General features: G+C 64.9%; 39 protein-coding genes (1 of these 39 cut by a window edge). 29 read left to right on the plus strand and 10 right to left on the minus strand.

Annotated features, from left to right (window positions below; all coding sequences use genetic code 11):
- The 5 genes from P7F60_RS10345 to P7F60_RS10365 all read left to right on the plus strand — a co-directional run.
- Window positions 1-277 carry the 3' end of a GTP-binding protein gene (locus P7F60_RS10345; protein WP_277917652.1) on the plus strand. 800 nt of this gene lie to the left of the window's left edge, so 277 of the gene's 1077 nt are visible here — the last part of the coding sequence; its start codon lies beyond the left edge, outside the window; the stop codon is at window positions 275-277.
- On the plus strand, window positions 277-1509 hold the full coding sequence (locus P7F60_RS10350; RefSeq protein WP_277917653.1) for an extracellular solute-binding protein: 1233 nt from the start codon (window positions 277-279) through the stop codon (window positions 1507-1509). The genes P7F60_RS10345 and P7F60_RS10350 overlap by 1 nt, the downstream gene beginning before the upstream one ends.
- A gap of 2 nt (window positions 1510-1511) precedes the next feature.
- Window positions 1512-2867: an amidase gene (locus P7F60_RS10355; protein WP_277917654.1), complete on the plus strand. Its 1356-nt coding sequence runs from the start codon at window positions 1512-1514 to the stop codon at window positions 2865-2867.
- Between the two features lie 196 nt (window positions 2868-3063).
- A complete protein-coding gene (locus P7F60_RS10360) occupies window positions 3064-3831 on the plus strand; it encodes an SDR family oxidoreductase (RefSeq protein WP_277917655.1) in 768 nt (255 codons plus the stop codon).
- A gap of 10 nt (window positions 3832-3841) precedes the next feature.
- Window positions 3842-5080, plus strand: coding sequence for a D-arabinono-1,4-lactone oxidase (locus tag P7F60_RS10365; protein WP_277917656.1), 1239 nt, complete (start codon window positions 3842-3844; stop codon window positions 5078-5080).
- A gap of 95 nt (window positions 5081-5175) precedes the next feature.
- Here the strand turns inward: P7F60_RS10365 and P7F60_RS10370 are convergent, their stop codons facing one another.
- On the minus strand, window positions 5176-6963 hold the full coding sequence (locus P7F60_RS10370) for a thiamine pyrophosphate-requiring protein (protein WP_277917657.1): 1788 nt from the start codon (window positions 6961-6963) through the stop codon (window positions 5176-5178).
- Between the two features lie 157 nt (window positions 6964-7120).
- Entirely contained in the window at window positions 7121-8044 is a 924-nt protein-coding gene (locus P7F60_RS10375; protein WP_277917658.1) for a hypothetical protein, read from the minus strand.
- 454 nt (window positions 8045-8498) lie between these two features.
- Between P7F60_RS10375 and P7F60_RS10380 the strand changes: the two genes are divergently transcribed.
- On the plus strand, window positions 8499-10901 hold the full coding sequence (locus P7F60_RS10380; RefSeq protein WP_277917659.1) for an FdhF/YdeP family oxidoreductase: 2403 nt from the start codon (window positions 8499-8501) through the stop codon (window positions 10899-10901).
- A gap of 60 nt (window positions 10902-10961) precedes the next feature.
- Here the strand turns inward: P7F60_RS10380 and P7F60_RS10385 are convergent, their stop codons facing one another.
- Complete coding sequence (locus tag P7F60_RS10385) at window positions 10962-11879, minus strand: NAD(P)-dependent oxidoreductase (protein ID WP_277917660.1); 918 nt, start codon at window positions 11877-11879, stop codon at window positions 10962-10964.
- Window positions 11880-12008: 129 nt separating this feature from the next.
- Between P7F60_RS10385 and P7F60_RS10390 the strand changes: the two genes are divergently transcribed.
- The 15 genes from P7F60_RS10390 to P7F60_RS10460 all read left to right on the plus strand — a co-directional run bounded on the left by P7F60_RS10390 (window position 12009) and on the right by P7F60_RS10460 (window position 26423).
- Window positions 12009-12830 (plus strand): N-acyl homoserine lactonase family protein, encoded by an 822-nt coding sequence (locus P7F60_RS10390; protein WP_277917661.1) that lies wholly within the window; start codon window positions 12009-12011, stop codon window positions 12828-12830.
- Window positions 12831-12901: 71 nt separating this feature from the next.
- Window positions 12902-14086, plus strand: coding sequence for a serine hydrolase domain-containing protein (locus tag P7F60_RS10395; RefSeq protein WP_277917662.1), 1185 nt, complete (start codon window positions 12902-12904; stop codon window positions 14084-14086).
- A gap of 11 nt (window positions 14087-14097) precedes the next feature.
- The gene (locus tag P7F60_RS10400; RefSeq protein ID WP_277917663.1) at window positions 14098-14877 is read left to right on the plus strand and encodes an SDR family oxidoreductase; all 780 of its coding nucleotides are present in this window, start codon (window positions 14098-14100) and stop codon (window positions 14875-14877) included.
- A 35-nt stretch (window positions 14878-14912) separates the two neighbouring features.
- Window positions 14913-15668, plus strand: a complete 756-nt coding sequence (locus P7F60_RS10405) for an SDR family NAD(P)-dependent oxidoreductase (RefSeq protein ID WP_277917664.1) — start codon at window positions 14913-14915, stop codon at window positions 15666-15668.
- Between the two features lie 149 nt (window positions 15669-15817).
- Window positions 15818-16246, plus strand: coding sequence for a carboxymuconolactone decarboxylase family protein (locus P7F60_RS10410; protein WP_277917665.1), 429 nt, complete (start codon window positions 15818-15820; stop codon window positions 16244-16246).
- A 74-nt stretch (window positions 16247-16320) separates the two neighbouring features.
- Window positions 16321-17619 carry an ABC transporter substrate-binding protein gene (locus tag P7F60_RS10415; RefSeq protein ID WP_277917666.1) on the plus strand — a complete coding sequence of 433 codons (1299 nt, stop codon included), beginning with the start codon at window positions 16321-16323 and terminating at the stop codon, window positions 17617-17619.
- 69 nt (window positions 17620-17688) lie between these two features.
- The gene (locus tag P7F60_RS10420) at window positions 17689-18426 is read left to right on the plus strand and encodes an ATP-binding cassette domain-containing protein (RefSeq protein WP_277917667.1); all 738 of its coding nucleotides are present in this window, start codon (window positions 17689-17691) and stop codon (window positions 18424-18426) included.
- Window positions 18407-19117: an ABC transporter ATP-binding protein gene (locus P7F60_RS10425; RefSeq protein ID WP_277917668.1), complete on the plus strand. Its 711-nt coding sequence runs from the start codon at window positions 18407-18409 to the stop codon at window positions 19115-19117. The genes P7F60_RS10420 and P7F60_RS10425 overlap by 20 nt, the downstream gene beginning before the upstream one ends.
- Window positions 19114-19992, plus strand: coding sequence for a branched-chain amino acid ABC transporter permease (locus tag P7F60_RS10430; RefSeq protein WP_277917669.1), 879 nt, complete (start codon window positions 19114-19116; stop codon window positions 19990-19992). The genes P7F60_RS10425 and P7F60_RS10430 overlap by 4 nt, the downstream gene beginning before the upstream one ends.
- Window positions 19989-20969: a branched-chain amino acid ABC transporter permease gene (locus P7F60_RS10435; RefSeq protein ID WP_277917670.1), complete on the plus strand. Its 981-nt coding sequence runs from the start codon at window positions 19989-19991 to the stop codon at window positions 20967-20969. The genes P7F60_RS10430 and P7F60_RS10435 overlap by 4 nt, the downstream gene beginning before the upstream one ends.
- A gap of 21 nt (window positions 20970-20990) precedes the next feature.
- Entirely contained in the window at window positions 20991-21746 is a 756-nt protein-coding gene (locus P7F60_RS10440) for an SDR family NAD(P)-dependent oxidoreductase (protein ID WP_277917671.1), read from the plus strand.
- 15 nt (window positions 21747-21761) lie between these two features.
- Window positions 21762-23390: a choline dehydrogenase gene (locus P7F60_RS10445; RefSeq protein ID WP_277917672.1), complete on the plus strand. Its 1629-nt coding sequence runs from the start codon at window positions 21762-21764 to the stop codon at window positions 23388-23390.
- Window positions 23387-25003, plus strand: coding sequence for a GMC family oxidoreductase N-terminal domain-containing protein (locus tag P7F60_RS10450; RefSeq protein ID WP_277917673.1), 1617 nt, complete (start codon window positions 23387-23389; stop codon window positions 25001-25003). Before P7F60_RS10445 ends, P7F60_RS10450 begins: the two co-directional genes overlap by 4 nt.
- Window positions 25004-25044: 41 nt before the next feature.
- The gene (locus P7F60_RS10455) at window positions 25045-25470 is read left to right on the plus strand and encodes a heme-binding protein (RefSeq protein WP_277917674.1); all 426 of its coding nucleotides are present in this window, start codon (window positions 25045-25047) and stop codon (window positions 25468-25470) included.
- Window positions 25471-25721: 251 nt separating this feature from the next.
- On the plus strand, window positions 25722-26423 hold the full coding sequence (locus P7F60_RS10460; protein WP_277917675.1) for a GntR family transcriptional regulator: 702 nt from the start codon (window positions 25722-25724) through the stop codon (window positions 26421-26423).
- Window positions 26424-26471: 48 nt separating this feature from the next.
- Here P7F60_RS10460 and P7F60_RS10465 read toward each other — a convergent pair whose 3' ends face one another.
- Genes P7F60_RS10465 through P7F60_RS10485 form a run of 5 tightly spaced genes read right to left on the minus strand, consistent with a single transcriptional unit; the run spans window position 26472 to window position 31554 of the window.
- On the minus strand, window positions 26472-27773 hold the full coding sequence (locus tag P7F60_RS10465) for an aspartate aminotransferase family protein (RefSeq protein WP_277917698.1): 1302 nt from the start codon (window positions 27771-27773) through the stop codon (window positions 26472-26474).
- Entirely contained in the window at window positions 27773-28591 is an 819-nt protein-coding gene (locus P7F60_RS10470; protein ID WP_277917676.1) for an N-formylglutamate amidohydrolase, read from the minus strand. Before P7F60_RS10470 ends, P7F60_RS10465 begins: the two co-directional genes overlap by 1 nt.
- 11 nt (window positions 28592-28602) lie before the next feature.
- Complete coding sequence (locus P7F60_RS10475) at window positions 28603-29949, minus strand: glutamine synthetase family protein (protein WP_277917677.1); 1347 nt, start codon at window positions 29947-29949, stop codon at window positions 28603-28605.
- 17 nt (window positions 29950-29966) lie between these two features.
- Complete coding sequence (locus P7F60_RS10480) at window positions 29967-30629, minus strand: isochorismatase family cysteine hydrolase (protein ID WP_277917678.1); 663 nt, start codon at window positions 30627-30629, stop codon at window positions 29967-29969.
- A gap of 43 nt (window positions 30630-30672) precedes the next feature.
- The gene (locus P7F60_RS10485) at window positions 30673-31554 is read right to left on the minus strand and encodes a MurR/RpiR family transcriptional regulator (protein ID WP_277917679.1); all 882 of its coding nucleotides are present in this window, start codon (window positions 31552-31554) and stop codon (window positions 30673-30675) included.
- 167 nt (window positions 31555-31721) lie between these two features.
- Between P7F60_RS10485 and P7F60_RS10490 the strand changes: the two genes are divergently transcribed.
- The 4 genes from P7F60_RS10490 to P7F60_RS10505 all read left to right on the plus strand — a co-directional run bounded on the left by P7F60_RS10490 (window position 31722) and on the right by P7F60_RS10505 (window position 36479).
- Window positions 31722-33587, plus strand: a complete 1866-nt coding sequence (locus P7F60_RS10490) for a branched-chain amino acid ABC transporter ATP-binding protein/permease (protein WP_277917680.1) — start codon at window positions 31722-31724, stop codon at window positions 33585-33587.
- Between the two features lie 19 nt (window positions 33588-33606).
- Window positions 33607-34761 (plus strand): ABC transporter substrate-binding protein, encoded by a 1155-nt coding sequence (locus P7F60_RS10495; protein ID WP_277917681.1) that lies wholly within the window; start codon window positions 33607-33609, stop codon window positions 34759-34761.
- 76 nt (window positions 34762-34837) lie between these two features.
- Window positions 34838-35569, plus strand: coding sequence for an ABC transporter ATP-binding protein (locus tag P7F60_RS10500; RefSeq protein ID WP_277917682.1), 732 nt, complete (start codon window positions 34838-34840; stop codon window positions 35567-35569).
- A gap of 22 nt (window positions 35570-35591) precedes the next feature.
- Entirely contained in the window at window positions 35592-36479 is an 888-nt protein-coding gene (locus tag P7F60_RS10505) for a branched-chain amino acid ABC transporter permease (RefSeq protein ID WP_347276864.1), read from the plus strand.
- On the opposite strand, the gene P7F60_RS10510 is transcribed toward P7F60_RS10505, so the two are convergent.
- On the minus strand, window positions 36469-38277 hold the full coding sequence (locus P7F60_RS10510) for an EAL domain-containing protein (RefSeq protein WP_277917683.1): 1809 nt from the start codon (window positions 38275-38277) through the stop codon (window positions 36469-36471). The genes P7F60_RS10505 and P7F60_RS10510 overlap by 11 nt on opposite strands.
- A gap of 454 nt (window positions 38278-38731) precedes the next feature.
- Between P7F60_RS10510 and P7F60_RS10515 the strand changes: the two genes are divergently transcribed.
- From P7F60_RS10515 to P7F60_RS10530, 4 genes are all read left to right on the plus strand, one after another.
- Complete coding sequence (locus tag P7F60_RS10515) at window positions 38732-41377, plus strand: carbohydrate-binding protein (protein WP_277917684.1); 2646 nt, start codon at window positions 38732-38734, stop codon at window positions 41375-41377.
- A gap of 9 nt (window positions 41378-41386) precedes the next feature.
- On the plus strand, window positions 41387-43630 hold the full coding sequence (locus P7F60_RS10520) for a trehalase family glycosidase (protein ID WP_277917685.1): 2244 nt from the start codon (window positions 41387-41389) through the stop codon (window positions 43628-43630).
- Between the two features lie 268 nt (window positions 43631-43898).
- Window positions 43899-45254: an IS1380-like element IS1247 family transposase gene (locus P7F60_RS10525; RefSeq protein ID WP_006473457.1), complete on the plus strand. Its 1356-nt coding sequence runs from the start codon at window positions 43899-43901 to the stop codon at window positions 45252-45254.
- 325 nt (window positions 45255-45579) lie between these two features.
- The gene (locus tag P7F60_RS10530; protein ID WP_277917700.1) at window positions 45580-46185 is read left to right on the plus strand and encodes a pentapeptide repeat-containing protein; all 606 of its coding nucleotides are present in this window, start codon (window positions 45580-45582) and stop codon (window positions 46183-46185) included.
- 109 nt (window positions 46186-46294) lie between these two features.
- Here P7F60_RS10530 and P7F60_RS10535 read toward each other — a convergent pair whose 3' ends face one another.
- Window positions 46295-46552, minus strand: a complete 258-nt coding sequence (locus P7F60_RS10535; protein ID WP_277917686.1) for a hypothetical protein — start codon at window positions 46550-46552, stop codon at window positions 46295-46297.
- Window positions 46553-46622 lie beyond the last annotated feature (70 nt).

The raw sequence follows: 46622 nt of genomic DNA on the forward strand, positions 1-46622 counted from the left end.
CCATGGCGCCCGCGTGCTGCGGGTGAAGGGCATTCTGGCGCTGGCGGGCGAGGAGCGTCCGGTCGCGGTGCATGGTGTGCAGCATCTCGTTCATCCGCCGGTCCACCTTGCCGGCTGGCCTTCGGCGGAACGGTCCTCGCGCCTCGTCTTTATTGTTGACGGCCTCGATGTGAACCTGTTGAAACGGTCGTTCAACGCCTTCGCGCTTGCCGGGAGGGCCAGGACCCGCCCGCAGCCCGAGGCAGCGTCACAGACCCGCAACGCCCAGAACCCTTGATGAACAAGCATTCCCCGAAAGTGGTCCCCGCAGCCCCCGCCGTCCATACGGCCGGACGCCCGAGGCTGCGCGTGCTCGGAACGGCGATCTCGCTGCTGGAGGAACTGCGGCTGAAGGCGCAGGCCGATCTCGGCATCGACGTCTGCTTCGACAACAACGATTTCATCGTCACCCAGCACAAGGCCGCGCAGGAGCCCGACAGTTACGACATCTACGACCAGTGTTTCCACAATCTCGATATCGTCTGGTACTGGCGCGCCATCCAGCCGATCGATATCGCGCGCATCGCGCTCTGGGACGAGATCAACGACCTGACGAAGATCGGGCAGATCGGCCCGAGTGCCCGCATGGGGCAGGGGGATGTGCCGGCACGCAAGCTTTACGTGCAGCCGAGCCTCGCGCTCGGCGATACGCCGACCGGGCGCATCTCCATGCTGCCGACGACTCACAATTTCGACAGCTTCGCCTATCGCGGCGATGCGCCGGCGCATGCGCCGCCGATCACCAGCTGGGCGGCGCTGCTCGACGAGCGCTGGAGCGGCCGGGCCGCCCTCGTCGACGAGCCGGCCATCGGCATCTTCGATGCGGCGCTGGCGGCCCAGGCGGCAGGGCTGATGAGCTTCGGCAATATCGGCAACATGACCGTCGACGAGATCGACCAGCTGGTCGATATCCTGGAAGCGCGGCGCAAGGTGGGTTTCTTCCGCAGCTTCTGGCGCACGGCTGAGGACGCCGCGCGTCTGATGATCCACGGCGAAACCGACATCCAGAGCATGTGGTCCACGGGCATCGGCATTCTCAACAGCCAGGGTTTTCCCGTCGAGCAGGCCGCGCCGGTGGAAGGTTATCGCGCCTGGCACGGGGGCCTGTGCCTTTCCCGCCATCTTTCGGGCCGGATGCTCGACGTCGCGTATGAGTATCTCAACTGGTGGATTTCCGGCTGGCCGGGCGCAGTGGTCGCCCGCCAGGGCTATTATATTTCCACGCCGGAGCGCTCGCGCCGCTACATGACGGCGGCTGAATGGGACTACTGGTACGAAGGCCTCCCGGCGCGCGAGGATCTGCCGGGGCCGGACGGCGCGCTTCGCATCAAGCGCGGCGCCGTGCGCAGCGGCGGCTCCTACTGGCAGCGCGCCAACGGCATCGCCGTCTGGAACACCACCATGGATGAACACAATTATCTCGTCCGCCGCTGGATGCAGCTCGTCGGACGCGCAGAGAAGGACATCTGACCATGCCGGCCCGTTCGATCGCCCAGCTTTCCGTTCTCCTGCAATCGGGCGCGCTCGATCCGCGCGACCTGGCCGAGGAGACGCTGGCGGAGATCGCGGCTCATCCGGACAAGGCGATCTTCACCGTCATGACGACGGCGCGGGCGAGAACCGAGGCGGACGCGGCCGGCAAGCGGCTGCGTGAAGGCCGCTCGCGCGGCGCTCTGGAAGGCATTCCCGTCGCCTGGAAGGATCTGTTCGATCTCGAGGGACTGCCGACGACCGCCGGTTCGCGCGTGCTGCGGGCAAGTGCGCCGGCATCGAAGGATGCCGCCGTGGTCCGGGCGCTTGCCGGTGCGGGCATGGTGAGCATCGGGCGGGTGAACATGAGCGAGTTCGCCTTTTCCGGCCTCGGCATCAATCCGCATTACGGCACGCCGCGCAATCCGGCGTCGCCGGCCGGCGAGCACCGTATTCCCGGCGGCTCTTCCTCCGGTTCGGGGGTGGCGGTCGCGGCCGGGCTCGTGCCGGTGTCGATCGGCACGGATACCGGCGGGTCGATCCGCATCCCGGCCGCCTTCAACGGCGTCGTCGGCTACAAGGCGACCCGTGGGCGCTATGCGATGCAAGGGGTATTTCCGCTGGCGAAAAGCCTCGATTCCCTCGGGCCCCTCTGCCGCACTGTGCAGGACGCCGTCTGGATCGACGCGGCGATGCGCGGCCTGCCGGCGGTAGATGCGCCACAGCGCCCCGATCCGGCCGATCTGTCCTTCGTCATTCCTGAGACGGTCGTCTTCGACGGTGCGGAGCCGGCGGTCGTTGTCGCCTTCGAGGCCGCCGTCGAGCGGATTGCCCGCGCCGGCGCCCGAATCCGCCGCACCGTTTTCCCGGAATTCCCGTCGATCTTCGAACTGATGGCGAAACACGGCGCCCTGGTCACTGCGGAGGCCTTCGTGCTCCACCGCCAGCGCATCACCGGCCCCGAGGCCGCCGAGATGGATCCGCGTGTGGTCAAGCGTGCGCTTTCGGGCGAAAACATCACGCTGTCCGATTATGTGGAAACCCTTGCCGCCCGTGAGCGCCTGACGGCCGCCTTCGAGGCGCGGCTGGGGCCGGGGGAGTTCCTGTTGAGCCCGACATTGCCGCATGTGGCGCCGGCGCTCCAGCCGCTCGTCGATGACGAGGACCTGTTCTTCCAGATGAACGGCAAGACGTTGCGCAACACGCTGATCGGCAATTTCCTCGACTGGTGCGGTGTTTCGCTGCCCTGCGGCGCGGGCGACGGCGGCCTGCCCGTCGGGCTTCTCGTCTCCGGGCCGAGGGGCAGCGACGACCGCCTTCTCGGCGCGGGGTGCGTGGTGGAAACTCTGCTCGGTTGACACGGGCCTTCAAAGCGTATGCCGCAGCAATGCGGCCGATTTATCCTTTTTTTGGCTCTGGACCGGACCATTGCATTCCTTCAGGGTGAGAGCGTGGAACGAGAATCATGGCTGCTCGTATCCGGTAGGGACAGGATGACGTCTCGAGAACCGTCCGTCCCCTTATCCGTGAAGGCGGCCCCACCGGAGGGAACCCATGGCTGGTCGGTTGAACGGCAAGATTGCGCTTGTCAGTGGCGGGGCGGGCGGCTGCGGCCTGGCCGCATCCGAGCTTTTTGCGCGCGAGGGCGCGGCGGTCGGCATCGTCGACCTGCCGCATAGCCAGGGGGAGGCCGTGGCCGCCCGCCTGCGCGACGAAGGCTACAGCGCGGCGTTCGCGCCGGCCGATGTGTCGGATGAGGCGCAGGTGAGCCAGGCGGTAGAGACGATTTCCGGCGCGCTCGGCGCGATCACCGTGTTGTTCAACCATGCCGGCACCATCGTCATCCGCCCTTTCCTCGAAACCACCGTGGAGGATTGGGACCGGCTGATGGCCATCAATGTGCGCAGCATGTTCCTGATGACCCGCGCCGTGCTGCCGCAGATGATCGCGGCCGGCGGAGGCTCCATCGTCTGCACCTCCTCGATCTCCGCCGTGGCGGCGACGCCCATGGAGGTTCTGTACAATGCCACGAAGGGCGCGTGCCACATGTTCGCCCGCTCCATCGCCGTCGAGTTCCGCGATCGGAACATCCGCTGCAACGCGGTCTGCCCGGGCTTCATCCAGACGCCGCATGGCCAGCGCGAGGTCGAGGAACTGACGCGCTACGGCGTCGATGTCTCCGAGGCGGCGATCGCCGCGCAGCAAGGCCGCATGTGCCGCCCCGACGAGGTCGCGAAGGCGGCGCTCTACCTGGCAAGCGACGACGCCAGCTTCGTCAGCGGCACGCATCTGTTCGTCGACAATTGTTTCACTGCGGTGTGAGGGGGCGGGCATGGCTTTCGAAAAGGGCGGCGTCTGGCGCAACTGGGTCGGCAACCAGTATTGCGTGTCGCAATACAAGGCAGCGCCGGAAAACGAGGCCGAACTGGCCGAACTGGTGCGCGAGGCGGACCGGCGGGATCTGGGAATTCGTGTCTCAGGCTCGGGGCATTCCTTCACGCCGGTGGTCGGCACCAGCGGCCTGCTGCTGTCGCTGGAAAAGTTGAGCGGCGTGCAGAGCGTCGACCGGGAGCGCCGGCAGATCACCGTTGCCGGCGGAACCCGGATCAGCGAGGTGGGCAGGACCCTCAAGGCGCATGGCCTGTCGTTGACCAATCAGGGCGATATCGACAGCCAGGCCGTCGCCGGCGCTTTCACCACCGGCACCCATGGCACCGGGCTCAAGCTCGGCAACCTCGCCTCGTCGATCGCCGGCATGCGCATCGTCAAGGCGAACGGCGACATTCTCGACATCGACGGCAGTGACAGGGATCTGCTGCATGCCGCCCAGGTCTCGGTCGGAACGCTGGGCATCATCTCCTCGATGACGCTGAACGTCATGGATGCGTATAATCTGCACGAACGGCTCTGGCGGGACGATTTCGAGACCTGCATGGAGCGCCATGACGAACTGGCCGCGCAGCATCGGCATTTCGGCTTCTTCTGGTGCCCGACGCCGGAAAGCCGCCATCTCTATTGCCTGCCTGACACGTCCGCCATCTCGACCACGAACAAGCTGGCAGATGTCTGCGAGATGAAGGTGATGGACATTACCGATGCCGCGCCGATGGAGCGCGAATTCGAAAAGATCGCCTACAGTTCCGAAGTCTATCCCATCGAATACGTTCCCAATTTCGTGGAGCTGGAATATGCGGTGCCGCTCGAACACGCCAAGCCCTCGGTTCGGGCGGTGCGCGACCTCATGCTCAACAAGCATACGAACTGCATCTATCCGATCGAATACCGCTTCACGGCCGGCGATCCCGCCTGGATGAGCCCCTTCCATCACCAGGACAGCATCACGCTTTCTGTCTCGGGCGGGCCGGGCATCGATTACTGGCCGTTCCTGAGGGATGTCGACCAGATCCTGCGCGGCTACAATGCCCGTCCGCATTGGGGGAAGATGCACTTCCTCGATACCGAAGACGTGACGCATCTCTATCCCCGCGCCAACGATTTCCGCGCCCTTCGCCGGGATCTCGATCCCGGGGGACGCTTCCTCAACGATCACCTCAGGATGTTGTTCGGATAGGGCATTTTCGCGGGGGCGTTCGCACGCCCGGCGCACCGCCGGGTGCGGTGATCGGCGCGACCGCCGGTTCGTCCATTGCCCGGCCGTGTCTCGCGTCAATTGCCCTTTCCCGGCATGATCGAGGACAGAACCTGCCGCACCGTGCCGCGGATCACGCCTGTCCGTTCCGGTTCGCCGCGGATCAGCGATGCCGTCAGGTTCCTCACCTGATCGACGGTGAGATGCGGGGGAAGCGGTGGCACCTCGGGATCGGTCTTCACCTCCAGAACGGCCGGCCGGCCGGCGGCAAGCGCTTCCTCCCAGGCTGCGCCCAGGGCGTCAGGCGAGTCGACGAAGATGCCCTTGAGGCCGATCATCTCCGCGAAACGGTGATACGGCACGTCGGGAATGCGTTGCGAGGCGTCGAATTTTGGATCGCCTTCCATGACGCGCTGCTCCCATGTGACCTGGTTGAGATCCTCGTTATTGAAGACGCAGATGACGAAGCGGCTGTCGGCCCAGACCTTCCAGTATTTGGCGACGGTGATGAGTTCCGCCATGTTGTTCATCTGCATGGCGCCGTCGCCGACCAGGCCTATCACCGGCCTGTCGGGATGGGCGAATTTCGCCGCGATCGCATAGGGAACCGCCGCACCCATGGATGCAAGCCCGCCCGACAGCGACGCCATCATGCCGCGCCGAAGCCTGACGTCGCGAGCATACCAGTTCGCGCAGGAACCGGAATCGCTGGTGACGATCGCACCGTCCGGAAGCCGCGGCGACAGTTCCCATGCGACGCGCTGCGGATTGACCGGGTTTGCGTCGGCCTTGGCGCGGTCCTCCAGCCGTTCCCACCAACGCGACGTCGATTTGGCAATGGTCTTGCGCCAGGCATCGCCTTTCTGAACCAGCAGCGGCAGCAGCGCCCTCAGGGTTGCGCCGGCATCGCCGACGAGATTGACGTCCATGGGATAGCGCAGGGAGAGCATGCCGGGGTCGATGTCGATCTGCACCGCTTTCGCCTGGCCCTCCTCCGGCAGGAATTCCGAATAGGGAAAGCCCGAGCCGATCATCAGCAGCGTATCGCAATCGCGCATGAGATCCCAGGACGGCTCGGTGCCGAGCAACCCGATGGAGCCGGTGACCCAGGGCAGGTCATCCGGCAGCACTGCCTTGCCAAGCAATGCCTTGGCCGCGCCGGCGCCCAGACGATCGGCGGTCTCGATGACAGCGTCCGTCGCGCCGAGGGCGCCGGCGCCGACGAGGATCGCCACGCGCTCGCCGGCATTGAGGATATCGGCCGCCGCCTGCAGGTCGTCCTGATGCGGGATGACGAGCGGCGCACGATAACCGACGCCGGAATGAAGCGTGCCGTGAACATGCGGCGGCTCTTCATAGGTCATGTCCTGCAGGTCGTTGGGCAGGATCAGGGCGGTGACGGTGCGTTTTGCCAGGGCGATGCGTATGGCGCGGTCGACGAGATGGCGCACCTGCGCCGGCACGGAGGCCTGATGCACGAAGCCGCCGGCGACATCCTTGAACAGCGCGGCGAGATCGACTTCCTGCTGGTAGTGCCCGCCCAGCGCCGTGCGTGCCTGCTGGCCGACGATGGCCAGAAGCGGCTGGTGATCGGCGCGCGCGTCGTACATGCCGGTGACAAGATGGGCGGCGCCCGGCCCCGAGGTTGCGATGCAGACACCGAGTTCGCCAGAGAATTTCGCATGGGCGGCCGCCATGAAGGCCGCCATCTCCTCATGGCGCACCTGCACGAATTCGATGCTGTTTCCGGCGCGATTGAGCGCGCCGAACACGCCGTTGATCCCATCGCCGGGATAGCCGAACATGCGCCGAACGCCCCATGCATGAAGCCGGGACACCAGGAAATCGCCAACGGTTTGAGACATGGCCGGGGGCCTTTCGTTTGCCAAAGGAGAAAATGAACTGCCTGGCTAACCCCGGATCCTCCAGGAGGTTCCAGCGGCGAACACATGCGTTGCTTCCACCGGAAACCCATATGAAAACGCCCGGTCGTTCAGACCGGGCGTCAGGAAGCGGGATATGTTAGATGGGATTGGCGCTTTCGAAGTCGTCGCGCTGCCTGCCGCCGATGGCGGCGGCGACGGAGGCGACGAAGGCGCCGATCAGCAGGGCGATGAAGGTCATAATCGCCATGGTTGCTCCAGCCTTCCGGGCGGTATCGGCCGCTTCCTTGGCCTTCTGCGCGGCGGCGTCCGCCTGGGCGAGCACATCGTTCACCCGCTTTTCGGCTTCCGCCTGCGGCAGGCCGGTGTTGCGGGCGACGATCTGCGCCAGATAGGTTTTGTCGGCGGCGGGAATTTCACCGGCGGCGGCCCCGGCAAGCAGGATGCGCGATGCTTCCTGGCGGGCATCGGCCGGATTTGCCGGCGGCGTACCGGGCGCGGCGTTCTCGGCGGGACGGAACATCATATCGAGAAAATAGGCGCTCGGATCGGCATTGGCGGCGCTGGACGTCAATTGCTCGTTCGAGGCTGCCCCCTGTGCCGCGCCCTGGACCAGGCCCGATGTCACCGACGTCGCTGCCGATACGCCGCCGCCGATGAGCGAGGTCAGCGTCGAGCCAAGGACGGATGCCACGAAGACGGTGGCCAACGCCCAGGAAAGAAAGCCATGGGCGGTATCGCGGAAGAAGGTCTCGTCCTCATGAACGGAGGCCCAGCGGGTGCGCAGCCGACCGGCGAGATAGCCCCCGAAGGCCGAGGCCAGCCACTGGATGACGATCAGCCAGATGGCGGCGGAAATCGCCACGGTTCCCGAAGAATAGCTTTCGCCCGAGAACGGCGACACCATGGTCAGGCCCAGGCCGGTGCCCAGGATGGTCAGCAGCAATGTCAGCGCCGTCGCGCCCACCGCCCCGGCAAAGACGGGCGCCCAGCGGACGGCGGAAGACGGCGAGTCGCCCGCCCCGGAGGGAAGGCGACCGATATCCTCTTGGATGATTGCCATGGATAAAGCTCCCAGAACATTTCCAGCCGAAGCGTGATCGCTTCGGCATCGGACAATGCGTCAAAAACAAAAAGGGAGAACATTTGCGGTGAACCCGTGTTCACCGCAAATGCCCTAGTGAGAAAACAGCGCGATCAGGATGATGATCGGAATCGGCACGCCGAGCAGCCAAAGTAGAATTCCGCGACCCATTCTGGTGTCCTCCAAATACAAGATTGCGTTGATTAACCCCTTGAGGGAGAACTAGTTCCAGCCCGTATGCGAAATTGCTGGCAGGGCCGAGGCGACCCGCCGCGAAGGCGGGGCCGGCAACTGCAGATGGCATGCGCCGGTCGCGTCCGATGGCCGCCTGAAACGATGGGAAGGCCAAATCCGCTCCCTCTCCGATTTGCATGGAAACCATGTGCTTTCCCGGAAGTTTAAGTGCTTGACCCTCAATTCCTGGAGCAGCATCATGACAGCTCGGCCGAACAAATCTCCCAGCATCGGTTTCGACAGCGGCCCGGCGGGAGGCTGGGGCTCCGCCCGGTCGGTCGGCGAGGTGCTGCTGCGCGAGCATATTCCCGTGGCCGGCCCGTCGCTGCTCAAGCATCAGAACAAGCCGGACGGCTACATGTGCGTCAGCTGCGCCTGGGCGAAGCCGGCCAAGACCCATCCGCTGGAATTCTGCGAGAACGGCGCCAAGGCGACCGCCTGGGAGGTGACGAGCCGGCGTGCCGACAGGGCGTTCTTTGCAGCCCATACGCTTGGCGAACTGGAAGGCTGGCTCGATCACGATCTCGAGGAGCAGGGGCGGCTGACGCATCCGATGCGCTGGGATGCGGCAAACGACACATATGTGCCGGTTTCCTGGGAAGACGCCTTCGCCGAGATCGGCCGCGAACTGAACGCCATCGCGCCGCAGCAGGTGGAATTCTATACCTCCGGGCGCGCCTCGCTCGAAACCTCCTACATGTACCAGCTCTTCGCGCGCATCTATGGCAGCAACAACCTGCCGGATTCCTCCAACATGTGCCACGAAAGCTCGTCGGTCGGCCTGCCGGAAAGCATCGGCGCCAGCGTCGGAACCGCCATTCTCTCGGATTTCCAGAATTGCGACTGCATCTTCTACATCGCCCAGAATGTCGGCACATCCTCGCCGCGCCTGTTGCACGACCTCCAGGATGCGGTCGATCGCGGCGTCAAGGTGGTGACCTTCAACATGCTGCGCGAGCCCGGGCTGGAGCGCTTCGTCAATCCGCAGGCGCCCGGCCAGATGCTGACCGGCAAGGAAACACACATCTCCTCCAACTATTATCAGGTCAGGAACGGCGGCGATACCGCAGCGCTGTTCGGCATCGCCAAGGCGCTGATCGAGGCCGACGATGCCTTGCATGCGGTGCATTTCAGCAAGGTCTCGGGTTCGGACTCCGAACCGCGCGATCCGTCGAATGCCGCCGCCGTCGCCTTTGCCGCATCGGTGGCCGCCGCCGACAGGAAGCATGTGCTCGATCACGACTTCATCGCCGAGCATACCGCCGGTTTCGAAACCTTCGCCGAGGCGGCGCGGGCGTATGGCTGGGAGGAGCTGGAACGGGTTTCCGGCCTGACGCGTGAACAGATGGTCGAGGCGGCCCGCATCTACGCCGCCTCCGATGCCGTGCTGATGGTCTACGGCATGGGGCTGACCCAGCAACTGATGGGGGTCGAGAATGTGCATATGGTTGCCAATCTCGCGCTGCTGCGCGGCAATATCGGCAAGCCCGGCGCCAATATCTGCGCGGTGCGCGGCCATTCGAACGTTCAGGGCCAGCGCACCGTCGGCATCACCGAAAAGCCGGGCCTCGCGCCGCTCGACAAGCTGCGTGACCTCTACCGGTTCGAGCCGCCGCGCTGGGAGGGGCATACGACGGTCGATGCCTGCCAGGCCATCCTGAAGGGTGAAACACGGGCTTTCATCAGCCTCGGCGGAAATTTCCTGCGCGCCGCCCCGGAGACGGTTGCGATGGAAGCCGCTTGGCGCAAGCTGCGCCTGACGGTGCAGATCGCCACCAAGCTCAATCGCAGCCATGTCATCCATGGCGAGATCGCCTATCTCCTGCCCTGTCTTGGCCGTATCGAGCGCGACGAGCAGGCCGGCGGCCCGCAGGCGGTCTCGATGGAAAGCTCGGTGGCGCATTTCCACGGTTCGCGCGGCCGGGCGAAACCGGCCAGCCCCGAACTGTTGTCCGAGCCGGCCATCGTCGCCGGCCTCGCCAAGGCAACGCTCTCGCAAGGCGACGTGCCCTGGGATCGCTGGGTGGGCGATTATAGCGAGATCCGCGATGCGATCGAGCGGACCTATCCCGAGACGTTCAAGGATTTCAATCGCCGGCTGTTCCAGCCGGGCGGTATTGCGCGTCCCCTGCCGGCGCGGGAACGCAAGTGGGCAACCGGCAACGGCAAGGCCAATTTCATCACGCCGGACCGTCTCTTTCCCGAATTTCCGGCCGAGGCGGTTGGCGACGATGTCCTGCATCTTGCGACGCTGCGTTCGAACGACCAGTTCAACACGACGATCTATGGCTATAGCGACCGTTTCCGCGGCATCGACGGCACGCGGCAGGTGGTGTTCATGAATGCCGGGGATATCGGCCGGCTGGGCTTCGCCGATGGCGATATCGTCGACATGGTCACGGCCATTGAACCGGAAACACAACGCATCGTCCGTGGTTTCCGCATCGTCGCCTATGACATTCCCAAGGGATGCTGCGGGGCCTATTATCCGGAAACCAACCCACTGTTTCCCTTGAGCCACCACAGCCCCAAGGCAAAAACCCCGTCCTACAAGCTGCTGCCCGTGCGTTTTGTCCGCTCGCGCACCATGCCCGCCAATTGAGCGGGCGGCATGTCCGGCTCACGCCGCCTAGTTTGACGTGGCGGTCGTCGCGGCCTGATGTCAGCCGCGAGGGCCAAGCTCGGATCCGGCGATGATTTCCTGGAAGCGGGCGACGGCGGTATGATCCTGCCCGGTCCCCAGCGTCTTCTGGGCGGCGGACCATAACTCCAGGCAGAGGGAGGAGAACGGGGTCGTCGTATCGGTCTCCGACGCCACGTCCAGCGCGATCCCCAGATCCTTCACCATCAGGTCGAGGCCAAATCCGGCATCGAAGCGGCGCGACAGCACGAATTGCTTGAATTTCTTCTGGGTCGAGTTGTTCATGCCCGTGGAGGCGTTGAGCACGTCGACCATGGTTTCGGGGGAAAGGCCGAAGCGGCTGCCGATGAGCAATGCCTCGATGCCGATGAGGAAGCCGCCGGCGCTGACGAGATTGTTCAAGGCCTTCATGGCGTGCGCCGCGCCGACGCCGCCGACCACCGTCAGCGTGGAGCCCATGCGCGCGACCAGCGGGCGGATCGTTTCGAGGGTCGCGGCCTCGCCGCCGAGCATGATGGCGAGATCGCCGGTCTTCGCGCGCGGCACGCCGCCCGAAACAGGCGCATCGACCAGCGCGATATCCAGAGCGGCGAGGCGTTCGGCGATTTCGCGTGTGCGCGAAGGGGCGCCGCTCGACATCTCGACGACGATGCTGCCCGGCTTCAGCGAAGCGGCAAGGCCGTCAGCGCCGAAGAGAACGGTTTCGACGATACGGCTCGTCGGCAGCATGGTGACGACGATGTCGGACCGCGCGCCGACCTCCGCCGCCGATGCGGCGGGCGTCGCACCGATATCGGCGGCGACCTTGTGCGTCGTCTCGGCGTCGGAATCCAGCACGGTAAGGGCGTAGCCTCCCGCGGCGACGTTGCGCGCCATGGGGGCGCCCATGGCGCCGAGGCCGATAAAGCCGATTTTCGGCAGTTGCTGTTGCTGATTCATCTTTTCTTCATTCTCCTCGCTCGCGAATGCGCCGGCTCCTCGGGAAAACCGGTGGCCGGGTTTTTAAAATTGTATTACAGCATGACGATATGACATAGCAAGCGCATTCACGCGCAAGGAAGGTTCACCATGAACGACACGCGACAACCGCATTACGAGGTGCTGGCCCTGCGCTACGCGACGACGGACCTCAAGCGGCCACGCCATGAAAACTTCTTCCCCGGCATGGATCTGCACGAAGGGGACATGCCGCTCGATTATTATATCTGGCTCATTCGGGGCGAGGGCAGGGTCGTCGTCGTGGATACCGGTTTCGGTGCGGAGGCCGCGCGGATGCGCGGACGCATCCTGCTGCATGAACCTGCCGACCTGCTCCGTCGTGCGGGCGTCGATGCGGCCGAAGTCTCCGATGTGGTTTTGACGCACCTGCATTATGATCATGCGGGCGGCCTGTCGGCGTTCCCGTCCGCCCGCTTTCATCTTCAGGACGATGAGATGCGCTTTGCGACGGGGCGCAGCATGCGGCATGCATGTTTGCGCGCGCCTTTCGAATGCCGCGATGTCACCCAGGCCGTCGAACTGGTTTTCGCCGACCGCATGATCTTCCACGACGGCGACGCGGCGATCTTTCCGGGCATCGAGCTATTCCGTGTCGGGGGGCATTCCGGCGGATTGCAGGTCGTGCGCGTCTCCACCGCGCGGGGCCGGCTGGTGCTGGCGTCGGATGCCTTTCATTTCAATGAGAACCGGTTGCGGCGAGCGCCTTTCCCGATCGTCCATCACCTCGGCGAAATGCTGGAGGGGTTCGTCCGCTGCGAGGAACTGGCCGGCAACGACGCCTCCCTGCTGATTCCCGGCCACGATCCTGAGGTTCGCCGCCGCTGGCCGTCCTTCGATGGCGATGCCCTCGACATCGTCAGGCTCGATCTCCCGCCAAAAACCGCAGAATGAATGATTATCGTATTGACGTCTTGTCATACAATATGTAGAAAGCCCTTCAAGAGGAACGGGAGTGCCTGACAATGCAATTGAATGAGACCGTCACGGCGCGGGGAACGACATTTGTCTTCGCCGGCGAATACGAGCCGGAATTCCGCCCCGCAGTCGACGCTTTCATCGGAAACTACGAGGTCGAGGAAGAGATCGGCTCTGCCTCGGCGCTCTATGTCGACGGCCGCAAGGTGTTCGATATCTGGGCCGGCTTTCGCGACGAGGCGAAGACAAAGCCCTGGGGGCAGGACACCATCGTCTGCATGATGTCGGTCGCCAAGGGCATTTCGGGCATCGCGTTCAATATCCTCATCGACCGGGGGCTCGTCGATCCGGATGCGCCGGTTGCGAAATACTGGCCGGAATTCGCGCAGAACGGCAAGGAAGGCATCCTTGTGCGCCATGTGCTCGATCACACCGCCGGCCTGCCGGTCGTTCTCGATCCGCTCTGGCCCGGCGCGATCTACGAATGCGACACCATCGTCGCCGCGCTCGAGAAGCAGGCGCCGCTTTGGGAGCCGGGCACGGTCGCGGCCTATCATATCCATACGCAGGGCAATATTCTCGGGGAAATCGTTCGCCGCATCACCGGCAAGCGTTATGTCCGCTTCATCCAGGACGAACTGATCGCGCCTCTGGGGCTGGATTATCGCATCGGCAATCTTTCCGAGGCCGATATCGCGCGTTGCGCGGATCTGGTGCCGACGGTCGAAGGTACGCTTTTCGCCCGCAAGGACAGCGACCCGGATTCGCTTCTCGCCAAGGGTTTTCTCCAGCATCCGCGCGAGCCGATCAACGTCACGCTCAATTCGCATGGCTGGCGGACGGCGGAAATCGCCAGCGCCAATGGCCACGGCACGGCGCGCTCGGTTGCCGCGATCTACGGCATGGTCGCACGCGGCGGAGAACTGGACGGTGTGCGTATCATGCAACCGGAAACGGTTCGCGACATGCTCGCCGAGCAGCATAACCAGACCGAGCAGATGCAGCAGCGCCCCTATCACCAGGGCCGTGGGATTCTTCTCAACACGGAGCAATCCGTGTGGATGGGACCGAACCCGCACGCCTTCGGGCATCACGGCTTCGGCGGCTCGATCGGCATGGGCGATCCCGATGCGAAGATCGGTTTTTCCTATGCCTGCAACAAGATGCACACGCGCCCGGATAACGGTCCGCGCGCGCGCCGCATTATCGAAGCCGTCTACAACATCCTGTGAGCGGGCCTGTCATGAGCGACAATCGCAAGATAGCGGCCGTGACCGGCGGTGCGGGTGGGATAGGCGAAGCCTGTGTCCGCAAGCTGACGGAAAGCGGCTGGACAGTGGCCGTGCTCGATCGCGATGCCGACAAGGCGATCGACGTCGCCCGCCGGTATGGCGGGGTTGGCTACGGCATCGATATCGGCGATGCGCAGAGCATCGCCGCCGCCGCGCGGTATGTGGAGGACAATGTCGGACCGGTCTCGGGGCTCGCCTGCGTGGCGGCGCATCTCGAAAACCCGCATCGGCCGGAGGCGCAGGATCCCGTCGAATGGGACGACATTGTTCGCGTCAACCTGACGGGCACGTTCCGGACCATGGTCGAGTTCGGTCGCGGCATGCTGGCGCGCCGGACGGGTTCGATCGTCAATGTGGGTTCGATTACGGCGTTCAATTCGTCGCCGCTTCAGGCCTATGGCCCCACCAAGGCCGGCATCATCAACATGTCGCGCAATTTCGCGGTCGCCTGGGGACGGAACGGCATTCGGGTCAATACCGTCTGCCCCGGCCCGACCCGGACGCCGGCGGTGGAGGCAAGCTATGCGCGCGGCGAGCGCAGCCCGGAAACGATGATCCGCACGACAGCGCTCGGGCGTCTGGTAAGCCCGGTCGAAGTTGCGAATGCCATTGCCTTTTTGCTGTCGAGCGAGGCTTCGGCGATCACGGGTATCGAGCTGTCGGTGGATGCCGGCGTTCTCGCTTCGCAGCTCTGGTCGATGTATGGCGGCGTGCCGGAAGCGGCGTTCTGAGGATAGCCGGTGACGTTGCGCGCAGGGAGGAATGAATGACGGGTGAACTTGAAAGACAGGTCGTGCTGATCACCGGGGCCGGTCGCGGCATCGGCCGCGCGGCAGCGGAACTTCTCGCGCAGCGCGGGGCTGCCGTCGGGGTCGTCGATGTCAATGCGGACGATGCGCTTGCGGTCGCGGATGCGATCCTGGCTGCAGGTGGCAGGGCGCTGGCGCTGCCCGCCGATGTCAGCGACAGGGCGGCCGTGCTGGCTGCGGCCGAGCGCCTTGCCGGGCAGTTCGGTCCGCTGACGGGGATCGTCAACAACGCGATGTGGATCCGCTACGGCGCCGTCGAAGGCGTCGAGGAAGACGTTCTCGATCGCATGCTGGCGGTGGGCGTGAAGGCGGCTTTCTGGGGTACGCAGGCGCTTCTGGCGCATGGAGCGGCCGAGGGTGGCGCTATCGTCAACATCTGCTCTCCGGTCGCCGATCTCGGCATGGCCAATACCGCCTCCTATACGGCGGTGAAGGGTGCGATCGGCGCGCTCACCCGGCAGCTTGCCGTGGAATTGGGCGGGCGCGGCATCCGGGTCAATGCGGTGACCCCCGGCGCGGTGCCGACCCCCGGCGCGCGCGCCATCGTCAACGAGGACGGCTATGCGATCCGGCGCAGGCAGACGCCGCTCGGGCGCCTGGGCGAGGAGCGGGAGATCGCGGCCGGCATCGCATTCCTGATCGGTCCGGATGCGAGCTTCGTGACCGGCGAGATCCTGCATGTCGACGGCGGAATCTCCGTCAGGTCGATGTAAGGCACTCGCGGCCGGGAGGAAGACCCGGCCGGCCTCATTCGAATTCTCATCATCCGCGTGGCGCAGCAGGTTTCGCCGCGAAGGTCGGTTTTACCCAAAATTCTTCGGCGCGAAGGTCGAGCCGAAGCGGTTCAGGCAGGGAAGTGGACATGTCTAGCAAATCCGGAAACGAAACCATCGACGATATGTTCGCGCGCGGCCTGGCGCTTCGCAGGCAGGTGCTCGGGCCGGAATATGTCGACAAGTCGATCGCCAACGCCAACGAATTCATGTCGGCTTTCCAGCGCATCACCACCGAATGGTGCTGGGGCTATGCCTGGGGGCGCGACACACTGGAACTCAAGACCCGCAGCATGCTCAATCTGGCGATGCTGACGGCGCTGAACCGGGCCGCCGAGATCAAGCTGCATGTTCGCGGCGCCGTCAACAACGGCGTCACCGCCGAGGAAATCCGCGAGGTCCTGCTGCATGCCACCGTCTATTGCGGCATTCCGGCAGGCCTGGACGCCTTCAAGGCGGCCAACGAGATCCTGGTGGAAATGAACGTGATTTCCCCGCGGGCGGACGAAAAGCAGTGATCATGCCGCGGTGATGAACGACCGTCATACGGTCCGTATGACGTCTTCGAATGCTATCCATGGGAGGATTGGAAATGCAGAAAATTTCGAGGCCCGGATTTGTCGCCACGCGCCGGCAGGCGATCAAGAGCATTGTCGGCGGGGCGGCCGCGGTGCTCGCCGCGCCCTACGTGCATCGCGCCTATGCGGCGGATGACACGATCAGGATCGGCTATATCGACCAGTTCACTGGGGCGCGCGCGAATTTCGCCGAAACGGCCCCCTGGGTCATCGATCAGATCAAGGCCCATACCAAGGATGGCCTTGTTATCGGCGGCAAGACCTATGCCGTGGAAATCCTGTCCCGTGACAGCCAGTCCGACCCGAACCGCATGGGCAGCCTCGGCAACGAACTGGTTTTGCGCGAAGACGTCGACCTGCTGCTGATCGCCGACGGATTGGCTGCGCCGGCCCTCGAAATCTGCGACCAGAACGGCACGCCGGGCATTTCGACGATTCTTCAATGGGAGCCATTTTATGCGGCGCGCGGCTCGAGCCCCGAAAAGGGCTATCCGTGGAGCTTCCTGTTCTTCTGGAGCGGCGCCGACATCATCAAGAACTATACCGGGATGTGGGACGCGTCCGGCATCGAGAAGGTCGTCGGCACGTTCTACGAGGACAATGATTTCGGCCGCAGCTTCTCGGGCGGCATGACCGCGTCCCTGCAGGGCGCGGGCTTCAAGGAGGTCCCCGGCGGCCTCTTCAAGGAGCAGGTCGACGATTTTTCCAACCAGGTGGCTGCCTTCCGCGAGGGCGGCGCCAAGATCGTGACCGGTCTGGTCTTCCCGCAGCATTTCGCAACCTTCTGGGGTCAGGCCCAGCAGGCCGGGCTGGAGCTGGAGGCCGCGACGATTGCCGCCGCCTTCGTGTTCCCGAGCGGCGTCGAGGTGCTTGGCGACCAGGGCGCGGGCATGTCGACGGAGATCTGGTTCAACCGTCAGCTTCCCTTCAAGTCGAGCCTCAACGGCCAGAGCGCCGACGAATTCTGCACGGCCTATGAGCAGGCGAGCGGCAAGCAATGGGCGCAGCCCATGGGCTACGAACATGCGATCTGGGAAGTGGCGTTTGCCGCGCTCAAGGCCTCGGGCAACCCGAAGAACCGGGCCGCCGTGCGCGACGCCATTGCCGATCTCGATCTCGATACGATCATCGGCAAGGTCGACTTCCGGAATTCCAGCATGAAGTCGGTCGCCAATACCTGGGTTACGATGGGGCAATGGCATAAGAATCCGGCCGGCAGCAAATTCCCCTACGAACTCTACGTGACCAACAACGTCACCGCTCCGCAGGTTCCGATCCAGAAGGAATTCCTGCCGCTGTCGAAGTTCCGCTGATCGCGGAACGCCGAGGGAGGGCTGGGCTGCGCGCCCGGCTCTCGCCGCTTTTAATTCATGGAGGCCAGGGTGGAATCCGTTCTGCTTGCCGAAGGCGTAAGCCAAAGCTTCGGCTCGATTACCGTTGCCGACAACCTGACTTTTTCCGTCGGGCGTTCCGAATGCCTCGGCATCATCGGGCCGAACGGCGCGGGCAAGACGTCCGTCTTCAACATTCTCGCCGGCATTATCCGGCCCCGCTCGGGACGGGTTCTGCTGGCGGGCAACGATGTGACGCACCGCTCGCAATACGAGCGGACGCGACTGGGCATCGGGCGCACCTACCAGGTGCCGCAACCCTTCGGGCTGCTGTCCGCCTATGAGAACGTGCTGGCGGCCGCGACGTTCGGCGGCGGCAAATCCGGGCGGGAGGCGGCCGATTTCGCCTTTGAAACCCTGAAGCGCTGTGGTCTGGCCGCCCGCGCCGACACCTTGGCCGGCTCCTTGCCGCTTCTCGATCGCAAGCGGCTGGAACTTGCTCGCGCGATGGCGCTGCAACCAAAGGTGCTGCTTCTCGATGAAATCGCGGGCGGGCTCACCGAGGCGGAAGTCCGCCATCTCGTGCAGCTCATCCTGTCCATCAAGCCCGGCCTGGCGATCGTGTGGATCGAGCATGTCACCCATGCCCTTTCGGCCGTCGCGGACCGGATTCTCGCCGTCAACGCCGGCAAGGCCATCGCCGAGGGCGCGCCCGCCGCCGTGATGGCCGATGCCGCCGTCCAGGAAATCTACATGGGAGCCATCATCGATGTCCCTTCTGAAGGTTGACGAACTCGACGTTTTTTACGGGGATTTCCACGCGGTGCGCGGGGTCAGCCTAAAGGTCGACGAAGCGCAGACGGTCGCCATCATCGGCGCCAATGGCGCGGGAAAATCCACGCTTCTTCAGGCCATTACCGGCCTCAACATGCAAAAACGCGGCGCGGTGACCTTCGACGGCAAGGATATCGGCCGGATGCGCGCCGATCTCATCGCCCGCAACGGCGTCACCATGGTGCCGGAAGGCCGCCGCCTGTTCGGCTCGCTGTCGGTCGAGGACAATCTCCTCGTCGGCGGCTCGAGCGGGCGCAAGGGCCCGTGGACGCTGGAGGCGGTCTACCGGCTGTTTCCGCGGCTTGGCGAACTTCGCAGGATGCAGTCCTCGACGCTATCGGGTGGCCAGCAGCAGATGGTGGCGCTCGGCCGCGCCCTGATGACCAATCCGCGCCTGCTGCTCTGCGACGAGATATCGCTCGGCCTCGCGCCGAAGATTATCGGCGACATCTACCGGTGCTTCGACGCCATTCGCGAAAGCGGCGTTTCGATCGTGATCATCGAGCAGAACGTGGCGCAGGCCTGCAATGCCTCCCAGCATGTCTATTGCCTGCTGGAGGGAAGGATCAGCCTGGAGGGCGATCCGCGCAAACTGGCCATGGACGACATCACCGCCGCCTATTTCGGAACGGAGCAGCACGCATGATCTGGCTGGAAACCATCGCCAACGGCATTCTTCTCGGCGGCCTCTATGCGCTGATCGGGCTTGGATTGGGCTTTGCCTTCGGCGTCATGCGCGTCGTCAACGTCGCCCAGGGCGATTTCATCGTCGCGGCGGCGTTCATCGGCCTCTATCTCTACCCATGGACGCCGCTGCACCCCATTCTCGTCATCGTTCCGGTGGCGCTGATCGCTTTCGGGATCGGCATCCTCCTGCAGCGGGTGCTGATCAACCGGGTGCTCGGTCATGACCAGATCCCGCAGATTCTGCTGACCTTCGGCCTCGCCATCGTCCTCAGGAACGGCATGGTCTCCTGGTTCGGAGCCAACAGCCAGTCGATCAATGTCGGCAACATGCGTTTCTGGGGCTTCGATTTTCTCGGCATGCGCCTCGGCGTATTGCCGGTCCTGGTTCTGGTCATCGCGATCATGCTTTTCGCGGCATTGCGTTTCTGGCTGAATACCTCGCGCATGGGCCGGATCATCCGCGCCACCGCCGACGACCATCAGGTGGTGCAGCTTCTCGGCGTGAACTACCGCAACGTCTACGCGATCGCCATGGGCATCGCATTGGCTCTTTCGGCGGTCGCCGGCGTGCTGCTCGCCATGCGCGGCTCTTTCACGCCCTATTCGGGCGCCGACCGACTGCTGATCGCCTTCGAGGTGGTCGTCATCGGCGGGCTCGGCTCGTTCTGGGGCATGTTCATCGGCGGCATCGTCCTCGGCGTCACCCAGCTGGTGGCATTGAAACTCGATCCCGCCGGCGGGCTGATGTACGGGCACATCGTGTTCTTCATCATCCTCATCCTGTCGCCCAAGGGGCTGTCGTCGATCCTAAGCATCAAGGCATTCCGCAAATGAACACTTCCGGTCCCTCCCGCACGCGCCATGTGGCCATCGCCGCCGCCGTCTGCTTCGTCGCGCTCGCCGTGACGCCGATGTTCGTCTCGCAGGGAAACCTGCGGCTGATGATCGAGATCTTCACGGTGTTCGCCTTCGCGCAGAGCTGGAATTTCCTGGCCGGCTATGTCGGGCTGATGTCGTTCGGCCAGCAGCTCTTCATCGGGCTCGGCGCCTATTTCCTGTTCGTGACGTCGAATGCCTACGGCATCAATCCCTTCTGGCTGCTGCCGCTGGTCTTCGTGCTCTGCGGATTGTTCGCAGCCGCGGTCGCGCCCTTCGTCTTCCGCCTGCGCGATGCCTATTTCGCCATCAGCATCTGGGTGATCGCGGAAATCGTCCGGCTCTACATTTCGCAGAAGGATTCGCTCGGTTCCGTCAGCGGCCTTCCGCTGATGGTCACGCGTGACATGGACCGGACGGTCGTGGCTGTGAGCAACTTCTATGTCGCCGCCGGCCTCGCCTTCCTGGGCGTCTTCGGGCTCTACTGGCTCGCCCGCCGCCGAATCGGACTGGCGCTCGCGGCCGTGCGCGACAATGAGGGCACGGCCGCGGCCGTCGGCATCAATGTCTGGTGGACCCGCTTCTTCGGCTTCGTGCTCGCCGGGGGCTTCGCCGGCGTCGCGGGCGCGACCTACTACATGTCGGTCTTCCACGTCGAGCCCGGCGGAGCCTTCGACCCCAACTGGATGGTCGTCATGCTCTTCATCGTCATCATCGGCGGCGTGGGAACCGTGGAGGGACCGATCATCGGCACGGCGATCTACTTCCTGCTGCGCGCCTGGCTGTCGGGAACCGGCAACCTCTATCTGATGCTGCTCGGCGCGGCCGCCGTGGTGACGATGCTCGTCGCCTCCAAGGGGCTCTGGGGCATCGTGACGAAACGATACGGCTTCGAACCCTTCGCGACGCGTCGGCCGTCGCCGAACAAGCCCTGATCCAATCCAAGGAGAACCACCATGGCCACCAGGCTCGACAACAAGCGGATCGTCGTCATCGGCGCCGCAACCGGCATCGGCCGCGCGGCGGCGGCAGCGGCGATCGCCGAGGGTGCCCGCGTCGTCATCGGCGATTTTGCCGCCGAGGCCGGGGCACGCACGGCGGAGGAACTTGGCCCCGATTGCCGCTTCGTCCAATGCGACGTCTCGGACGAGGCGAGCGTCAAGGCGCTGTTCGAGGAGGCGATCGCCTTCCTCGGCGGCCTGGACGGCCTGGTGAACAATGCGGGCCTGCAGAAGGCGGGACCGGTCGAGAGCTTCAGCGTCGCGGACTGGGACAGCCTGATGGGCGTCAACGCGCGCGGGGTGTTTCTGGCCACGCGCGAAGCCATCCCGCATCTCAAGGCCGCCGGCGGCGGGTCCATCGTCAATACCGCATCGCTGGCCGCAAAGCGCGGCGGGCCGGGGGTGGGCGCCTACGCCGCTTCCAAGGGAGCGGTGATGGCCTTCACGACCGCCTGCGCCCTTGAACTCGCCGCCGACAACATCCGGGCAAATTCCATCTGCCCCGGCTTCATCGATACGCCTTTCAACAATCCGGCGATCGCTTTCCTCGGCGGTCGCGAGGCGCAGGAAAAGCTCGTGAAGGCCTGGGTGCCGCTCGGCCGGCAGGCGACGCCGCAGGAGATTGCGCCGCTCTATACCTTTCTTCTGTCGGACGAGGCCTCCTACGTGACGGCGCAGGCCTATTCCGTCGATGGCGGCGTCTATAACTGAGGCGGACCAGATATCATGACGCAGACAGAATCCGAGCAGTTCGACTATATCGTGATTGGCGCCGGTTCGGCCGGCGCGGCCGCCGCTGCGCGGCTCGCCGAGGACGCCGATGTCAGCGTTCTGCTTCTGGAAGCAGGCGGCATGGACTGGCATCCCGGTTTCCGGTTGCCGCTTCTGATGGGGGCGTTCATCAAGTCGGGCGTCTACAACTGGAACTACGAGACCGAGCCTGAGGAAAATCTCGGCGGACGGAAAATTCCGTGGCCGCGCGGCAAGGTCATCGGCGGCTCCTCGACGCTCAACGGTATGGTCTACATCCGGGGCGTGCCGTCGGATTACGACACCTGGGCGCAAATGGGCCTGAAGGGCTGGTCCTGGGACGAGGTCCTGCCTTTCTTCCGGAAGTCGGAGGGGCATGAGGACCGGCGCGACAGCCACCACGGAACGGCAGGGCCGCTGAATGTCGGCCGGGCGCGCGGCCGCAATCCGCTGGCGCAGGTGTTCATCGAAGCGGGACGCCAGGCCGGTTATCCGGTCAATGACGACTTCAACGGCCCCCGGCAGGAGGGCTTCGGCTATTACGATTTCACTATCAAGAACGGCAAGCGTTTCGGCACGGCCCGCGCCTTCGTCCGCCCCGCCATGGCGCGAAAGAACTTCAGGCTTGTCACCCACGCCCTGACCTCCCGCATCGTCATCGAGGACGGCAGGGCGGCGGCGGTGGAATATATCCGGGGCGGGACCCGGCAGATCGCCCGGGCCCGCCGCGAGATCATCCTGTGCGGCGGCGCGATCAACTCGCCGCAAATCCTCATGCTGTCCGGCATCGGCGCGGCCGATGAGCTCAGGGCCCTTGGCATTGCGCCTGTGGTGGATCTGCCGGGCGTCGGGCGAAACCTCCAGGACCATTTCGACTGCGCGCTCGTCTACGAATCTCCCGCGCCGGTGTCGCTCTACCGGCAGCTCCGCATCGACCGCGTCGCGCTTTCGCTGGCGCAGGGCATGCTGACCGGAAAAGGCCCGGCGACGGTTTTCCCCTATGAGGGCGGCGCCTTCATCAAAGTCCAGCCGGGCGCGCATGATCCCGACATCCAGATCCATTTCATGCATGGCCGCGAGGATACGGCGCGGGTTCACCTGCTTGCCGGCGGCCGGCCGGAACGAAAGCACGGCTTTACCGTCCGCGTGTCGCCCTTGCGTCCGGAAAGTCGCGGATCGATCCGGCTTCGTTCCGCCGATCCGCGTGTCGCGCCACTCATGCAGGCGAACTATCTCGATGCGGAATACGATGTGGAAACGACGATTGCCGGTGTCCGCGCCATGCGGAAGGTCATTGCGCAGCCGGCATTCGACGGCTATCGCGGCAGGGAAATATGGCCGGGACCGGGCGTCGAGTCGGACGCCGACTTCCGGGCCTGGCTGAAAGCCGCCGGCGGCACGACCTTCCATCCGAGCGGCACCTGCGCCATGGGCGTCGGCCCGGACGCGGTTCTGGATGAAAAGCTGCGGGTTCGCGGCGTGACCGGCTTGCGCGTCGCCGACGCCTCCGTCATGCCGCGCGTCGTCAGCGGCAATACGAATGCGGCCTGCATCATGATCGGTGAGCGCGCGGCCGAGTTTGCCAAGGAGGCGCGTCGGGCATGAGCGTGGTATCGGCAGGACAGTTTGACTATATCGTCATCGGAGCAGGCTCTGCCGGGGCCGTCCTGGCCAATCGGCTCTCCGAGGATGCGGGGACGAAAATCCTCGTGCTGGAGGCGGGGCCCGACGAGCGGGTGTTCGCCAGCCGCGCGCCTGCCGCCTTCGTGCGCCTTTTCGGAACGAACCGCGTCTTTCCCTACGTCTCTGGACGCGAGCAGGATGCCGGTGGCCGCCATATCCATGTGCCGCAGGGGCGCATGCCGGGCGGAAGCAGCTCGATCAATGGCATGATCTATATTCGCGGCGACGCGAAGGATTATGACGACTGGGCGGCGCAGGGCTGCGAGGGCTGGGGATATGCGGACGTGCTGCCCTATTTCCGCAAGTCCGAACGAAACGATCGTATCGCCGACGCTTTCCATGGCGGCGACGGGCCTCTTTCCGTCACGGACATACCCCACCACCATCCGCTCAACAGCGCCTTCGTGCGGGCGGCCCAGCAGGCCGGCATTGCCTACAATCATGACTTCAACGGCGCCGCGCAACTCGGCGTCGGATATTTCCAGGTGACCCAGGAAAATGGCGAGCGCGCCAGCACCGCGCGCGCCTATCTCCGGCCCGCCCTGTCACGCGGCAATATCGCACTGCGACTGGAAGCGACGGTCGAGCGCGTCGTTCTCGAAAACGGCAGCGCGAAAGGCGTGCGCTGGCGGCAGGGGCAGGAGACGCACGAGGCGCAGGCCACCCGTGGCGTCATCGTGTGCGCCGGGGCCCTCGGCTCGCCGAAAGTGCTGATGCTTTCGGGTATCGGCCCGGCCGCGCATCTGTCCGAGCAGGGTATCGACGTGCTGCACGACCTGCCGGGCGTCGGCAGAAATTTCCAGGACCATCTGCAAATCCCGAATTACTACGCGACGCGCGCGCCGATCAGCCTTCTCGGGCAGGACAAGGGCCTGAACGCGATCCGCCACGGGCTGCAATGGCTTCTGTTCCGCAGCGGCCTCCTGACCTCGAACGTCGGTGAGGCAGCGGCCTTCGCCGATCTCGATGGCGATGGGCGGGCCGATGTACAGATCCATTCCTTCCCGGTCTTCGTGCCCGATCACGAGAGACCCGCACCGGATGGGCATTTCTTCTCGATCAGCCCGTGCGACCTCAGGCCGAAATCCCGCGGCGAGGTTCTGCTCGATGGCAAGGATCCGAACCGGCAGGTCAGGCTCGTCGCCAACGCGCTTGCCGATCCGGCCGATGTGGCGACCCTCGTCAAAGGCCTGAAGCTCTGCCGGGCAATCGCCAGGACGCCGGCGCTTTCGGCCTATCTCGGCGCCGAATACGCCATTGGCGGCACGCCGGACGACGCCGACGACATCCTGGCGGATTATGTCCGCAACTACGTGAAGACGGTCTACCATCCCGTCGGAACCTGCCGCATGGGGACCGGACCCGACGCGGTGGTGACGCCGCAGCTTCACGTGCGCGGTCTCGACAAGCTGTATGTGGTCGATGCATCCGTGATGCCCGCCATCGTCAGCGGCAACACCAATGCCCCGACGATCATGATCGCGGAGCGCGCGGCCGATCTCATCCGGGGAAAGACGCCGCTCTCGCCTGCCTGAAGGGCAGAACCCACGAAACCTTGACCGATAGGGGAAAACGAATGGCGCTTGTGTTGCAGAAAGCCAGCCTGACCATGGACGCGGCGCGACGGATCGCCGAGGCGGCCGTCGCCAGAGCGGAGCAGGATGGTCTGAATATCGCGGTCGCGGTCGTCGATCAGGAAGGCGCGCCGCTGGCGCTGTTGCGCATGGACGGCGTGCCGGCGCCGATCGCCGAATTCGCGCTCGACAAGGCCTATACCGCGGCCGTCACCGGCGCGAAGACGAAGGATTTCTTCGAGCACATCGATTCCAGCCCGGCGCTACGGCTGGGCCTGATCAGCCGGTCGCGGCTCCTGGTCTGGGGCGGCGGCGTGCCGGCTGGCGTGGATGGCCAGATTGCCGGCGGCGTCGGGGTGTCGGGCGGTCCGGAAGAGGCCGATATCGCCTGCGCGCAACATGCCCTTGATGCGGTACTTGGCGGCTGAGCATTTCCTGCCTAAGGGCATCGCTTCGGCGCTGGACAATGGCATAAGAACACACGGATAGATCATTTCCGATGAACTCGTGTGTACCGGAAATGCCTGGGTGTTCAACTTTCGCTAGAGGGCGACTTTATAATTCCGGTTGATGTTTATTGACATACAACATGACAGTATGAAATGCTTCCTGGCAATGCAGCGCTTGAGTCGCGCAGGGAAGCGGGAGGCGAGACTTCACGCCGGTGCGGAGTACCTAGATGTCCGTGATCAAAAGCGGCGCAGACGAGTCGTTGCGTATCCAGAGCCTTCCGGGCTTGCGCGAACAGGTTGCCGAGCGCCTCAGAATGGCTATCGCGACCGGCCGCTTTCCACCTGGAGCACGCCTGATCGAGCGTGAACTATGCGAGATGCTTGGCGTATCGAGAACCTCGCTGCGGGAGGCCTTGCGCGAACTCCAGACGGATGGCCTCATCACGTTGCAGCCCAACAAGGGGCTCAGCGTCAGCGTCGTCACGCCTGAAATTGCGCAATCCATCTATCAGGTTCGCGCTGCACTCGAGGGTTTGGCGGCGCGCCTGTTCGCGCGTCATGCCTCGGATGAGCAGATCCGGGCATTGCGTGAGAGCGTCGATCGCCTGGCGGAGGTGTACCAGGACTTCTCCGCCGATGCCTTTATTGCGGCAAAGACCCGTTTCTACGACATTCTTCTTGAGGGGGCGGGTAACGAGGTTGCCGCCGACATGCTCAAGCGCATTCATACGCGCGCCTCGCAGCTTCGAGTCGTGTCCCTGTCGAGCGCCTCGCGCGCAAAGCAGTCGATCCGCGAATTGAGTGAGTTCCTCGACGCGCTGGAGGCGCGGGACGAGGAACTCGCTTACCGGCTTTGCGTCGCGCATATCGAGGCCGCCGCCACCGCCGCGTTGAAGTCGATCGGTCAACCCCGCTCCGCGCCGCTGTAAGGAAACCCGCTTCGGGAAATCCGGTAGTTCGCCCGTCGCGTCCCGCGTCTACCAGCCGGCAAAGCGGGAGAGGACGGCGTCGGGCACGCTGGAGAGGCTGGCGAAAGCCTTGTCGAGCAAGTCCGCCGCCTGGTGGATGTCGGCTTCCGTCATCGTCAGGGGTGGTGTCATTTCGAGGACGTTGCCGTTCATGCCGACGTAGTAGACAACGAGGCCGAGTTCGTAGGCGCGGTAGATGAGCCTGGCCGTCTCGGCCCTTGCCGGTTCGCGGCTGCGCCGGTCGCGGACGAGTTCCACGCCGCAGGCTAGGCCGCGCCCACGCACGTCGCCGATCAGCGGATGGCGTTCCGCGAGCGTCGCGAGGCGGTCGCGCAGCAGCCTGCCCTTGCGGTTGGCTGCCGCCAAGAGGCCTTCGGCGTCGATCGTCTCCAGCACCGCCAGGCCGGCGGCGGCGGAGATCGGGTTGCCGTGCAGCGTCTGCATGGCGAAGCTGCTCGCGCAATCGAGAATGGCGGCGGGCGCGATGACTGCCGAAAGCGGCAGACCGCCTCCAAGCCCCTTCCCGAGCACGAGGACATCGGGAACGAAACCTTCATGCTCGAAGCAGTGCAGGCGGCCGCTGCGGCCAAGGCCGACCTTCACTTCGTCGCAGACCACGAGGATGTCATGCGCATGGCAGATCGCGGCGAATTTGCGCAGGAAGCCATCGGGCGGCACGATGAGGCCGCCATCCGACTGGATCGGCTCGATGAAGGCGGCGCCGATTGAGCCCGCCGGAACGGCGGCCAGCCGCTCCTCGAGCAGCTTGAGCACTGCCTCGCCCGTCGCATCGTCCCGGTAGGGGTCGGGATAGGGCAGCAGGATCAGCCCGTCTGCCTTCGCGGCATCGGCCTGGACGGTGTGGCCGGAAAACGCCATCGATCCGACGGTGCAGCCATGATAGGCGCCGATGAAGGCGATGACGCCGGCGCGGCCCGTCGCTTTCACGATGGCCCGGTAGGCGGCCTCGTTGGCGTCCGAACCGGAATGGCCGAACCAGACCTTGTGTGTTCCACGGCCGTGAAAACCGTCCAGCAGCCTCTCGGCCAGGGCCACGGCCGGCGCATTCGAGGCGGAAAGGATGCTGGCGCCCGCCGGGTTCGCGGCCGCGCGGGCTACGGCCTCGACGATGGCCGGATGACCGTAGCCGAGGCTGGCGGCACCCCAGGCGCCGGAGAGATCGATGAGTTCACGGCCATCTTCCTCCACGAGCCGCGTGCCTCTTCCGCCGGTCACGGCAAGCGGAAAGAAACGGAGCTTCTGCAGGTTGCCGATTGCCTCTGCATCGCGGTCGTAGAGAGATTGCGCCATCATCCATGCTCCTTCGATGCGGACAGCAGGCAGCGGGTGAGGCGATCGCCCCATGCATCGACCCCGGCGAGCGTGTCGATCAGGTCATGGCGCACTTCGATCAGCGCGCCGTCGAGCCCACGGGCATCGGCATGGACCGGCACCGTATAGTCCTCGTCCGGATGGATGGTGTAGGGTTCGTTGTCGCCGATCGTCAGGTCTCCCTCGCTGCGCAACTCCCGGATCAGCGTCTGGCCGAAACCGGCGGCTGCGCCGTACAGGATGCCCGCATGCCACGGGCGCTGCCGGCCGAGATAGACCGGGGTGAAGGAATGGATGCCGATGACGATCGGGCGCTTGCCCTGCGACTGGAGCAGGTCGAGCCGCCGCGCGATTGCGTTCGCATACGGCGTGAACAGGGTTTTGATGCGCTGCTCGCGCTCAGGCGCGGACAGGTCGATATTGCCGGGAATCTCCGTCGCCTCGCTGATGTCCGGGATCGCCGACGGGGCGTCCAGCGGCCGGTTGCAATCGATGACGAGGCGCGAATAATTGGTCATGAACAGCGGCGCGTCGAGCGTGCGGCTGAGATATTGGGAGAGGGCGCTGACGCCGATGTCCCAGGCGATGTGACGCAGCCGTTCGGCCGCCGGCAGGCCGAGATCGCCGAGCGCCCGCGGGATGCGGTTTGAGGCGTGCTCGCACAGGAGCAGGTAGGGCGAGATGCCGTCCGGATTGATCGCCGCATAGGGCGGCGGCTCGTCGATGGCCAGCAGCGGCTGGCCGGGATCGTGCCGCCATCGGTTTTCCGTGCGTGGAATGACTTTGCTCGAGGTCATGATCTTCCCGCTCAATAGACAGTCGCGTAGCGCTCGCAGAGTTCTGCGGGCGAAAGACCCTCGACAATCTCGATCTCCTTGCGCTTCATGGCGAAGTAGCAATCGAGGAAGTCCTTCGACAACCAGCCGGTCACCACCGTATCGGCGGCGAGCGTGTCGAGCGCCTGCCCCAAGCTTGACGGCAGGCGGCGGATGCCGAGCCTGGCCTGGTCGTCGGCCGAGAGGGCGGAAGGATCGGAATTGATCAGCGGCGGCTGTTCCAGCCCGGCGCGAATGCCTTCGAGACCGGCCCTGAGCACGACCGCAAGAGCGAGATGCGGGCTCGCGCAGGCGTCGGCGGCGCGATATTCCATGTTGAACTGTCGGGCCGGATCGCTGCCGGGCAGATCCGGCGTCGGGCAGATGCGCAGCGTCGCCTCGCGATTTTTCTCGCCAAGGCAGGTATAGGCCGCGCTCCAGTGGTGCGGCACGAGGCGCATGTAGGAGAGCACGGAAGGGGCGGTGAAGGCGACAAGCGCCGGCAGGTGGCGGATGACCCCGGCGGCGAAGGCGCCGGCGACCCGGGAAAGCCTGCCGGGGCGCGAGGCGTCGAAGGTTGCGGGGGCGCCGTCGAGATCGGTGAAGCTGACATGCAGGTGCACGCCGTTGCCGACGCCGTCCGGATCGGTCTTGGGCGCGAAGCTGGCGTTCCAGCCGAAGAGGGCGGCGACCTCCCGGGTGACGGCGCGGATCGTCGCGCCGCGGTCGGCGGCGGCAAGGGCCGCAGCGGGGCGGCAGGTGATCTCGAACTGGTCCTTGCCGTATTCTGGCAAAAACATTTCCGGCTCGACCCCGGCCTGCTTGAGCGCAGTCATCAGCAGCGGGCCGAAAGGCTCGGCGCGGCGCTGGGCGCGCAGGCCGAAGGCCGGGGCGGCGGGCCAGTCTGCGCCGAGGATCTGGAATTCCTGCTCGACCGCGCCGACGACCTTCAGCCCGGCATCGCGCTCGAATTCGGCAAGCGTCGCCTTGAGGAAGCTGCGCACGCAGCAATCCCAAGGCTCACCCTTCAGGTCGGTAATGTCGCAATGGTAGAAGTGAAGTGGCGTTACGTCCGGCAGGCAGGTGACGCGCGCCCGGCTAGCGGCATCGGCCATCAGGCGCAGGTCGCCGGCGGAGCCCCAGGGATTCGGATCGGCGATCAGGTCGAATGGCGTCAGCGCCAGGTTGGCGGGCACCCAGCCCACGCCCTTGCGCAGATAGTCCTCGATGTCGGCGGCGGCGAAGCTGCGGCCGCGCGTGATGCCGGCAATATCGGTGGTGACGAAGGTTGCAAGTTCGGTCGGATCGTCGAAGGCCCCGCCGGTGCTGCTGTCGTTCATGATGGTTTCCTCGGGGATCAGGCTTGGCCGAGCGCGGCGAGGCGGCGCAGGACGGTGTCGGTATCGGTGATCCAGCAGTAGCCGGAATAGGCGCGCATCGCCGCGTCGTGACGCTCCTGGCTGTAGGTGGCGCAGGCGTCCTCGACGACGGTCACCAGATAGCCGCGGTCGGCCGCATCGCGAACGGCCATGTCGACGCACTGGTCGGTAACGACTCCGGCAATGATCAGGTAACGCGTGTTGAGGTTGCGCAGAACATAGTCGATATTCGTCGAATTGAAGACGCCGGATGAGGTCTTGGGCAGCACGATCTCGTTGTCGGCGGGCGCCAGCGCCGGGATCACCTGACCCTCGGGCGCACCCTTCGGCACATGCATGTCGGAAAGCTTGTGGTCCAGGGAGCGGTCGCGGCCGTCGAGCGTCAGGCTCTCGATGATCGTGTGCAGCACGTTACAGCCGGCCTTGCGGCCCGCCTCCAGGATGCGCACCTGATTGGGGATCACCATGTCGCGCAGGCGCCGGTGGTAATAGCTGTCGGCATCCTGCGGATGGGTGGGGTCGAGATTCGGCTCGCACCAGATGCGTTGCATGTCGACGTAGAGAAGGGCCGTCATGCCGGCTTCGTAAGCGCTGTCGCGCCGCAGCAGATCCTTGCCGTATTGCACTTCGATCGCACTCATTCCTGTCCTCCGATGGATATGGTTTTGCCCATGCGGGCGAATGTCATCTGTTGCTGTCGCCGGGCGTGCCATAGGCGTCCTCGGTGATGGCGTAGGCGCGCCGCAGTTCCTCCATGCGCTCGATGCGGCCGCGCGACTGGTTGGCGAGGCGCGCGGTGAGGCCGGCGATCAGCGCTTCCGTCTGGGCGATGGCGGGCACCATCGTATCGTATGGCGAGACCGTATCGACCGGCGCCATCAGCGTAACGGAGGCGAATTCGGCGATCGGCGACACCCAGCGGTCGGTGAAGAGCACGATGCGCGCGCCCTGCCTTGCGGCCTGTCCGGCAAAGCGGATCGTGTCGATCTGGTAGCGCCTGTAATCATAGACGAACAGAACGTCGCGCTTGCCGAAATCGACGAGACGGTCGACCTGGTCGGCCTGCGAACCGTTGATCCAGTGGGTTTCGGCGCGCAACTGTTTCATATGCGACCACAGAAGGCCGGCGAGGAAGCCGCTGAAGCGTCCGCCGAGGCAGTGGACACGCATGGACAGGTCCGCGCCGGCTTCGACGGCGGCTTCGAAATCGTGCGGCGGCAGCATCTGCATGGACGACTCGAGCGCGTGAATGCTGGCGCGCAGGAAATACTGGTAGAAATTCTCCTGCTCGAGCGACGGCTTGCGCGTATCGAGCATCGAGAGCGGCGAGCTCATGCGTTCCTGCACCTCGCCGAGCAGCGCGGCCTGGAATTCCGGATAACCCTCGTAACCGAGCTTGCTGGTGAAACGCACCACGGTCGGATTGCTGACGCCCGCGGCGGCGGCAAGGTGCGCGACCGTGTTGAGGCCGGCCGCCGGATAGTTTGACAGAAGCTGCCGCACGATTTTCAGCTCCGCCCGGGTAAAGGCGATCTGCCCGTCCGTCAGGCGATCCCGAATGGCCATTCCTTGCCTCCCCTCAATGATCGGCGTTCGTGGCGCGATTTTAATTTTGTTACATTCTTGCTAGCAGACAATAAAAAATGAAACAAGATTGACATACGCGTTTTCTCGATTAACGTTTGTTGCGGGAACGGGCTCGACAAACGAAGCCGTCAATCGGGAGATAGCTGATGGTGCGCATACGGCGTGGAACCGTCGTCGGGATCGTCGCGACGGCGCTCCCCCTGGTGGTCGCGGCCCTGGTGGCGAAAGGCCTTTTTCCGGGTGCGGGAGAGCGGCTGGTGACGCTGTTCCTGATCAATGTGGTCGCCGTTCTCGGCATCGGCGTCTACAGCGGCAATTCAGGCATAATCTCCTTCGGCAATGTCGGCTTCATGGCGGTCGGCGCCTATGCGTCCGGCCTGCTGACCATCAATCCGCTCGTGCAGAAGACGGCGCTGCCGCACCTGCCGGAATGGCTGATGGGCTGGGGCATGTCCTTCCTGCCGGCGCTTCTTGTCGCGCTCGTCGTCGTCGTCCTGGTGGCGGTCGCCATCGGCGTTCCCGTCGCCAGGCTCGGCGGCTCGTCGGCTTCGATCTGCACGCTCGGCTTCCTGGTCATCGTCCATGTCGTGCTGGTGGCGTCGAGCGATTTCACCCGCGGCAGCCAGACATTTTTCGGGATTCCCCGGGCCGTGAACCTGTGGGTGGCGCTGCCTTTCGCGGTTCTTGCCGTCGCCATCGCCCGCGCCTATCGCGACAGTGCGGCCGGGCTGAAACTGCGCGCCTCGCGCGAGGATGAGATCGCGTCCACGGCGGTCGGGGTCGATGTGCGCCTGCACCGTTTCCTCGCCTGGGTGCTGGGAGCGCTGCTTTCGGGCGCGGCCGGCGTGCTGTTTGCGCATTTCATCGGTGCGTTCTCGCCGAAGGACTTCTATTTCAACATGACCTTCATGCTGCTCGCCATGTTGATCCTCGGCGGCATCACCACCGTTTCCGGCGCAGTCGTCGGCGCGGCGATCATCATGGTGATCGTGGAGCTGCTGCGCAAGCTCGAAGGCGGCGTCGATCTCGGCTTCCTCGCCCTGCCGACAGTCTTCGGCCTCACCGATATCGGCATCGGGCTTGCCATCCTGCTCGTCATGTACCACCTGCAGGACGGCATTCTGGGCGTGCGCGAGATCGACGAGCAGGTGCCGTTCCTGAAACGTCTTTCGGCCGGCGCCGCAAAGCCGCATGAGCGGCAGCCGGCGCAGGTCCCGCCTGCCGGAACCGGCACGCTGCGGGTCGAAAACCTCGGCCGGCGCTTCTCCGGGCTGGTCGCGCTGGAAAGGGCGGATTTCGAGATTCGTCCCGGCCTCGTCACCGGCTTGATCGGCCCCAACGGCGCCGGCAAGTCGACGCTGATCAACAGCGTCTCGGGCGTCGTGCCGCCTTCGACGGGCCGGGTGATGATCGACGGCGTGGATGTGGCGTCGCTTCCCGTCCACCGGGTGCCGGTCAGCGGCCTCGCCCGCACGTTCCAGAACATCCGCCTTTTCAGGAATCTCACTGTGCTGGAAAACGTGACGGTGGCCGCGAGCGCCGTCGCCGGCGACCGCGATCCGGTCGACATCGCCCGCGAGGCGCTTGCCGAAGTCGGGCTCGGCGAGGTCGCCGGCCAGCTTGCGGGAACGCTGTCCTATGGCGCCCAGCGGCGTCTCGAAATCGCCCGGGCATTGGCGCTGAAGCCGCGCTATCTGCTGCTGGACGAACCTGCCGCCGGCATGAACCCCGCCGAAACGCAGGAATTGATGGCCGTGCTCGACCGCATCCGCACCCGGCATCGCCTCGGCCTGCTCGTGGTCGAACATGATCTGAAGCTCATCATGCGGCTCTGCGACATCGTCGTTGTGCTCAACAAAGGCCAGCAGATCGCCATGGGCACGCCGGCGGAAATCCAGGCCGATCCCGCTGTCATCGAGGCCTATATCGGCCGTCGCCGCGCGGCGGCGGCGCCTGCGAACGCCGCGCCCCGGCCGGGCCTCGATCCGCAAGCCGCCGGCAAGCCCGCATAATCACCAGAGGAGCATAAGAATGAAAACGATGTTGAAGGCATTTTTCCTGTCCACCGCGCTCGGCGCGCTTGCATTTCCGGCATTGGCCGAGGATCTCGTCATCGGCCTCGCCACCGCGCAGACCGGAAGCCTTGCGCCTTACGACCAGCCTTCGCTGAAGGGCTTCGAAATGGCCGTCGAGGAGATCAATGCCGCTGGCGGCATCGCCGGCAAGTTCCCGATCAAGCTGATCGCCAAGGATACCCGTTCGGATGCCGCCCAGACCGCGCTGGTCGCGCAGGAACTGGTCGATGAGGGCATCAGGATCCTGATCACGCCCTGCGACGCCGATCCCTCGATCGCCGCCGGCCAGATCACCCAGGCCGCGCAGATCCCGGCCTTCTCCTTCTGCGCCACGACGCCGACCATGCCGCTGGCGGTTGGCGACTACATGTTCGGCAACTACCCCGCCGACAACGTCCAGGCCGCGGTTCTGGCGAATTACGCTACGGAAAAGGGTTTCAAGACGGCTTACGTGCTGAAGTCTCCCGACACCGCCTATACGCTGAAGCTGCCCGAATATTTCGCCACCAGCTTCAAGGGCAAGGGCGGCGCGGTGATCGGCGAGGGCACCTACAGCATGGGCCAGCAGGATTTTTCCGCCGAAGTCACCAAGATCAAGGCCATGAACCCGGCGCCCGACGTCATCATGACGGCGGCCTATGAGCCGGATTTCCCGGCCTTCATCCGCCAGTTGCGCGGGGCGGGCGTCGCCACGCCGATCCTCGGCAGCGACGGCATCGATTCCCCCACCACCTTCGGCCTCGGCCCGCTCGTCGATGGCGTGGTCTTCACCACCGCCGGCTTCGCCGCCGAAGGCAGCCCGCTCGCCGCGTTCAACGCGAAATACAAGGCGAAGTACGGCCAGGATCCGGATACCGTCTACATCGCCAACGGCTATGATCTCGGCAAGGTCATCGAAGCCGCCGTCACCAAGGCCGACAGCGTCGAATCGACCGCCATTCGCGATGCGATCGCCTCTCTCGACGGCGTCGAAGGCGTCACCGGCAAGATCAGCTATGTCGGTACGCAGGGCATGCCCCTGCGGTCGGTCTCGCTGGTGCGCATCGAGGGCGGAAACCGCTCGCTGGTCAGCAAGGGCACGCCGGCGGCCGCCGATATTCCAGCCCCCTGATGTTCGAGCAATGCCTCCCGGCGACAGCCGGAAGGCTTTTTCATCCCCCATGTGGCTGAGGCGGACGAACCCGACGATGCGTGACAATCCCGACCAGATCCCCTTGCTCGAGGTGAACGGCCTCAAGGTCGCCTATGGACCGGTCGAGGCCCTCAAGGGCGTCGACCTCAAGGTCGGCAAGGGCGAGATCGTGACCTTGCTCGGCGCCAATGGCGCGGGCAAGAGTTCGACGTTGAACGCGCTCGTCGGCCTCGCCCCCAAGAAGGCCGGCCGCGTCGTCTTTGCCGGCAAGGACATATCCGGCCTGCCGCCGGAGATGATCGTGCGCAGGGGTATGACGCTGACGCCAGAAGGGCGCCGCATCTTCCCGACGCTGACGGTCGATGAGCATCTCCTCCTCGGCGGCGCCATGCACGGGGGCAGGGGACAGCTCGACGCGGTGCGCGAGGACATGCTGTCGCGTTTTCCCATCCTGAAGGAGCGGCTGTACCAGAAGGCCGGCTCGCTCTCCGGCGGCGAGCAGCAGATGCTGGCCATCGCCCGCTCGATGATGTCCTCGCCCGACCTGCTGCTGCTCGACGAGCCCTCGCTCGGGCTTGCGCCGCAGATCGTCGACCAGATTTTCGAGCTGATCGCCGGCCTGCGCCAGCGGGGCCTGACGATCCTCCTGGTCGAGCAGAACGTCGCGCTTTCGCTGGATATCGCCGATGCCGGCTATGTCATGGCGAACGGCCGCATCGTCCTGTCCGGATCCGCCGCCGATTTGCGCAATTCCACTGAAATCCAGGGCGCCTATCTCGGCGCGTGACCGGCAAGAGGGAAAACCATCCATGGACATGTTCCTGCAACAACTGGTCAACGCCCTCAGCCTCGGCGGCACATATGCATTGCTCGCGCTCGGGCTTGCCGTCGTCTTCTCGATCATGGGCCTCATCAACTTCGCCCATGGCGAACTGATGACGGCCGCCGGCTACGGGCTCTGCTTCGCGCTGCTTGCCGGCCTGCCTTTCGGCATCGCTGTCGTCATCGCGCTCGTCGTTGCGGTCGTGCTGGTGCTGTTGATGGAGCGCATCGCCTTCCGGCCCGTGCGCGGCGCAAGCGGCACCACCCTGCTGTTGACGAGTTTCGCCGTCAGCGCCATCCTGCGCGTCCTCTTCCAGAATTTCATATCGGCGCGCCCCAAGCCCGTGCCGATGCCGATGAGCCTGTCCGGCACGATCGAGATCGGCGGACTGCACATCGGCGTCATCCAGGCGATTTCGATCCTGGTCACCGTGCTGATGCTGGCCGGGCTCAATCTCTTCCTGCGCACGACCGTCTCCGGCCGGGCGATGCGCGCCGCTTCCGAGGATTTCGCCATCGTGCGCCTGATGGGCATCCGCGCCAATGCGGTCGTCGCCACGGCTTTCGCCATCTCCGGCCTGCTGGCGGGCGTCGCCGGCATTCTCTGGGTGGCGCAGCGGGGCAGCGTCGATCCGCTCATGGGTTTCCTGCCGGTGCTCAAGGCCTTCATAGCTGCGATCATCGGCGGGCTCGGCAGCCTGTCCGGCGCGGTCGCCGGCGGCTTCCTCTTGGGCTTCATCGAGGTCTTCCTGCAGGCCTACCTGCCGGAAAGCCTGCTGAGCTATCGGGATGCCTTCACCATCCTCCTGGTGATCGCCGTCCTGCTTTTTGCCCCGCAGGGACTGCTGGCGCGCAAGACGGTCGTCAAGCTCTGACGCGCCTCATCGTGCGCAGGGTCTGCGCCAGCCGGGCTGGGGCGACGGCCTTGCTGAAGAACCAGCCCTGGAAGTGATCGCAGTCCATCTGCGAAAGCAGCGCCAGATGCTCGGCGGTTTCGACGCCCTCGACGGTGACCCGCTTGCCGAGGTTGTGGGCGATGTCGACCACGCCACGGATGATCGCCCGGTCTTCGCGCGAGGCGGCCATGTTGGCGACGAAGCTGCGGTCGATCTTCAGGCGATCGATGGGCAGGTGGCGCAGATGGGTGAGGGAAGCATAACCCGTGCCGAAATCGTCCAGCGCGATCTCGACGCCGGCATCGTGCAAGCGGCGCAGGCCGTCATGGACGCGCTTCTGGTTCAGCCCGAGGAACATGCCTTCCGTGACCTCGACGCAGAAGCGCTGCGGCTCCAGGCCGGTTTCGGCGCAAAGTTCCAGGAAGCGGTCAACGAAAACGTCGGAGCGGAAGTCGGAATTGGTGAGATTGACCGCCACGCGGCAGAGCGCCATTCCCTGGCCGGCGAAGGCCGCAACGTCCTTGAAGGCCCGCTCGAGCATGAAGAGCCCGAGCGCGGCGCGGATGCCGGGATCGGAAAAGCCGTAGTCGAAATCGCCCGGCGCGAGAAGGCCGCGCTGCGGATGGCGCCAGCGCATCAGCGCTTCGAGAGAGACCGGTCCGTCTCCCCGGGCGGGAACGATGGGCTGATAGTGCAGCTCGAACATATCCAGCCGCAAGCCGTTTTCGATATCCCGCAACAGTTCCGAGCGCTGCTCGGCGGCATCGCGAAGCGCCGGATGGAACAGTTCGCAGCGGTCGCGGCCCAGCGACTTGGCCTGGTAGAGCGCGAGATCGGCGGCCTTCAGCAGGCTCTCCGCATCATCTCCGTCTCGCGGAAAACGGGCGATGCCGAGACTTGCCGAGCAGCGCCGCGTCGTTGCGCCAAGAGAAATCGGCTGACGGATATCGTTCAGCACAGCCTCGAAGAAGCCGGCGGCGGCGGCCGTCGGTGGGGTGTCGGTCAGCACGATGCCGAACTCGTCGCCGCCCAGCCGCGATATGAAGGCATGTTCGCCGAGCGCGCCCAGGCGGGCGGCCACCGTCCGCAGCAATTCGTCGCCGGCGTGGTGGCCGAAGGAATCGTTGATCTCCTTGAACGTGTCGAGATCGAGCATCGCCAGGTGGAATTCCTCGCCGGTGGCCGCGAACCCCGCGATCAGCATTTCGAGATGCGCCTGGAAACGCCGCCGGTTTGGCAGGCCGGTCAGTGGATCGAGATCGGCAAGGCGCTTGAGGCGCTGCTTGCTTGCCCTGAGGTCGACTTCGAGCTGCTTGCGGGCGGTGATGTCGAAGCGGATCGAGGTATAGCTGTCCACCTTGCCTTGTGGGTTGAGATGAGGAACGACGGTCGTATCGACCCAGTAGAGCGAGCCGTCCTTGCGGCGGTTGCAGATCTCGCCATGCCAGACCCCGCCCTTGGCGATCGTGCGGTAAAGCGCGCGGAAGAAGTCCGTGTCATGCAGGCCGGATCGCAGCATGCGGTGATTGGAACCGATAAGCTCCGCCGGCGTGTAGCCGCTGATCTCGCAGAACTTGCCGTTCACATAGGTGATCGTGCCTTGCACGTCGGTCACCGCCACGATGGCGGAGCTGTCCAAGGCATAGCGGATGAAATCTTCTTCCGGCCGAAAGTGCGAGACGGCATGCAGCGCCGATGCCATGCTCTCCAGCAGGCACGAAAGGTCGGTCGCGTTCCTGTCCGCCGGCAGGGCGGCCCTTTGCGTGAGAATGGTCATGGGAAATACGGATAAACTCGATACAAAGCATACGTCATGCGTTCGTGGAGAGCGCACCGCGCGCAAAGACATACTCTTTCGAGCACCGTCGAGGCACGAAGGGCAGCCGCGGCGGAACATGCGGCAAACATATCAGCATGATGCTGTATGGCAGCTTCCGGATAAACGGCCTGCGGAGACCGGGACACCGAAAGATGCAGGCCGATCCTTACGCCATTCCGTGGTCCTTTGTTTGCGCAAGATCAACAAGCACGGAATTTTCCTTGCCCGATGGCGCCATGCGCCGCTCGCCCGGCCGCCGTCGTGTGGAAAACGGTATGGGAGCCGAAGCCCGCGTCTCAAGTCTGGCGCAAAATAGTTTGTATACAAATTAATTCATGGCTAAGGTGACGGGGGAGCATTCGGAACGCGGTTTCGCGTGACGGCGCTGGCGATAGCGTTCGGGGAGGGGTCGATGGGCGGCGAGATGGCGGCGGATGCGGAGACAAGCTTTCGCACACCGCCGGCGGGTATGAAAATGGCGGCCTACTGGTTCTGGTCAAGCCTGCCGGACGATGCCGAGATCGAAAGCCAGTTGCGCGACTTCCGCGACAAGGGATACGGCACCATCCTCATCCAGGCGCGGCTTTCCCTCCCGCGACATGTGTATCTCGGCGAGGCCTTTCTGGAGCGCTATCGCCGGGCGGTCGAGGAAATGCAGCGGCTTGGCCTCGTCGCCGGGCTTTACGACGATTATAACTGGACGAGCGGGCAAGCGGGCGGCCGCACGGTCGAGGGCGCGCCGCATCTTCGCGAACGCCACCTGTTCTGGGCGACGGTCGATGGTCTTGAGGGCGAGATCGGCGGCATCGAAGCGCCTTTCGCCACCGGCATCGGCGCCGATATCGCCGGCTGGATCTACGAGGCCGGCCGGCCGGTCTTCGACGAGTGGGAGATTGTGGCGGCGCTCGCCCATCCGCCATGCTGCGACGATCCCTCTGCCCTGCGTGATGTCGGCGCGCATATGCGGCTGATGCCGGAAGGGGACGGTTGCCGCTTCACGCTCGACGGAATGCTGGCGCCGGGCGAGCGTTTGACGGTGTTCATCGCGGCAAGATGTCGGACCTCGCGCCTGATCAACTATCTGCTGCCCGAGGCGGGCGCGCGCTTCGTCGAAGTCGGGCTCGAACCGTTCGCGCGGGCGCTGGCGGGCCATATGGGCACGACGCTCACATTCCTGTTCTACGACCAGCCGGGGCCGCAATTCTATAGCTGGAGGCAGAAAACCGGCGCGCTCGGCAACAGCCCGCTTTATGCGCCGCCGTTGCGCGCCGCCGTCGAGGCGGCGGGCGACGAACCGTTCGCCGCCGTCCTGTTCGCGCTGGTCCATCAACTCGGGCCGGCGACGGCCGCCCTTCGCCTGCGATTTTACCAGGCCTACGGGCGGCTGATGGCGGAGGGTTTTTTCCTGCCAGTGCGGGATTTCTGCCGTCGTCATGGCCTGCGCTTCACCGGTCACGAGATCCTGCCGCATATTGGCGGTTTCGCGCTGAACGGCGGCTTTTCCTCCATCGATCCGCGTGTGGCCCCGGCGGTGGATTTCTTCGGCATCGATGCCCTGCGCGACGAGACGGCGGTCGACGTCAACAATTTTTCCGCACAACTCTCGCCCAGGCTCGGCGATTCCGTGGCGCGCGCCCATGGCCGCAGCCGCACCATGGCCGAGATTTACGCCACCGCGACCCGAACGGAGCGGCGTGGCGCCGGCCAGTGGGAATTGTCGCCGGCGACCCTGCGCGCCCAGGCGATCCGGTTGCATATGGCCGGGGTGCGCCAGGTGATCATGCATGCGCTCTATCAGAGCGACGGCATGGATGACGATCCGCGTCTGTTCGTCAATCCGCGTTTCGATTTCGCCCCCGGCATCAATTTCGAGCCCTGGTGGGGCCATCATGGCGATCTCGCGGCCGAGACTGCGCGGCTATCCGCCTTCCTCGACGAAGCCGTGCCCGAAACGCCGGTTGCCGTCCTCTATCCGCTGTCGACCGCCTATGTCGAAGGGCCGCGCCATGCACATGCGGCCCATTTCGGCGCCTGGTGCGCCGGGCTCGCGGCGCTGTCGGCCGGTCATATGATCCTCGATGAGGACAGCCTTTCGGATGCGACCGTCTCCGGCGGCGTGCTTGCGGCGAACGGGCTTCGCTTCCGTGCCCTGATCCTGCCGGCGGCCACGCAGATCGCCGCCCCGGCATTGGCAACGATCGCCGCCTTCGCGGCCGCTGGCGGCGCTGTCTGGCTCTCCGGTCCCGTAGCGCCGGCGCTGGGCGAGGCGACGCGCCGTCTTTGCCGCCAGTGGCCGCAGCCGCCGGATGCCGGCGAACTGCATCGCCTCGTCGCCGGGCTGGAAACGGAAGCGCCGGCGATCGAGGCGGACGACGTCGTGCTGCGCTTTGTCGGCCGTGACGGCGCCGGCGCCTGGCGCGTGGTCCTGTTCAACGACAGCGAGCGGCCGGCGGCCGTCCGTGTCGCCGTCAATGGCGACTACGAAATCCGGGATGCCGGGACCGGCGCGATATCGCCCATCGCCAAAGCCGGATGGCTCGGCTTGCGGCTGGCGCCGCAGGATATCGTCTGCCTGAGGACGTTTCCCCGATCCGGGTCCGCGCCCGATGTCGATCTGGTGCAAAGCGACGAGGTCGTTGAGATCAGGGCGCTTGGCGACGGCTGGTCGTTCCAGGCCGGACCCGATGGAAAGCCCGGTCCGATCTCGGTCGGGCAGGGATGGCAGACGCAGGGCTATGCCGCCCTTTCCGGCACCGGCCATTATGCCTGCCGCTTTTCACTTGCCGAGGCTGCGGATGTGCATCTCGATCTTCCGGGCGTCAGCGTCGCCGTCGAGGCCGATATCGACGGCCGCGATTGCGGACGGCGCGCGCGACCGCCGTTCCGGCTCGATCTCGGGCGGCTCGCCGCCGGCGAGCATATGTTGCGCCTGCGGGTCAGCAACACCGCCGCCAATCGTTATTATGCCGGGACACCCTTCGCCGGCGAACCGTGGCCGGACGAAAGCGGCTTGACGGCGCCGCCGCGTCTGCTCTTGTTGTGCCCGCGAAAGAGGTGAGGAAACCGTATGCGTGGACATTCGACCATACCCCTGTCGAGTGCGTGGAACAGCTGGTCGACGCGGCCGGCAGAACTGGTCTACCGGCCGCTCGGTCTCAAGGTAACGCCGGTCCTCTATTCCAGCCGTCTTCGACGAACCAGCCTGATCGAGCCGCGCGCCGACGTCGTGCGTTTCGGCCGGCATGCGATCGGCAATCGCCTGATCGAGCTGGAAACCGAACTGGCCGGAACCGCGATCTCGTTTCGCGCCGGCGCGGTCGATCCTTTCGTGATGCGTGGTTCCTGGTCGGCTTCGGCCATGGGCGAATGGGGCACGCGCTTCTGGCTGACGCTGGCGGTTTCGGCCGAGAGCGGCGCGCCGGTGCGGTACGATGAAGGCGAGCAGGTCGCGCTCGTCGAGATCGACCGCCGCTTCCTGGCGGTGGCGACCGCCGACGCGCCGATCCAGGTGACGGCGCATGACAGCATCGAGGCATTGCGCGCCGACTTCGAACAGAACGGCTATTTCTATACCGCGACACGCGGCGACCAGGCGCCCGTCATCGCCTTGCGCTTCAACATGGAGATGATGCGCTCCGGCGCCTACGGACTGGCGATTGCCGACAGTGCCGCGCTTGCGATCGAGAAGGCGCGGGCGGCGCTTACCGTCGGTTCCGCCGATATCGCGCCATTGCAGCGCGGGCGCTTCGAAGGCGCTCTCGACGCCGTGCGCGACATCGTCGGCTGGAACACGATCTGGGATCCGGTCAACCACCGCATCTATACGGCGGTGACGCGCATCTGGAATCTCGGCGATTTCGCCGTCTGGTACAATGACCAGACGTTTGCGGGGCTGCTGTCTTCCGTTTTCGATATCGATCTCGCTCGCCAGAACCTGGCGGTGGCGCTGGCCGGCGCGACGCCGCAGGGCAACGTCGCCTGTATCGTCACCTCCAACGACGCCTGGGTCGATCGCAGCCAGCCGCCGACCGGCGCGCTCGTCGCCTGGCTGTGCTATCGGCGCTCGGGCGAACGCTCGGTGCTGGAGGCAAGCTACGAGGCGCTGTCGCGCAATCAGCGCTGGTGGCGGCGTAATCGCGATCCCGACGGCGTCGGCCTGATTTCCTGCGGCACCAGCGATGTCGGCGGCGGGCTCTACAAGGGCACGGTTTTCGGCGCGCGCAACGAAACCGGCATGGACAATTCCGCCACCCATGACGAGGCCGTTTACGATGCGCGCACGCGCACGCTGTCGACCTTCGATCTTGGCCTGAATTGCGCGCTTGCCACGGATGCGGAAATGCTGTCGAAGATGGCGGCGGTGCTCGGTCGCGATGCCGAGGCAGCGGAATTCGCAGCGCTTGCCGCGCGCAGCCGCGACCTGATCCGCACCGAACTCTGGGACGAGGCGCGCGGCATCTTCGCCAACCGCCAGCGCGACGGCGGCTTCGTTCGCTCCCTGTCGCCGACCTCCTTTTATCCGCTCGTATGCGGCGCGGCGAGCCAGGAGCAGGCCGAACGGCTGCTGGAGCATCTTGCCGACGCCGACACCTTTGCCGGCACGTTCGTCCTGCCGAACACGACGCGCGACGATCCGGCCTTTTCGGAAAACGTCTACTGGCGGGGACGCATCTGGCCGAACGTCAACTACATGGTCTGGCTGGGCCTGAAGCGATATGGCTTCGAGGCGCAGGCGGCCGCGCTTGCGCGCGCCAGCTATGATCTGTTCATGCAGTCATGGCGCAAGGACCGCATCGCGGCGGAAAACTACAACGCCACGACCGGCGAGGCGATGGACCAGGGAGATACCGATCCCTTCTATATCTGGGCCGGCCTGCTGCCCCTGATGGCGTCTGAGGAAACGATCGGGTTCGACCCTTGGCGGGGCTGGACGCTGACCAATGACGGACAGGCGGTCTCGGCCGGGCCTGTGCTTTCGCCGCTCGGGCCGGTGCGCGTCGAGGTCGCTGACGGCGTGCTGTCGCTGATCGACGGCGAACGGACGGTGCTGACGACCGATTTTCACGGGCGATTGACGGATATCGCGTTCGAAAGGGGGCGCTTTTCCTGTGTGCTGGACGGGAGCCCGGCGGATGGCGCGTTCCTCGCCCTGCACCATATCGGTCCATCTCATGTCATAGCGGCGCGGCTGGACGAACGCACGCTGGCCGCACTGCCTGCCGACGACGGCGCGCGCTTCGATCTGACCGGCGCCGTGGCCGGCGCGAGGCTTTCGATCTGGCACCTTCCGGCCCCCGAAACGGTCGCTTGACAAAGGAAAGACTGCTGCTCATAATCATTTGTATACAAATAAAAATGAGATGCCTTCCAGTCCATTCGACGTGACCCGAGAGGAAAGCGGGCTTGCGCGCATGGCGGTAAGGAAAGATGGTGGAACGGCGGTTTCCACGGCATCCGCGTGATGCGGCGGGAAACGGCACATGAGCCCACATTTCCCAAGTAAGGCGCTGATTTCGCTGTCCTGACCATTATATTTCCTATATAAAACATGGTGTTGAAGGCTGCGAGGGGCGCGTTTCATGGATCACCCAGAGGGTGCGGGCTTGCAACGGGCAGATCGGGTGGATTTCGACCCTCGCGTGCGGCTGGAATTTCGCGGCACGCAGCTCAGTTCCGACGGCGGCCTTCTGGTGATGCGCGAGCTTGATGACGCGCTCGGGTTGTCCGATTTGGCGTCAGCGGCGCTGCGCGATACTCGCTCTGGCAAGAACACGGTCCATCGGCTCGACGGCCTGTTCCGGCAATCAGTCTTTGGGCGGCTGGCCGGATACGAGGATGTCAACGACGCCAACCGTCTCGCCTGCGATCCGGTCATGCGCCAAGTTGTCGGCGGCAGAGCGGTCGATGCACAAGCGGCCTCGGCATCGCAGATGGGACGGTTCGAGACCGAGACGCTGGCTCTGGCCGGGAACCGTGCCGCGCTGGCCGACCTGAACGGGCAATGGATCGACCGGTTCCATGACCGTAACGGGCTGAAGTACATCGTTCTGGACATGGACAGCTCGGTCAGCCCGACCCATGGCGACCAGGAAGGGTCCGCCTGGAATGGCCATTTCGACTGTAGCTGCTATCACCCCAACTTTCTGTTCAACCAGTTCGGGATGCTGGAACGCTGCGCCCTGCGCCATGGCAACGTCCACAGCGCCGATGGCTGGCGTGATGTTCTCGACCCCGTAATTGCGCGCTACGCGGAGCGCGACCTTGGTGGCAGGTTCTTCCGGGCCGATGCTGCCTACGCGATCCCGGCGATCTATGAGCGATTGGAAGAAGCGCGGTTCTTCTACGCCATCCGGCTGCCCGCAAACGCGGTCCTCAAGGACAAGATCGCGCATCGGCTAACGCGCCCTGTCGGGCGGCCGTCACTGACCAAGGTCAAGCGGTTCTTCGAGGAATTCGAGTATCAGGCGGCGTCCTGGGACAAGGAACGCCGGGTGATCGCCAAGATCGAATGGCATCCGGGCGAACTGTTCCCGCGTGTCGGCTTCATCGTCACCAACCTGCCGATGGAGCCGGACTGGGTGGTGCGGTTCTACAACCAGCGCGGCACCGCCGAGCAGCACATCAAAGAGGGCAAATACGCCTTTCGCTGGACGCGGCTGTCGTGCCGGAAGTTCCGCGACAATGAGGTGCGGCTGCAACTGCACGCCCTGGCGTACAACCTGGCCACCTTCTTGCGCTGCATCGAGCTGCCCGAGGCCATGGCCGACTGGTCGTTGACCAGCCTGCAACTGAAGCTGATCAAGATCGGGGCACGTGTGGTCCGTCACGCCCGCACCATCACCTTCCAGCTGGCCGAGGTCGCTGTCACCGGCACGATGGTACGCGCCATCCTCGCCGCTATCCGCCGATTGCGAGCGCCACCGCTATGCGCATGATCGCGATCCACGCTCAAACTGAACGAAAGCGGCTGGACAGATCTGTCCGCTGCGCTGAAAAACGCCGCCCCTGGGCAAGGAAACAGCGGCTTCGCGGTCTGATCCGTCCAGATCCAGCAGTCTGCGCGACCGCAGGTGCCGCTTGCGGCAGAAAATCCTTGTCTAGCGCTCGGATACAGGCGATCTTCACCTCAAACGACACGCCACTTGGGGAATGCAGGTTCTCATGACGACACCTTCAGCGCCGGGCGCAGCCTTGAAGACGATCCATGGTGGCGCGCTTTCCCGTACAGAGATTGCGGCTATGGCCGCCAAGAAGCAGCCGATGCGTCTCCTGAATTGCGACCTGGACGAGGTCGATCTTTCCAACCTCGACATGACCGGCTGGTGCTTTGAAGATTGTATTCTGAAGCGCACCAATTTCACTGGCGCTACGCTTGACGACGCCGCGTTCGCCAGTTGCCGGGGAGCATTCGTGGATTTTACGGCGGCGAAGCTCGTCGAGGCGACCATCGAGAAATGCGATTTCAACAACGGCAAGTTCGGAGGCGCCACGGTCACTCAGGCGAGCTTTGTCGGCTGCAAACTCACCGGCGCCGATTTCACCAGAGCGCGCGCACACGCGGTCCTGTTCAAGGAAACCACGCTGTCTGCGGCATATCTTCCGGGTTTTTCGTTTCACAAGGTGAAGATCGAGCGTGTGGATTTCAGCCTGGCGGACCTTGCCAGATGCGATTTTCGGGAAGCGTCCTTCTCGGGATCAAGCCTCCGGGAGGCCAATCTTGTCGATGCCCGCTTCGAAGGGGCGGATCTGCGCGGCGCTGACCTCGGCGGCATCCGGCTCCATGACGCGCGCAAGTTCAAGGGAGCGACGATCTCGCGCGACCAGGCCGGAGCCCTCCTTGCCGAAATGGGCCTTCGGGTCCTCTGACCGTGGAATTCGAAGAGGCGATACGGCGAACCGCGCAATGCTGGCCGTAGCGTAGAAGCAACAATTCATTGAGGCGCCGCTTGGTGTAGCGCGGCTTTTGGCGGCAACATTACGCAATAGGGAGAAAAATGGCGGACAGAGAGGTTGTGCGAGCAACCTTGAAAATCATTCTGCTACCTTGTCCAACTCCGGCAAAGGCGGATTTGAAAAGACTGAGGAAATCGGCGCCGCGGCCAACCGGATAACGGTAGCCGCTCTTTGGCTTCACCAGCATCGCGCCACGCTGACCCGGCCTGTTATCCCGGCGCTGCGCGATCGCTTTCAGCTCACCAACCTTGAAGCCATTGAGGCCACCAAGCAGGCGCACGCCCTCGCCTATCCGGGGGCCGCGACATGAGCAACGTCGTGCACCTCAACTATTTCGCGGCGGTTCCGGG

Source organism: Rhizobium sp. YJ-22, assembly GCF_029601685.1.
In the GTDB taxonomy this organism is placed as follows: domain Bacteria; phylum Pseudomonadota; class Alphaproteobacteria; order Rhizobiales; family Rhizobiaceae; genus Metarhizobium.

Coding starts and splice junctions, on each gene's coding strand:
- P7F60_RS10350 (WP_277917653.1), top strand. CDS start 277: ATGAACAAGCATTCCCCGAAAGTGGTCCCCGCAGCCCCCGCCGTCCAT.
- P7F60_RS10355 (WP_277917654.1), top strand. CDS start 1,512: ATGCCGGCCCGTTCGATCGCCCAGCTTTCCGTTCTCCTGCAATCGGGC.
- P7F60_RS10360 (WP_277917655.1), top strand. CDS start 3,064: ATGGCTGGTCGGTTGAACGGCAAGATTGCGCTTGTCAGTGGCGGGGCG.
- P7F60_RS10365 (WP_277917656.1), top strand. CDS start 3,842: ATGGCTTTCGAAAAGGGCGGCGTCTGGCGCAACTGGGTCGGCAACCAG.
- P7F60_RS10370 (WP_277917657.1), bottom strand. CDS start 6,963: ATGTCTCAAACCGTTGGCGATTTCCTGGTGTCCCGGCTTCATGCATGG.
- P7F60_RS10375 (WP_277917658.1), bottom strand. CDS start 8,044: ATGGCAATCATCCAAGAGGATATCGGTCGCCTTCCCTCCGGGGCGGGC.
- P7F60_RS10380 (WP_277917659.1), top strand. CDS start 8,499: ATGACAGCTCGGCCGAACAAATCTCCCAGCATCGGTTTCGACAGCGGC.
- P7F60_RS10385 (WP_277917660.1), bottom strand. CDS start 11,879: ATGAATCAGCAACAGCAACTGCCGAAAATCGGCTTTATCGGCCTCGGC.
- P7F60_RS10390 (WP_277917661.1), top strand. CDS start 12,009: ATGAACGACACGCGACAACCGCATTACGAGGTGCTGGCCCTGCGCTAC.
- P7F60_RS10395 (WP_277917662.1), top strand. CDS start 12,902: ATGCAATTGAATGAGACCGTCACGGCGCGGGGAACGACATTTGTCTTC.
- P7F60_RS10400 (WP_277917663.1), top strand. CDS start 14,098: ATGAGCGACAATCGCAAGATAGCGGCCGTGACCGGCGGTGCGGGTGGG.
- P7F60_RS10405 (WP_277917664.1), top strand. CDS start 14,913: ATGACGGGTGAACTTGAAAGACAGGTCGTGCTGATCACCGGGGCCGGT.
- P7F60_RS10410 (WP_277917665.1), top strand. CDS start 15,818: ATGTCTAGCAAATCCGGAAACGAAACCATCGACGATATGTTCGCGCGC.
- P7F60_RS10415 (WP_277917666.1), top strand. CDS start 16,321: ATGCAGAAAATTTCGAGGCCCGGATTTGTCGCCACGCGCCGGCAGGCG.
- P7F60_RS10425 (WP_277917668.1), top strand. CDS start 18,407: ATGTCCCTTCTGAAGGTTGACGAACTCGACGTTTTTTACGGGGATTTC.
- P7F60_RS10430 (WP_277917669.1), top strand. CDS start 19,114: ATGATCTGGCTGGAAACCATCGCCAACGGCATTCTTCTCGGCGGCCTC.
- P7F60_RS10435 (WP_277917670.1), top strand. CDS start 19,989: ATGAACACTTCCGGTCCCTCCCGCACGCGCCATGTGGCCATCGCCGCC.
- P7F60_RS10440 (WP_277917671.1), top strand. CDS start 20,991: ATGGCCACCAGGCTCGACAACAAGCGGATCGTCGTCATCGGCGCCGCA.
- P7F60_RS10445 (WP_277917672.1), top strand. CDS start 21,762: ATGACGCAGACAGAATCCGAGCAGTTCGACTATATCGTGATTGGCGCC.
- P7F60_RS10450 (WP_277917673.1), top strand. CDS start 23,387: ATGAGCGTGGTATCGGCAGGACAGTTTGACTATATCGTCATCGGAGCA.
- P7F60_RS10455 (WP_277917674.1), top strand. CDS start 25,045: ATGGCGCTTGTGTTGCAGAAAGCCAGCCTGACCATGGACGCGGCGCGA.
- P7F60_RS10460 (WP_277917675.1), top strand. CDS start 25,722: ATGTCCGTGATCAAAAGCGGCGCAGACGAGTCGTTGCGTATCCAGAGC.
- P7F60_RS10465 (WP_277917698.1), bottom strand. CDS start 27,773: ATGGCGCAATCTCTCTACGACCGCGATGCAGAGGCAATCGGCAACCTG.
- P7F60_RS10470 (WP_277917676.1), bottom strand. CDS start 28,591: ATGACCTCGAGCAAAGTCATTCCACGCACGGAAAACCGATGGCGGCAC.
- P7F60_RS10475 (WP_277917677.1), bottom strand. CDS start 29,949: ATGAACGACAGCAGCACCGGCGGGGCCTTCGACGATCCGACCGAACTT.
- P7F60_RS10480 (WP_277917678.1), bottom strand. CDS start 30,629: ATGAGTGCGATCGAAGTGCAATACGGCAAGGATCTGCTGCGGCGCGAC.
- P7F60_RS10485 (WP_277917679.1), bottom strand. CDS start 31,554: ATGGCCATTCGGGATCGCCTGACGGACGGGCAGATCGCCTTTACCCGG.
- P7F60_RS10490 (WP_277917680.1), top strand. CDS start 31,722: ATGGTGCGCATACGGCGTGGAACCGTCGTCGGGATCGTCGCGACGGCG.
- P7F60_RS10495 (WP_277917681.1), top strand. CDS start 33,607: ATGAAAACGATGTTGAAGGCATTTTTCCTGTCCACCGCGCTCGGCGCG.
- P7F60_RS10500 (WP_277917682.1), top strand. CDS start 34,838: ATGCGTGACAATCCCGACCAGATCCCCTTGCTCGAGGTGAACGGCCTC.
- P7F60_RS10505 (WP_347276864.1), top strand. CDS start 35,592: ATGGACATGTTCCTGCAACAACTGGTCAACGCCCTCAGCCTCGGCGGC.
- P7F60_RS10510 (WP_277917683.1), bottom strand. CDS start 38,277: ATGACCATTCTCACGCAAAGGGCCGCCCTGCCGGCGGACAGGAACGCG.
- P7F60_RS10515 (WP_277917684.1), top strand. CDS start 38,732: ATGGGCGGCGAGATGGCGGCGGATGCGGAGACAAGCTTTCGCACACCG.
- P7F60_RS10520 (WP_277917685.1), top strand. CDS start 41,387: ATGCGTGGACATTCGACCATACCCCTGTCGAGTGCGTGGAACAGCTGG.
- P7F60_RS10525 (WP_006473457.1), top strand. CDS start 43,899: ATGGATCACCCAGAGGGTGCGGGCTTGCAACGGGCAGATCGGGTGGAT.
- P7F60_RS10530 (WP_277917700.1), top strand. CDS start 45,580: ATGCGTCTCCTGAATTGCGACCTGGACGAGGTCGATCTTTCCAACCTC.